46 protein-coding genes, 1 pseudogene and 1 riboswitch (2 of these 48 only partly in view) are annotated in these 57,671 nt (G+C 38.4%); of the genes and pseudogenes, 18 read left to right on the top strand and 29 right to left on the bottom strand.

Annotation, left to right across the window (positions count from 1 at the left end; genetic code table 11):
* From addA to PI20285_RS09495, 3 genes are all read right to left on the bottom strand, one after another.
* On the bottom strand, positions 1–3,098 hold the 5' portion of the coding sequence (addA, locus tag PI20285_RS09485; protein ID WP_057774444.1) for a helicase-exonuclease AddAB subunit AddA. The gene continues 667 nt to the left of window position 1, outside the view; 3,098 of the gene's 3,765 nt are visible here — the first part of the coding sequence; it begins with the start codon at positions 3,096–3,098; its stop codon lies off the left edge, out of view.
* Positions 3,085–6,681 (bottom strand): PD-(D/E)XK nuclease family protein, encoded by a 3,597-nt coding sequence (locus tag PI20285_RS09490; protein WP_057774447.1) that lies wholly within the window; start codon positions 6,679–6,681, stop codon positions 3,085–3,087. Before PI20285_RS09490 ends, addA begins: the two co-directional genes overlap by 14 nt.
* Before the next feature lie 75 nt (positions 6,682–6,756).
* Complete coding sequence (locus PI20285_RS09495) at positions 6,757–7,329, bottom strand: NAD(P)H-binding protein (protein ID WP_057774450.1); 573 nt, start codon at positions 7,327–7,329, stop codon at positions 6,757–6,759.
* A gap of 103 nt (positions 7,330–7,432) precedes the next feature.
* Here PI20285_RS09495 and PI20285_RS09500 point away from each other — a divergent pair, with 103 nt between their 5' ends.
* Together PI20285_RS09500 and PI20285_RS09505 are read left to right on the top strand one after the other, a co-directional pair.
* Positions 7,433–8,725 carry an aminotransferase class III-fold pyridoxal phosphate-dependent enzyme gene (locus tag PI20285_RS09500; RefSeq protein WP_105782232.1) on the top strand — a complete coding sequence of 431 codons (1,293 nt, stop codon included), beginning with the start codon at positions 7,433–7,435 and terminating at the stop codon, positions 8,723–8,725.
* 116 nt (positions 8,726–8,841) lie between these two features.
* Positions 8,842–8,940: riboswitch (purine riboswitch) on the top strand.
* 134 nt (positions 8,941–9,074) lie between these two features.
* A complete protein-coding gene (locus tag PI20285_RS09505; RefSeq protein WP_057774453.1) occupies positions 9,075–10,409 on the top strand; it encodes a nucleobase:cation symporter-2 family protein in 1,335 nt (444 codons plus the stop codon).
* 77 nt (positions 10,410–10,486) lie between these two features.
* Here PI20285_RS09505 and PI20285_RS09510 read toward each other — a convergent pair whose 3' ends face one another.
* The 4 genes from PI20285_RS09510 to PI20285_RS09525 all read right to left on the bottom strand — a co-directional run bounded on the left by PI20285_RS09510 (position 10,487) and on the right by PI20285_RS09525 (position 13,701).
* On the bottom strand, positions 10,487–10,960 hold the full coding sequence (locus PI20285_RS09510) for an S-ribosylhomocysteine lyase (RefSeq protein WP_057774456.1): 474 nt from the start codon (positions 10,958–10,960) through the stop codon (positions 10,487–10,489).
* Positions 10,961–11,015: 55 nt separating this feature from the next.
* Positions 11,016–11,867 (bottom strand): MetQ/NlpA family ABC transporter substrate-binding protein, encoded by an 852-nt coding sequence (locus tag PI20285_RS09515; RefSeq protein ID WP_057774459.1) that lies wholly within the window; start codon positions 11,865–11,867, stop codon positions 11,016–11,018.
* Positions 11,868–11,965: 98 nt separating this feature from the next.
* Positions 11,966–12,634, bottom strand: coding sequence for a methionine ABC transporter permease (locus tag PI20285_RS09520; RefSeq protein ID WP_057774462.1), 669 nt, complete (start codon positions 12,632–12,634; stop codon positions 11,966–11,968).
* Positions 12,634–13,701, bottom strand: a complete 1,068-nt coding sequence (locus PI20285_RS09525) for a methionine ABC transporter ATP-binding protein (protein ID WP_057774465.1) — start codon at positions 13,699–13,701, stop codon at positions 12,634–12,636. Before PI20285_RS09525 ends, PI20285_RS09520 begins: the two co-directional genes overlap by 1 nt.
* Before the next feature lie 414 nt (positions 13,702–14,115).
* On the opposite strand from PI20285_RS09525, the gene PI20285_RS09530 reads away from it, so the two are divergent.
* Positions 14,116–14,691, top strand: coding sequence for a DNA-3-methyladenine glycosylase I (locus PI20285_RS09530; RefSeq protein WP_057774468.1), 576 nt, complete (start codon positions 14,116–14,118; stop codon positions 14,689–14,691).
* 24 nt (positions 14,692–14,715) lie between these two features.
* Positions 14,716–15,723, top strand: a complete 1,008-nt coding sequence (locus tag PI20285_RS09535; RefSeq protein ID WP_057774471.1) for an SGNH/GDSL hydrolase family protein — start codon at positions 14,716–14,718, stop codon at positions 15,721–15,723.
* Between the two features lie 36 nt (positions 15,724–15,759).
* Here the strand turns inward: PI20285_RS09535 and nhaC are convergent, their stop codons facing one another.
* The gene (gene nhaC / locus PI20285_RS09540) at positions 15,760–17,187 is read right to left on the bottom strand and encodes a Na+/H+ antiporter NhaC (protein WP_057774473.1); all 1,428 of its coding nucleotides are present in this window, start codon (positions 17,185–17,187) and stop codon (positions 15,760–15,762) included.
* A 540-nt stretch (positions 17,188–17,727) separates the two neighbouring features.
* Here nhaC and PI20285_RS09545 point away from each other — a divergent pair.
* The gene (locus PI20285_RS09545; RefSeq protein ID WP_057775614.1) at positions 17,728–19,155 is read left to right on the top strand and encodes an ISNCY family transposase; all 1,428 of its coding nucleotides are present in this window, start codon (positions 17,728–17,730) and stop codon (positions 19,153–19,155) included.
* 71 nt (positions 19,156–19,226) lie between these two features.
* On the opposite strand, the gene cls is transcribed toward PI20285_RS09545, so the two are convergent.
* Complete coding sequence (cls, locus tag PI20285_RS09550) at positions 19,227–20,684, bottom strand: cardiolipin synthase (protein WP_057775583.1); 1,458 nt, start codon at positions 20,682–20,684, stop codon at positions 19,227–19,229.
* 340 nt (positions 20,685–21,024) lie between these two features.
* On the opposite strand from cls, the gene PI20285_RS09555 reads away from it, so the two are divergent.
* Positions 21,025–21,480: a GNAT family N-acetyltransferase gene (locus PI20285_RS09555; protein WP_057775584.1), complete on the top strand. Its 456-nt coding sequence runs from the start codon at positions 21,025–21,027 to the stop codon at positions 21,478–21,480.
* Positions 21,481–21,510: 30 nt separating this feature from the next.
* Here the strand turns inward: PI20285_RS09555 and PI20285_RS09560 are convergent, their stop codons facing one another.
* The 13 genes from PI20285_RS09560 to PI20285_RS09620 form a co-directional block, all read right to left on the bottom strand.
* Entirely contained in the window at positions 21,511–22,359 is an 849-nt protein-coding gene (locus PI20285_RS09560) for an IS3 family transposase (RefSeq protein ID WP_245080592.1), read from the bottom strand.
* 20 nt (positions 22,360–22,379) lie between these two features.
* Positions 22,380–22,865: a helix-turn-helix domain-containing protein gene (locus PI20285_RS09565; protein ID WP_105782234.1), complete on the bottom strand. Its 486-nt coding sequence runs from the start codon at positions 22,863–22,865 to the stop codon at positions 22,380–22,382.
* Between the two features lie 78 nt (positions 22,866–22,943).
* A complete protein-coding gene (locus tag PI20285_RS09570; protein ID WP_057773894.1) occupies positions 22,944–23,480 on the bottom strand; it encodes a hypothetical protein in 537 nt (178 codons plus the stop codon).
* Positions 23,481–23,552: 72 nt separating this feature from the next.
* The gene (locus PI20285_RS09575) at positions 23,553–23,945 is read right to left on the bottom strand and encodes an HIT family protein (RefSeq protein ID WP_057773896.1); all 393 of its coding nucleotides are present in this window, start codon (positions 23,943–23,945) and stop codon (positions 23,553–23,555) included.
* Between the two features lie 146 nt (positions 23,946–24,091).
* Complete coding sequence (locus tag PI20285_RS09580; protein ID WP_057773898.1) at positions 24,092–27,805, bottom strand: MMPL family transporter; 3,714 nt, start codon at positions 27,803–27,805, stop codon at positions 24,092–24,094.
* Between the two features lie 174 nt (positions 27,806–27,979).
* Positions 27,980–29,296, bottom strand: coding sequence for a C1 family peptidase (locus tag PI20285_RS09585; RefSeq protein WP_057773900.1), 1,317 nt, complete (start codon positions 29,294–29,296; stop codon positions 27,980–27,982).
* Positions 29,297–29,431: 135 nt separating this feature from the next.
* Complete coding sequence (gene lepB, locus PI20285_RS09590; RefSeq protein WP_057773902.1) at positions 29,432–30,037, bottom strand: signal peptidase I; 606 nt, start codon at positions 30,035–30,037, stop codon at positions 29,432–29,434.
* Positions 30,038–30,125: 88 nt separating this feature from the next.
* Entirely contained in the window at positions 30,126–31,541 is a 1,416-nt protein-coding gene (locus tag PI20285_RS09595; protein WP_057773904.1) for an MFS transporter, read from the bottom strand.
* Positions 31,542–31,714: 173 nt separating this feature from the next.
* A complete protein-coding gene (locus tag PI20285_RS09600; RefSeq protein ID WP_082623285.1) occupies positions 31,715–32,548 on the bottom strand; it encodes a glycosyltransferase family 8 protein in 834 nt (277 codons plus the stop codon).
* Positions 32,549–32,737: 189 nt separating this feature from the next.
* A complete protein-coding gene (locus PI20285_RS09605; protein ID WP_057773905.1) occupies positions 32,738–33,643 on the bottom strand; it encodes an SDR family NAD(P)-dependent oxidoreductase in 906 nt (301 codons plus the stop codon).
* A 196-nt stretch (positions 33,644–33,839) separates the two neighbouring features.
* A complete protein-coding gene (locus PI20285_RS09610; protein WP_057773907.1) occupies positions 33,840–35,129 on the bottom strand; it encodes an MFS transporter in 1,290 nt (429 codons plus the stop codon).
* Positions 35,130–35,162: 33 nt separating this feature from the next.
* A complete protein-coding gene (locus PI20285_RS09615) occupies positions 35,163–35,906 on the bottom strand; it encodes a LiaF transmembrane domain-containing protein (RefSeq protein ID WP_057773909.1) in 744 nt (247 codons plus the stop codon).
* Positions 35,907–35,912: 6 nt separating this feature from the next.
* Positions 35,913–36,362: a LytTR family DNA-binding domain-containing protein gene (locus PI20285_RS09620; RefSeq protein WP_057773911.1), complete on the bottom strand. Its 450-nt coding sequence runs from the start codon at positions 36,360–36,362 to the stop codon at positions 35,913–35,915.
* A gap of 303 nt (positions 36,363–36,665) precedes the next feature.
* Between PI20285_RS09620 and PI20285_RS09625 the strand changes: the two genes are divergently transcribed.
* Positions 36,666–37,844, top strand: coding sequence for an MFS transporter (locus PI20285_RS09625; protein ID WP_057773913.1), 1,179 nt, complete (start codon positions 36,666–36,668; stop codon positions 37,842–37,844).
* A 74-nt stretch (positions 37,845–37,918) separates the two neighbouring features.
* Here PI20285_RS09625 and mnmG read toward each other — a convergent pair whose 3' ends face one another.
* The 6 genes from mnmG to rpmH form a co-directional block, all read right to left on the bottom strand.
* Positions 37,919–39,826 (bottom strand): tRNA uridine-5-carboxymethylaminomethyl(34) synthesis enzyme MnmG, encoded by a 1,908-nt coding sequence (gene mnmG, locus PI20285_RS09630; protein WP_057773915.1) that lies wholly within the window; start codon positions 39,824–39,826, stop codon positions 37,919–37,921.
* A 76-nt stretch (positions 39,827–39,902) separates the two neighbouring features.
* The gene (gene mnmE / locus PI20285_RS09635; RefSeq protein WP_057773917.1) at positions 39,903–41,294 is read right to left on the bottom strand and encodes a tRNA uridine-5-carboxymethylaminomethyl(34) synthesis GTPase MnmE; all 1,392 of its coding nucleotides are present in this window, start codon (positions 41,292–41,294) and stop codon (positions 39,903–39,905) included.
* A gap of 164 nt (positions 41,295–41,458) precedes the next feature.
* A complete protein-coding gene (jag, locus tag PI20285_RS09640) occupies positions 41,459–42,244 on the bottom strand; it encodes an RNA-binding cell elongation regulator Jag/EloR (protein WP_057773919.1) in 786 nt (261 codons plus the stop codon).
* An 82-nt stretch (positions 42,245–42,326) separates the two neighbouring features.
* Entirely contained in the window at positions 42,327–43,163 is an 837-nt protein-coding gene (gene yidC, locus PI20285_RS09645) for a membrane protein insertase YidC (RefSeq protein WP_057773921.1), read from the bottom strand.
* Complete coding sequence (gene rnpA, locus PI20285_RS09650; RefSeq protein WP_057773923.1) at positions 43,164–43,523, bottom strand: ribonuclease P protein component; 360 nt, start codon at positions 43,521–43,523, stop codon at positions 43,164–43,166.
* 120 nt (positions 43,524–43,643) lie between these two features.
* On the bottom strand, positions 43,644–43,778 hold the full coding sequence (rpmH, locus tag PI20285_RS09655; protein ID WP_080945492.1) for a 50S ribosomal protein L34: 135 nt from the start codon (positions 43,776–43,778) through the stop codon (positions 43,644–43,646).
* Positions 43,779–44,333: 555 nt separating this feature from the next.
* Here rpmH and dnaA point away from each other — a divergent pair.
* The 9 genes from dnaA (at position 44,334) to rpsR (ending at position 54,546) form a co-directional block, all read left to right on the top strand.
* Positions 44,334–45,680 (top strand): chromosomal replication initiator protein DnaA, encoded by a 1,347-nt coding sequence (gene dnaA, locus PI20285_RS09660; RefSeq protein WP_057773925.1) that lies wholly within the window; start codon positions 44,334–44,336, stop codon positions 45,678–45,680.
* A 174-nt stretch (positions 45,681–45,854) separates the two neighbouring features.
* Entirely contained in the window at positions 45,855–46,994 is a 1,140-nt protein-coding gene (gene dnaN, locus PI20285_RS09665) for a DNA polymerase III subunit beta (RefSeq protein ID WP_057773927.1), read from the top strand.
* A 314-nt stretch (positions 46,995–47,308) separates the two neighbouring features.
* The gene (yaaA, locus tag PI20285_RS09670) at positions 47,309–47,539 is read left to right on the top strand and encodes a S4 domain-containing protein YaaA (protein WP_057773929.1); all 231 of its coding nucleotides are present in this window, start codon (positions 47,309–47,311) and stop codon (positions 47,537–47,539) included.
* 2 nt (positions 47,540–47,541) lie between these two features.
* A complete protein-coding gene (recF, locus tag PI20285_RS09675; RefSeq protein WP_057773930.1) occupies positions 47,542–48,660 on the top strand; it encodes a DNA replication/repair protein RecF in 1,119 nt (372 codons plus the stop codon).
* A 35-nt stretch (positions 48,661–48,695) separates the two neighbouring features.
* Complete coding sequence (gene gyrB, locus PI20285_RS09680; protein ID WP_057773940.1) at positions 48,696–50,639, top strand: DNA topoisomerase (ATP-hydrolyzing) subunit B; 1,944 nt, start codon at positions 48,696–48,698, stop codon at positions 50,637–50,639.
* Between the two features lie 80 nt (positions 50,640–50,719).
* A complete protein-coding gene (gene gyrA, locus PI20285_RS09685) occupies positions 50,720–53,215 on the top strand; it encodes a DNA gyrase subunit A (RefSeq protein WP_057773941.1) in 2,496 nt (831 codons plus the stop codon).
* 186 nt (positions 53,216–53,401) lie between these two features.
* Complete coding sequence (gene rpsF / locus PI20285_RS09690) at positions 53,402–53,692, top strand: 30S ribosomal protein S6 (RefSeq protein WP_057773932.1); 291 nt, start codon at positions 53,402–53,404, stop codon at positions 53,690–53,692.
* 38 nt (positions 53,693–53,730) lie between these two features.
* The gene (gene ssb, locus PI20285_RS09695; RefSeq protein WP_057773934.1) at positions 53,731–54,279 is read left to right on the top strand and encodes a single-stranded DNA-binding protein; all 549 of its coding nucleotides are present in this window, start codon (positions 53,731–53,733) and stop codon (positions 54,277–54,279) included.
* Positions 54,280–54,303: 24 nt separating this feature from the next.
* Positions 54,304–54,546 carry a 30S ribosomal protein S18 gene (gene rpsR / locus PI20285_RS09700; RefSeq protein ID WP_057773936.1) on the top strand — a complete coding sequence of 81 codons (243 nt, stop codon included), beginning with the start codon at positions 54,304–54,306 and terminating at the stop codon, positions 54,544–54,546.
* Positions 54,547–54,622: 76 nt separating this feature from the next.
* Here the strand turns inward: rpsR and PI20285_RS09705 are convergent, their stop codons facing one another.
* Complete coding sequence (locus PI20285_RS09705; RefSeq protein WP_245080594.1) at positions 54,623–55,912, bottom strand: ISL3 family transposase; 1,290 nt, start codon at positions 55,910–55,912, stop codon at positions 54,623–54,625.
* 322 nt (positions 55,913–56,234) lie between these two features.
* Between PI20285_RS09705 and PI20285_RS09710 the strand changes: the two genes are divergently transcribed.
* Positions 56,235–56,915 carry an EAL domain-containing protein gene (locus PI20285_RS09710; RefSeq protein ID WP_057775236.1) on the top strand — a complete coding sequence of 227 codons (681 nt, stop codon included), beginning with the start codon at positions 56,235–56,237 and terminating at the stop codon, positions 56,913–56,915.
* Between the two features lie 32 nt (positions 56,916–56,947).
* Positions 56,948–57,671 (top strand): annotated as a pseudogene (locus PI20285_RS09715) (FAD-dependent oxidoreductase) (it continues 638 nt past the right edge of the window).

Consider the following 57,671-nt stretch of genomic DNA (forward strand, 5'->3'; position numbering starts at 1 on the left):
TCAAATAGCCGTTTCACTTCAGATACAGACTGATACGCCGTAGTCTGCGTAGCAACTTCGTGAGGGTATTTGAAGTTCAATACTTGATCAATTTGATGGGTGCTTAAAGTTGTGACATCCAAATCATTTGTCGCCTTTTCAAACTCTTCCCACCAATCTTTTTGCTCTTGGTCGGTTTGAATACCTACAATTTTTTGCAGATCTACTTTTGTTTTGAATTGAACTTCAAACTTAGATTGGTCACCACTCAACGCCGCCAAAGGACTTTCCCCTTCAGATTCTAAATTAAATTGTGGATGGCGAATTAGGGCTTCCCCAATCCAATCCAAAAAGTTGTTCGTCCCTAATCGTGTGGACTCCGTCAATAAGAGCTGATCACTTCGCCAAGCGGATTGCCATTTCTTAAGTAACTTTTCTTGCGAATCACATGAGCCAACAATGATCAATTTTTGTTGTGCTCGGGTTAACGCCACGTAGAGTTGCCGCATTTCCTCGGCCAGGCCATTCCGTTTAACATGGTCAATAATCGTCAGCTTCTGCGGTGTATCAACTTGTAGGCGTGTTCTTGGATCTAAGTAAGTAATTCCAATTCCTTCTTTGGAGTCTAAAATGTATTTTCCTTTCATGGAATCCGTATTGAATTTATGCGAGGCGTCCATCAAAAATACAACTGGAAATTCGAGCCCCTTGCTTCCATGGATGGTCATGACTTGAACCGCTGCTTCGTCACTATTAATTGGCACTTCTGCCAAATCCTTGCTTCGTTTTTGCATCCGTTCAATAAACCGAACAAACTGAAACAAACCTTTAAAACTAGTCTGTTCGTAACTTTTCGTACGATCATATAAAGCATGCAGGTTTGCTTGTCGTTGTTGTCCAGCCGGCATTCCTCCAACATAATCAAGAAAACCAGTCTCATTGTAAATTGTCCAAATTAAAGTAGCTAATTGATTTTGATTGGCTATGTCTTGAAAGTGGGTTAGTTGTTCTAAAAAGTGACCAACCTTTTGATAAACTTCCGCTTGAAAAGGCTGACTAGACTGCGAATCAAAGTGGTTATAAAAATCCATTACTGCTTGAAAATAATCACCCGTTTTATTATTAATCCGAAGAAAGGCCAATTCATTTTCATTCAAATGAACAATTGGTGAACGTAAAACAGCAACCAACGGAATATCTTGATACGGATTGTCGATAATTTTCAAGAGTGACATCATAATTGCAATTTCTGTCGTCTGAAAATAATTTTGGGCATCGTTAACCACAACGGGAATTCCCATTTGTTTAAATAAGGCCACAATCGTTAAATTGTTTTTTCTGGTCGGCGTTAATAGCACAACATCACTGTAGGTTAACCGTCGCTCTTTTTTTTCATCCTTATCAAAGATCATTGTTTTTTCTTCAACTAGTTGTTTGATGCGTTGCCCAGCAACCGCCACTTGGCCCCGCGATTTATCATCAATTTCAAAACTATCAGTTTCAGGTATGCTAGACGCTGATTCAGTCTTTTCATCATCATAAACGAGAATTTCTGTGCCTTTTGAAGCTGTTTCAGGATAATATTTTGCTCCATAAACAAGTTTAGCATCTTCATCATACGGAATTTCACCTAAATTTTGATCCATTAATTGTTCAAAAATCAGATTTGTAAAATCGTCCACATTTTGGATGGACCGAAAGTTTTGAGATAGGATTATTCGTTCACCAGGTGCATCTTCATCCTGATATGATTGGTCTTTTCCAATAAACAAATGTGGATCTGCCAAACGGAAAGCATAAATGGATTGTTTGACATCCCCGACCATAAACATATTACCCGGTTCATCGCTAGTAACACTTGTCAAAATAGCTTCTTGTAGTGGATTAATATCTTGATACTCATCCACAATTACTTCACTAAATTGTCTTTGATATGCAGCACGCGCACTTTTTGACTCTTGTGAACTACCATTCAAAATTCGCATGGCAAAATGTTCCAGATCACTAAAATCCAAGATTTGTCGTCTACGTTTCTCAACTGCGTAAGCATCTTTAAAAGCAAGTGTAACCTTGCATAGTTCCTGCACTAAGCTCTCTGATTTTTTTAAAACATCGATCATTTGAACTTCATTTAAGCTGAAATATTTTTGGACTAATTCCTGCAGGCGAATTTTGTAACCATTCTTGTTTTTAGAATCTCCACGAATCTCTTTAACTCGTTCTTTGAACTCCTTAACTTCGTCAGTCCGTTTTCCGCCCAGAATTTTTCCAAATTCAAGACTTTTCAGTTTGCCACGTAACGTATCCCAATCACTTAATCCATTAGTTAAAACATCTTGAATTTGATTCACATCATCATCAATAACCGGTTGGAATTTTTCTAAATCTTCATTTCCATCCTGCATTATGTTCTGAAGTGAACGTGCCTCTTCTAAGCTATTTTCTAATTCGAATTTTACAACTGGTAACACTTGGTTTTGATAAAATTCTGTGTCGTTAAGCTTACCGTTTATTTGATAGACTTCTGGTAATTTCGCCAGCCACTTATTTGGATCTGGCGTGGCATTCGCAAAATCATATAGACGTAACATTAAGTCGGTAAACCCGTCATCACTTCGATCGTTTGAAAAATTGGCTGTCAGTTGCGAAAAAAGCTCTCCTTCAGATTCATAGAGTGACTCACGCAGATCATTCCAGACTTCCTCACGCAAAAGCACGCCTTCTGTATCATCAGTCAGCAGCCGAAAAACTGGATCTAAATCAATGACGTAATAATATCGTTTAATAATCGATAAGCAAAATGCATGAATAGTACTGATGTTGGCCGTATTTAATTTGGTAAGTTGCGCAATTAAATGACGCCTTTGATCGGCTTCCTTTTCAACCCGAATTTGATCATTAATCGCGTTTTGGATGCGATCATGCATTTCTTTTGCGGCAGCCTCTGTGAAGGTAACAACCAGGAGTTTATCAACATCTGTACCGTTTAAAATCTTTTTAATAACCCGTTGAACTAAGACAGACGTTTTACCGGAACCGGCAGAAGCTGAGACAAGCACATTATGCCCACTATGGTTAATTGCGCGTTCTTGGTCTGGTGTGAAACTAGTTTTTCCCATGGTTATCACGCTCCTCTTTCAGCTTTTCCAACACTTCTTTACCGCTCAAATTTTCAAGCTTATGATAATTGTTCTCTGGCAGCATTTCATCAAATTGCATAATCGCCTTATATGGCGAATATTGAAGAGCAGTATGCGTATCGGGCCATCGTGCCGGATTCAACTTCAACTCACCGGCAAAGATCTTTTTGCTAGCTTCTACAATTTTTTTCTCAGCATGGTCAATCAATCTAGTCAATTCCTCTTGGGTCACAATGTGATTACCATAAGAAGAATATTTCCCAGCCTTTGTTTTCTTGAAAGGATAAATTAAAGAACTACCCGAATCTAAATTGACATCTAAATTTTCTAGCAAATCTTCATCACTCAATATAATTCCCTTGTATTTAGTCTGCTTTAACAGCTCTTTTTGAATAGTCTCTTCGTCGGTGTCGGCCAATTTATTGACATTAACTGCAGGATTTTGAAGGTGCATATACAATGCCCCCGAAAGCAACGGTGAGTCATCATTTTGATCAATCAAGTTAATATTTCGTTTCAAAGCATCAATATACGTCAGCATCTGCATCGCTAACCCATAATAAACATCCCGAAAATTAAAATCATGCTCGCTTGATTTATAGTCTACAATTCCAAAATATTTTTGGGAGTGACCGCTTTCTGAAGTTAAATCAAGTTCATCAATCCGGTCTATTTTCCCACGAACACGTACTTTATGAGCTGGTGATACGTCAAAATCGAGGGATTGCAGCCCCACTTCTGATCCGACATGTCCAAACAATACTTCCGTTTGGATGGGTCTCATTTTAGACCCTGCGCTTTGAAGAATAAAGATCTTCAGCATTTGTTTAATTGTTTCATTTAATTGGTCGTTAATGTAATGCATTCGATTTGAACTATTCAGAATTTCAAATTGAGGTTGTTTTTTCACTTGTTTTACGACTTCGTTTAAAAGATTGTCGAGTTCAGAACCAGACAGGCGACCAATATCTAATTTTTCCTGTCTAATTAACTTCACAAAGTGATCTAAAGCCATATGGAAGTATTCTCCCGTACTGGCGGGTGAAAGCTCAAAAACATCCCGTTCTTGCAGTTTTAACCCATATTTCAAAAAGTAGGCATACTCATTTTGATAAAATTCTTCTAATTTTGAGATTGACGTGTTAATTGTGTCCCCATATAGGTCCTGCACAATTTCTGGATACAATTTTACTGGTTCGTTTTTATAAGTTAAACTCTCAAAAACCCGGCTCGTAAGGTCGCCCAATTGCTGATCATTCTTTAAAACCCGATAGACATACTGCCAATGTGGCTTAACCATTTTCTGGATACTTTTACTATCACGACTTACTTGCAAAAGGTGAGTTAATGTACTACGTTTCGATCCCAAAAATTTGTGAATTTTTGGTTCATCAACTGTAGGCCGATCAAAATATTTTTTAACTTGCGAATCTTTAATCTGAAAATGATTCTGAACTTCTTTTACGTACGGTGACACATGTTGTTCACCACCATCCCCATCTTTGCTAGCATACGACAGTGTCAGTCTTTCACATCCTGAAAGGAAAGCCACATAGTTTAAGTAACGTTCAAAATGGGCTTGTTCATTGTTATTGCTGGCAAAAAACTGGTCGTCAGTTAAACGATCTTGTAATTTGTCACAATCATCATCAGTCAAAATTCCTTGATCATTAAATTGTTCCGGCATTACAGCATCAGTTGCCCCAATAATGAAGGTATATTTACGATCATTCATTTGCGCCATTCCAGTTTCAGAAATCATGACTTGATCCAAAGTAGATGGAATTAGTGAATAAGAGGCACCTTCAAAACCGGCCTTCAATAATGCAGAAAAATTATCAATCGTAAACTCGCGATCACCAAGAATCGCCACGTATTCATCCAGCATGTCACAAAAAGTCTGCCAAGTTTGTTCTGGTTGAGCAGCCTTAGATAAATCTCCTCGCTCAACCGCCACATCCCGCCAATTTTTAAGCTGATCAGCAACTCCTTGATCGACTAGGAATTGATATAAAACCGTGACCCCTTCTTTTCCGGTTTTTGCGTTATCCAATGCTTTAAAAAATGGTGGTAGAACATGACGAATATAATTTCTAATTAGATTAACCTGTTTCGTTATTGCTAGATCATGATCAGTCTGCGTTCCAAAATCGCTTGAATTAAAACGTAAATATTGCCAATCTTCTTTTTGTAACCAGCGGCCGCCTTCATATCCATTCTTTAAAACAAGATTCTCGGTTAAATCCTTGGCCTGCCTAAATGCTTCTGTCGACATTGGCTGATCATTCACCTTTGGGATCAATAACTCCGTTTTCAATAATCTCATGACGTCTTGGTAGCGATAATAATGGTCCTTTACCGCAAATAACGCGTCAATCAGTGACACAAAAGGATGATCTTTCATTGAAATCTGTAAATCGTTAAAACGAGGAATTTCATATTCATCAAAAATTGGATCTAGCACTGTGGCGTATGTATCTAAATGACGCGTCAAAATTGAAAAATCATGATAATGAACTTGCGGATCAGCAGCCACAGCCTGTCTTATTTTTCGAGCCACTTGTTCTATTTCGGTTTGCCGACTATCCGCTCGGAAAAATTGGATCGCCTCTGGATTAGCTAACACCGTCGTTTCGGTTGATTCTAAATTAGTCGCCTTCAACCAAAAGGTCTCTAATTGATTTAAATCTGGTGTAACTCGTGTTTCTTGTGCATATGAGTCAGTTTGTACTTGGAAATGGTTCTTTTGGGAAAATTGATAGAGTTGAAAATACGTTTTACCGGCTTCATAAAACAAATTATTTGTTTCCGGAAGCTGGTCATAATAAGGCCGATCCAGAATCAATCCCACCACAACAGCCTGTGATTTTTCCACTAGCACTTGAACTAATTTCATTTCTTGTGCTGAGAGGGACGAAAAACTCTCGAAGAAAAACACCATATGGCTTAAATCCTGGGTAGCTAAGTATTCGCACAAAGCCTGCATAAGTGTGTTGCTGTCCACATAATTTCCAAGCATTTCTTCTTCAAACGCCGTATAAATAATGGACAGATCATGCATTTTAGCTGTTAAATCAACAGTAGAATTTTCATCCCCATTAACCTCATCCGTTAATTTGGCCAGATCTTCTGCTGAAATTCGCCCCTTCTGAAGTTCATCAAATTGGCTAGCTAACTGTTGGATAAATCCCGGCTGCGTTTGCTCCCCATTAAATACAGTTAACTCATCTTGATGTTCCAAGATAATGCGATCAATCAGCATCCCCACGCCTGCTTTGGATAAACGTGGCACTTGATAAATCGGTTCATTTTTCATAAAATACCAAGCTAACCGTGAAAACGAAAATACTTGTAGTTGACTTTGTGCATAGGTACTTTTATTCTCGCTATTTCGTTTTCGCAAAGTGTTTAAAACAGTTAATTCAGATTGAAATTTAATATGATTAGGAACAATATAATAAACTTGTGTTTGTAAACCCTTGCTTAAAACTTGATCCACTTGTTCAATCATGGTTTTCCGTTGATTACGACTGGCTTTCCCCAGAATAAATTTTAATGTCATGAGAACCTCCTCTTTTAATAAATACGCACATACGTTCGATACTCACTTTTATTATACCGATTTTCTATTCTTTTTTCAGCCACAAATTCCAATTGATTGATTAACCAAATCATCCGTTAAAACTGCTTTTATTATCACTTGTGCCACCGCCACAGCACTAACGTTTTTGGCTGTCTGCATTGGCTGGCCTTCTTTAATTAATTGATATTGCTGATTAGCTGTTTCCTCGATATTGGTGGGTCGTAAAATTGTATAGGGAATTTCTGATTCATCCACTAACTTTCCAGCATATTGTTGTTGCTTGATAAATTCAGGCTGATTTTTTGCCACTACCTGAATTTTATCCAGCGGATATTCATCATCAACTCCAGCAACAGATCGAAAAATTATGCGTTCTAATTTTATTGATTGCATCTCAATTGCATCCATAACCGCATCTAGCATGTAATCCGCATCCCAGCCTACTGTGTTAATCACCAAAATATCGGCTGATTGAAGTTTTGGTGCTAGTTGATCTGCTGATTCAAAATCAACTTTGTCATTATCAATGAATGTAAATTTAAGTTCAGAATTTGTAACATCTTGACTCTGCTTTAGTAAAACCTGCCCCACCTGATTATTTGTGCCCATCACTAAAATATTCTTCATACTTTTCTCCCTACATTTTATTCATACTTTCATTATAAAACGAACGGACAGAAATTGCTGTGCTATAATCAATGCAACTTTATTTACATAGGATGTGTTTAGCGTGACTCAACAAAAAAATCCAAAACGACAGCGATTAATTGCCATGGATCATCAATATGTTGCCCCAGCCGGACGAGTATCAAAATTTGACCTTGTTGTAGACCATGGCCTAGGAGCAAAAATTTGGGACGTCGACGGTAATGCCTATATTGATTTCTTAGCAAGTGCTTCAGCAGTAAATGTTGGTCACGGCAACGCAAAAGTTGTGGCCGCCATTCATCAACAAACTGATAAATTAATTCACTATATTTCTGGTTACTTTTATCACGGACCTGCCATCAAACTAGCCAAACGATTAGCTCTTTTGGCTCCCGGTAAAACACCCAAAAAAGTTTCATTTAGTACTTCTGGTTCAGAAGCTGCAGAAGCGGTTGTAAAATTTGCCCGTAGCTATACCAAAAGGTCTGTTATTTTAACTTTTCAAAATTCATGGCATGGAACAACTTTGGGAGCTGCGAGTTTGTCCGCTATCGATGGAAATATGCATCGTGATATTGGGCCTTTGATTCCTGATATCCATCATCTGCCTTTTCCAGATCCAAACAAACGTTTTCCTGGTGAATCTATAACAGATTTCTCCTCTAGATATTTGAAAGACTTCACAGATTTGTTTGAACACGATATTCCAGCAGATCAAGTAGCTGCCATCCTGATTGAGCCCATTCAAGGCGACGCTGGCATCATTATGCCACCTAACTCATACATGCAAGGATTATATCAGCTTTGTCATGAAAATGGCATCCTGTTTTGCACAGATGAAATTAACCAAGGGTTTGGAAGAAGCGGTAAGTTATGGTCGATTGATCATTTTAATTTAGAACCAGATTTAATGGCTGTGGGAAAGTCTTTAGCTTCAGGAATGCCCCTTTCAGCCATTATCGGCAAAGCGCCTATTATGGACACTTTAGCCTCTCCAGCTAATGCCACTACCACCGCTGCAAATCCGATTTGTTGTGCAGCTGCTTTAGCTACAATTGACGAACTGGAAGCTCTTCATTTAACTGAACGATCCGACGAATTAGGAAAATTTTCTAAAACACAATTCTTGAACTTACAAAAAGATTTTCCTGTGATTAAGCAGGTTCGCATGGTAGGTTTAAATGGCGGAATCGAATTTGAAGAATCACAGACAAAACTAGTTACTGATCTTTGCAATTATTGTTTCGAACACGGTCTGATAATCATTTCCACAATGGACCACATCCTGCGCTTTCAACCACCTTTAGTTATCACAAAAGATGAGCTAACTCAAGGAATCAATATCATTCGCGAAGGCTTACTGAAGCTAACTTAATTCAGTTTCACAAGTTGATTAAATTAACTTAAATTAATGTGAAAGCGACATTGTTTTAGTTGTCTAACCGTCTTTGCTGTTGTGAACTTAAATTGCGTGTGTTAAACTTATCTCCACAGAATTTAATAGCACTTACCTGTATAATGTCATAATATGGTTGATAAGTTTCTACCCGACACCTCAAATGTTGGACTATGGGCGAATAGTGTTTTAGATAGATGCTTATTTTGGCTATCTCTAACAATAGACGACTGACTTATACGGGCCACAACAGGAATGTTGTGACCCGTTTTACGTTTCCATACATGATAAATTATGCATCCCTAAGTGATTAGAAAGGGAAAATTTTATGAAGTCTATTGAAGCAAGTTCCAAGTTACCAACACAACCTATCTCGCATCCCAAAGCGGCTTTACTGGGTCTGCAGCATCTCTTAGCTATGTACTCTGGAGATGTGCTTGTCCCTTTGTTAATTGGTGGTTATCTCCACTTTACGGCTGCTCAAATGACCTATTTAGTTTCCATTGATATTTTCATGTGTGGTATCGCGACACTGCTGCAACTAAAGAAAACTGCCTTAACCGGGATCGGGCTTCCCGTTGTCCTAGGCTGTGCAGTTCAAGCTGTACAGCCACTTGAAAATATTGGTGGTGCCTTAGGGATTGGTGCTATGTATGGGGCTATTATCTGTGCTGGTATTTTTGTTTTCCTAATTAGTGGGCTTTTCTCCAAAATCAAGAATCTCTTTCCGCCCGTCGTAACCGGATCGCTAATTACAATTATTGGTTTTACTTTGATCCCTGTCGCCTTTCAGAACTTGGGTGGTGGAAATATATCTTCCAAATCCTTTGGTGATCCTAAAAGCCTAATTGTGGGCTTCACCACCGTCGTCATTATTGTTGTTATCAACATTTTTGGCAAAGGATTCATGCATTCAATTGCAATTCTTATTGGAATTTTAGCTGGGACCTTTCTGGCAGGAGCCTTGGGAATGGTTTCCTTATCGGCTGTGTCTCAAGCCAGTTGGTTTCATCTTCCTCAACCATTTTATTTCGGAACTCCCACCTTCCATGCCTCTGCGATTATTACGATGATCATGGTGTCCTTAACAACCATGATTGAATCCACCGGGGTTTTCTTCGCATTGAGCGACTTGACCGGTAAGAAGCTTGAAGCAGACGACTTAAAACGTGGATACCGCGCAGAAGGTATTGCAGCTATTTTAGGTGGTATATTCAACACTTTCCCTTATTCAACCTTCTCTGAAAACGTTGGTGTTTTACAACTATCCGGTGTTAAAACTCGTAAACCAATTTATTATTCCGCATTTTTCTTGATTCTCCTTGGTCTTTTACCAAAGGCCGGCGCAATCGCCACAATCATTCCAGACCCAGTTTTAGGTGGGGCAATGATCGTTATGTTTGGAATTGTCGGTGCTCAAGGTGTAAAAATCCTCCAGCAAGTTGATTTTTCAAAAGATAAAAATATTTTAATTACGTCACTTTCGATCGGGATGGGCTTAGGTGTGACCGTTTATCCTCAAATTTTCCAATTTCTACCAACAGCAGCTCGCATGCTGTTAACTAATGGAATTGTGGTTGCCAGTGTCGTTGCGGTGGTTCTTAACTTATGTTTCAACGGTACCCATGGCGATTCGCAAACTGAAGTTCAGAAAGCAAAATAAAAAACTGTACTCAAAAAGGTGTCCAACAATCCTGATCAATAGGGATTGCTGGACACCTTATTTAATTAAATTAAATTTTAAACAACCTGACGGTCAAATGGATCTTTACTAATACCTTTTTCAAGAATAGCTTTTGACCACTCTTTAGCTGAGAACAATGAATGATCACGGTAGTTACCGCAACTATACTTATCTGTCCCCTGAACATCTTTCCACTCAATCTTGTTGGCAATGTCATCTAAAGCACCCTTTAAGGCAATGGCAACTTCTTCAGTTGAATGCTCACCCCAAGTGATCAAATGAAAACCAGTCCGACAACCAAATGGTGAGCAATCGATGACGCCATCCAAACGGTCACGTAGTAAGCCTGCTAACAAATGTTCAATTGTATGTAATCCTGCAGTTGGAATTGCATTTTCATTAGGCTGAACTAAACGTAAGTCATAGTTAGAAATTTTGTCGCCTTTAGCACCATTTTCTACAGTGATTAAACGAACATATGGAGCTTTTACCTTTGTGTGGTCCAATGTGAAACTTTCAACTTTTGCCATTATATATCTTCTCCTTGTCTTTTCTGCTTCATGTCTATTCTACATCCACAAGTACTTATTTCAAGTATGAAATTGGTTTTTGAACTTCAATCTTAGTTCCATAGTACTTATCTTTAATATAACGCTGAATTGCTTTTTTGTGATATAACTTTACCAATTGTTTGTATTTAGCGTTGGATGCATGCTTCTTTGTGGTTGCTAAAATATTAATATCGGCACGTGTGCTTTGATTGATTTCTTCATGAAAAATGGAATCCTTTAAAACATGCAAATGTCCCTCTAACGCGACAGTATTAGAAATTAAGACCGCGTCTACATCTTTCAACACCCGAGGCCCAGTCGTGTCGTCTATTTCTTTAAATTTCAAATGACGAGGATTTTTTGTAATATCACTCACATTTCCTAACGCACCAAAATTAGCCTTGAGTTTGATCAGCCCAGCCGTTTGCAATAATAACAAATCTCTCGCCGTGTTGGCCGGATTATTCGCGATCGCAATCGTGGCACCGTCTGGAATCTCAGAAATTTTGTGATACTTTTTCGAATAAATTCCCATTGGCTCTAAATACGTCGTCCCTAAAGCACGTAATTGTTGTTTTGGATGCTGTTTATTATATGCTTCATAGTAAGAATACGATTGAAACGCATTGACATCAATGTTTCCTTGCGCCGTGCCGTTATTCAACTGTACACCATCAGTTACTTGCTGAACCTTTATCGTCAATCCCGCCTCTTTAGCATCCTTACTTTTAGCAATATGTTTCCAAATATCATAATCCGATCCCATCGAGCCCACAGTAATTGTAGTTGTTGTCGCCTTGGCCGAATGACTAATTTGGTGAACACCCACTACGATCGCCACTAGTACAACAATAACACCTAAAATCCACCAAACACTTTTTCGCATATCTCTTTCTCCTCCGTGTGTTTACTTTATAAAACGAACCCAACACATTCGAATTTTTCCTCCAGCACTACTTTTGAACTTCAATTAAGCTCATCTCCTTAATGCTCCAGATGTTTAGCTAACCAATCACCCGCAAACTGTACGATAAACACCATCACCAGAATAATAATCATGGCAACAATAGTAACGTCATTTTCGAAACGGGCATAGCCGATACTAATCGCAATATCGCCTAGTCCACCTGAGCCAATCGCTCCAGCCATCGTGGTTAATCCAATCAAACTAATAATTGTTACGACTGAAACTCGGATAATATCCGGAAGTCCTTCACGTAAATATACGCGAAAAATAATTTCGCTTGGACTCGATCCCGAGGCTTCTGCCGCTTCAACAACCCCTGGATCAATTTCTGTCAAAGCATTTTGAATCTGGCGGGCGTAAAACGGAAAAATTCCAATAATTAGCGGGACTAACGCGGCTGTTGTGCCAATCGTTGTTCCCACTAAGTACCTTGTGAATGGGGCTATGACGGCTAATAAAATAATAAATGGAATTGATCTTAAAATATTAACAACTTTATCTAATAATCCGTATAAAAAGCTATCTTCCAAAATCCCACCTGGCTGACTAGCAATTAGGAAAACACCCGTTGCCAAACCAAAGATTCCTGCCACAACAGACGAAATCAGCGTCATGTAAATTGTCTGCCAGGTTGCTTGAGCAAACTCAGATTGCATATGAATAACGTTCGGTAACAAATTTGCCATTAGCCGGTCACCTCACTTTCTGTTACGTTATTTAATAATTTCACCCGAACTTGATTAGCCTTCAAAAAACTAATCGCATTTCCAATATTCGCCTGATCTCCAGCTAATACTAAAATCATAAAACCAAGGGTCTCACTATGCAGCTGCTCAACGTTTGCAAACAAAATGTTTCCATCCACATTGAACCGTTTGGCTAAACTTGAGATAATCGGCTCTTCGGTAGATTTCCCAATGAAGTTCAATTGAACTAACTGTTGTTCCGACGTAAGTTGATGAAATTTGGGATTTTCGGTCACCTTTTGAACAGCCGGGCCTACGTTGGTTGCAATATTTATAAACTCTTGCGTCAAACGATTTTTGGGAGCTGAGAAAATGTCTTCAATCGGGCCACGTTCAACAATTTGACCCTTTTGCATGACTGCCACATGGTTACAAATTTCCTTAACAGCTTGCATTTCGTGCGTAATCAAGACGATGGTCAACCCCAGTTTTTGGTTAAAACTTTTTAACAAGTTCAAAATTGAGAGCGTCGTTTTGGGGTCCAGAGCGCTAGTCGCTTCATCGCTAATCAAAATATCGGGATCATTAGCTAGAGCCCGGGCAATCGCAACCCGTTGCTTTTGGCCACCAGATAATTGACGGGGATAATCATTTTTACGTTGATCTAAACCAACTAGTCGCAATAGCTCAGTAGCTTTTTTTTGACGTTCAGTTTTTGAAAGCTTGGTTTTAAGCAAAGGATACTCAACATTTCCAAGAATTGTCCGAGACTTCATTAAATTAAAGTGTTGAAAAATCATCCCAATTTTAGTTCGAGCTTGTCGCAACTGTTCTGGTTTTAAAGCTAGCAAATCTTGATTATTCACACTAACTTTTCCTGACGTTGGCGGCTGTAAAAGGTTTATCACGCGAACAAGGGTACTTTTTCCCGCGCCTGAATAACCCACGATTCCATATATGTCGCCCTTTTCAACTTGCAAATCAACATCGGTTACTGCTTTTACTTGATTTTCTCCGTCTTTAAAATCAACCGTTATATTATTTAAATCAATGATATTTTGAGTCATCCAATCACCTTCTCTTTAGAATAAAAAAAGTTTCCGCCCTAAATCTTCAAATTAAAGATTAGGGACGAAAACTTCGCGTTACCACCCATATTTATGTTGCTCTCACGAACAACACCTCATCGACACGTTAAAATATGTCTGGGATTATATCGTATCCTCACGTATTTAAAGCTTGCACCTTAAATATTAGCTCTGAGCTCATCTTCAATCCGACAACTGATTCCTTTTCACCAAACGGAATTCTCTAAACAGTCTAGGGATTTACTCTTCTCGTCTTTGCATCGTTATTTAATAATTGAATTCATTTTATCATCAAAATTTAATAAGTCAAGTTATCTATGAAACTGCGATATAATAGATTTAATTAAATATCGCAGGTAGAAATACCCTAACGACTTTTCGGAGGTTAAAAATATGCAGCAAACATTAGATGATTTTATCTGCACCTGGGTTAAAAATGGGGGTGCTGAAATCAAAGCTTATCACAAAAATGAGTGGTGTCGTCCATCTCATGATGACCAATACATTTTTGAAATGATGAGTTTAGAAATTTTTCAAGCTGGGTTAGACTGGGAACTTGTTTTAAAAAAAAGACCAGCTTTTCAAAAAGCTTTTCATAATTTTGATATTAAGCAAGTTGCTGCCATGCCCACTACTGACATCGAGAGTCTCTTAACTGACGCATCAATTATTCGTAATCGTTTAAAACTGCAAGATACCATGACAAATGCGCAGTCGTTCTTAAAAATTCAGGCCGAATTTGGAAGCTTTGATCAGTATATTTGGCAATTTGTGAATAATCGCCAAGTTAATAACCATATTCGCATTCCTGCAGAAATTCACGCAAAAACACCACTTTCAGAAAAGATTTCTAAAGATTTGAAACAACATGGTTTTAAATTTATGGGACCAACCATTACCTATTCGTTTATGCAGGCAATTGGACTCGTAAATGATCATGAAATTAGTTGCATGGACAATCCTGGTTAATTTAATCGAGAAAGGATACTTGTTATGAAACAATCAAGGTACACGGAAACGACTGCCAATGGTTGTTTTTCTGGTGCTTATTTCATGGGACGCTGGATTCAAAATACAATTCTGAACCAACGCACCATGTATACCACGAATCTAGGAGCGGCCATTTTATTGATGACTAAGCACACGGATTGCTTAAATCTAAAGTTTCTCAGCACCACGCCAACTGCGCGTTTCCAACCAGAAATTGCCATTTTCATTGATGATGATCCTGAACTACGTTTTAAGGTCAATGAAGTGCCTGATGAACTTCATATAAAACTCAAAGGCCCCCATTTAATTCGGATTGTCTTTGCCGGTAATTCTGATTCAGACGAGATTTGGCAACAGTCACAAGGACTAGCCATCACACACCTATCCGTGCCTAATCCTGGTGTGGCCATCCCTGTAAAACCAGCTGGAAAAACCATTGCTTTCATTGGTGATTCAATTACAGCTGGCTGTTGGGTTTTAAAACGAACCCCCTCTAGTGGCTACGCTGCCGAACAGAACTATGCTGCCCAAACTGCGCGCAACCTTGATGCCCAAGATCTGAGAATTGCCTATAGTGCGGCTGGTCTTTTACGATACGGGACCGGTGGTGTTCCCGCCGCACCCCGTTTTATAAAATATATTGATTTTGAAACCCCAGCCCCTCAGTATCATCCCGACGTTGTGGTAATTAATATTGGCACCAATGACCGCCGTTTTGATAGTAGCTTAATGAAAATACAGTTTCTTAATTTTTTTCATGAATTACAAGATTTGTTTCCGGAAGCTACTTTAAACGTTCTTATTCCCTTCAATCAATCCTTTGCCAAAGAATTACGTGAATTAGCTCAAGAAAATCCTTCACTTTTCTTCCTAATTGAAACTGCTCAATGGACACTCACCTTTACCGACCAAGCGCACCCTGACTTACAAGGTTCAGCCATTGCCGCCAAACAACTTACAAATGCTTTGTTGAGTCATTACGGTTCCGACTACTTTAAAATTACATGCTAATTCGTTTTGCTGTAACTCTTTTGGGGTTACAGTTTTTTAGTCCAAGCCACCTTCAGAATCAGGAAGCGATTGCGTCTCCTCAACATCATTAGTGTTTTTAAGATGCTTTAACCCAATTCCTGTAAACCCACTGATGATGGAGAAAACTGGGGATAAAAGGCTAAAGAAAACAAATGGCAAGAAATGCAGAACTGGCACACCAAGCGCGTTTGCTGCAAAAGCACCTGCTACTCCCCAAGGAATAAGGTAGTTAATCACTGTTCCACCATCTTCAAGAACTCGGCTCAGCGCCTCGTTGGCAAGTCCTGAATCCTGGTATGCTTTCTTAAATGCCTTTCCGGGTAAAATAACGGATAGGTACTGTTCACCAATAAAGATGTTAACTCCAATCCCGGTAAAGATTGTTGCGGTAACGAGTTTACCATCTGAGTTTAAGCGTTTGGCTAGGGGTGCCATAACTGCTTGAATCAAGCCAAACTTCATTAATAAGCCACCTAACGACAGAATTAAGATAATTAGGGAAACTGTACCCATCATACTTTCAATGCCGCCTCGTGTAAGGAGAGCGTCTACACTTGCATTCCCTGTTTTTGCCACAAATCCACTTTCAATAATTGTTGCAATCTTACTAATCTGCATTTTAGGTTGTTCAATAAAGACCATCAACACCGAAACCACGATGTTGATAAACAACGTTGGAATTGCTGGTACTTTTCGCCATGCGCAAAAGAACATTAAAGCGATTGGAATAACTGCCCAAGCATTTACACTAAAATGTGCTTCTAAAATGGCAACCGTTTGATTGATCTTGTCTAAATTGGCAGTTGTAGTAGCTTGAAGTCCTAAAATTGCGTATAAAATAAGGGATCCTAGAAAAGCTGGAATCGTTGACCACATCAAATTCTTAATGTGCTTAAACAAATCCACACCAACAACGGCTGAAGCTAGATTGGTTGAATCCGAAAGTGGTGAAGATTTATCTCCAAAAATGGCCCCAGAAATGATTGCTCCAGCTACCAATGCTGGATTTACGCCCATTGTAAGTCCCATTCCGAAAAAGGCAATCCCAATCGTGGAAATAATCGTAAATGCAGATCCAATTGAAGTTCCGACCAACGCACATACCACGAATACGGACGGCACAAACCATTTGACACTGATCATATGGAATCCCAGTACCATCATCGAAGGAATGATCCCAGCGGCAATCCACGTGCTAATCAAGGCGCCCACTAAGATGAAAATAAAAATCGGGATAATACCAGTTTGAATGCCCTCTTTGATCCCACCGTCCACATCTGCCCAGGCAAAGTGACAAAATTTTGCCCAAAAAGTTACAAGGACGAGCACCAGTAAAACGGGAACTTGAGGTGATAAACCAAATCTAATTACACCTAATCCCATGACAATTAACATTCCTAACAACACAATACTTGCTTCTTTAAAACTCACTTTATTTTCCATATTGCACCTCGTTTTAGTTTTTATTCGCTAGTTCAATCAATTAGTTATAAAGACTAATAACGAGATATGCCTCCACATTTACAATTATCCATAACGTTTTTCTCCTCTGTTTCAAAATTTGGGTAATAAAAAAGTCCCTGCTGTAATTTTTTACAACAGGGACGATAAAGAAACCGTGGTACCACCCAAATTGAAAGAATCCCAAAATCGAATTCTCTCCACTCACTAGAAGGTAACGGCTCTAGTTATTATCCGTTCAATCGAAACTGTTTCATGGTATTTCATCTAAATTATCCTGATCGGTTCGCAGCAACCACCGACTTTCTGACACCCAGATAACTAGCTACTTAGTATGAAAGTTCGCTTTAAATATTAAGTTGAATGAATCTTACCACGCAAGAATTGGTTCGTCAACCAATAATTAAAAACAAATTAAAGAATTTGTTGTTCGCCAGTGATAATGTCTTAACTAATTGGTCAGCAAAAATGTCTCGCAAATATGTTTCACCTCCGGCAAAATAGTTAATGGAGGTGGACAACATGAGAAAGGTTGTTTTAACAGTGAAAGAAGACCACAAATATCAAGTAATTCAGCAAGTAGTTAATGAACGAAAGAATCGTTGTCGAGCTAGTATTGAATTAAATCTATCATTACGACAAATTGATCGATTAATAATCAAATATCGAACTAAGGGTAAATCTAGCTTTGTGCATGGCAATACTGGCAAAAAGCCACAGAATAAGATCTCAACCAAACAAATCAATCGAATTATTAAGCTGTATGAAACTGATTACCAAGGCTTCAATATTTCCCATTTCTATGAGTTTTTATTAAGTAGAGAAGGTATTCAAGTTTCTGAATCAACTTTACGACGAATACTTAGAACCCATCGGGTTCTGTCACCCAAAGCTCATCACAATACCAAAAGACAAATACGCAAAGAATTAAAGCTCAAGGAACAACGGCAGGCTTTGTCTAAACGTGACGAAAAGACCTTACAAGTTGTTGAACCAGTGGAAGCAATAAAGGCTCATCCGTCACGCGCTAGGAAAAAATTTGCCGGTGAACTTATTCAGATGGATGCCTCGGTTGAGCTCTGGTTCGGCAATACAAAGACTTATCTACATGCCGCGATTGATGATTATAGTGGTGCGATTGTTGGCGCCTACTTTGATACCGAAGAAACGTTAAACGCTTATTATCAAGTTATGGCTCAAATATTGACTTCTTTTGGAATCCCGTATGAGATTTTAACAGACCGAAGAACGGTTTTTAACTCAAACAAAAAAGCAGATTCTCCAACGAAGGAAAACCCACTCACTCAATTCGGTTATGCGTGTAAGTCACTGGGAACCAAACTCTCAGTGACTAGCATACCGCAAACCAAAGGCAGAATTGAACGCCTTTTTGAAACACTACAAAGCCGACTTTTAAATGAACTTAAACTAGCAAATACAACGACAATTGAGCAAGCTAACGACTTCCTCAACCCATTTGTAAAAGAATTCAATCAAAAGTTTGCTTTACCTATTAAAATTAACACGAGTGGCTTTGACAAACAACTTACATCTTCAGAAATTGATCAGATTTTAATCACAACTCGAGAGCGCTCAATTTCATCTGGTCACACTGTCAAATTAAATAATCAGGAATATCAATTATTTGAATCAGATAAGCTAGTTTGTTTAAAACCACGAACTAAGGTCTTAATCGTTAAAACTTTAACTGGTAAGCTTTACGCTACTACAGATGCAGATCAAATATTTGATTTACATCCGCTTGCAGATCATGACTTAGTTTCGCCAGCTTTCGAGGTTATTATTGAAAAACCATCTAATATGGCCCCAAAGAACAAGAAGCCCAAGGCTTCTATGAACCACCCATGGAGGAGAGCCAATTATCGCGACTATTTGCGTACAATTGGGTATTCCGAAAAAGGAGCAAATCATATGGCATATGAGATTTAAATTTGACAAGGATGTTCAATGATTATTGAGACATTTTTCCTTACCGATTGACACCAATAATTAAAAACAAATTAAAGAATTGGTGAAAGCAAACGGGAAAAATCCTGTTTAAATCTCAGCCACCAAGACTGATTATCGTACATTTCCGTGGTTTGAAGCGTTGATTTTTGGATGTCAGCTTTAAAAATTCCTTCTAATTCTTGTGCAATTTTTTCATCATAAATAAAAGCATTCACTTCGAAATTAAGCTTAAAGCTTCGGAAATCCATATTTGCTGAACCTACTGATCCAAGTTTACCATCTACCACCATTGTTTTAGCATGTAAAAATCCCGCATCATAGTTGTAGATTTGAATTCCCCATTTAGCACACTGACGGGCATAATACTGGGTGGCACGATAGACGAAAACGTGATCCGGCATGTGTGGAATCATGATTCGCACATCAACTCCTGATAGCGCAGCCGTATGAAGAGCATCTAAAACACTGTCATCTGGGATCAAATAAGGACTCTGAATCCAAATAGAACGCGTTGCAGAACTGATTAGTTTCAAGTAACCTAATTTAATGTTTTCAACCTCGGAATCAGGACCACTAGAAACCACTTGGAGACTCGTATTACCATTCACTTTTGCCACTGGAAAGTACTCCGAACCCGGATCAAACACCGTATTAATTGGATTTTCACGATCTGTCGCATTCCAATCACGTACGAAACGAGATTGAAGACTATAGGCTGCAGAACCGGCAATCCGCATATGAGTATCACGCCAATATCCAAATTTTTTGCTTCGACCTAAATATTGATCACCAATATTAAATCCGCCAGTATATGCCACCTGACCATCAATCACTACAATTTTTCGATGATCACGAAAGTTCAAGCGAAAATCAGTCACAGCTGAATGGGTCCCTAAGAAAGGCGCAGCATAGCCACCTAATTCACGAAGATGATTAAAAAACTTATTTTTAGTCCCCATTGAACCCCATGAATCCCAAAGCACACGAACTTCAACGCCTTCTTTGGCTTTTTTTTCTAGTAAATGTAAAACATCTCGACCAATTTGATCATCATAAAAGGTGTAAAATTCAACATGAACATGTTTTTTCGCTTTTTCGATATCCACAAACATATCATGAAATAATTCTTTACCATCCGTAATTAGCTTCACACGATTTCGGTGACTCAAAAAAGCTGAATCAGCATTCATAAACATGGTTGCCATACCACTAGCATCCTCAACCGCTTTATCAGCCTCTGTGTGGTCATTGTTCAGCTCTTTTGATTGCCGTTCGAGAACCCGCTCTAGTTCCAACTTGGTTTCTTTTTTTAATTGAAACATCTTATTTTTGGGTAATTTACGTCCTACGAATGAATAGAATACAAACCCGATAACAGGAAGAAAAAAGAGAACAAGTAACCAAGCCCACGTTGCCGCAATATCTCTTTTTTCACGAAAAACAGTGATAACGGCTGCAATTAAGTTAATAGCAATAATAAGTTCTATAATAATATGTACCCAGTTCATGATAATCCCCCGATAGTTAAGTTGTTTTCATTTTACCCTTCCTAGCAATAATTTAAAACTGTTGAAGCTTGGATACAAAAAAATGTCCGAACTAATTCAAAATTAGTCCTGGCATTCCTTAAATTATTTCTAGACACAAAAAAAGCGCTGCCGTCGCAACGCTTAATAAGTAACATGACCGTTAAATGGCCATCCATTCACTTTATGGGGGGAGTAAATGAAAAAGTTATTTATGTATTCAATACTATTCACAAATTGTGAATATTCTGTGAATTTCCCGTTTCAATTAAATTACATTTGCATTTTTTTCAAAAAATCCAACTACAAAAGGAAATATACTATGAAATCAAACACTAACTTAATCGTTTCCCGCGCATCCACATTAGACAATTCAGAATTAGCCCAAATCTATCTCCGATCCAGAATTGCTGCATTCCCATGGGTGAAACATCCCCAGGCTTCTGACTTCATTCAAGATTCGAAAAACGAACTCATTTTGAAGGCTGTTTTAAATAATAAAATTGTGGGTTTCCTTAGTTTTTACCAACAAGATAACTTTATCCACCTTTTATTCATTGATCCTGCATATATACATTCTGGCATTGGTTCCCAGTTACTTTTCAAAATCCGCCAATCGGCCACCGCTCTGGTTACTTTAAACTGTGTTCGGCAGAACAACCACGCGTTGGCCTTTTATAAAGCACAAGGATTCAAGATTATCGGAAAGTCGCTCTGGAAATCCCCTGCTTATTACACTCTCCAAGACACAAAAAAAGAAGATTACCCATTGCTCTAATGAACTGAACCCCATAATTTGGAGTGGATTTTAAGCAACCAACTGGTCGGATAGGTTTCGGTATTGTACCGGAGTTTTTCCGGCCAGTTTTGTTCTAATTCTTTTATTATTATAATAACTAACGTATTTAGTTATGGCTATTCTTAATTCTTCGTAGGAGGAATAGTGGTTATTATGCACCGTTCCAACTTTTAAAATATGGAAACAACTCTCAGCAACCGCATTATCCAGACAAGTCGCTTTGCGACTCATACTCTGCATAATGTGGTTTTTCTTTAGCTTGGAAACATACTGATAATTCTGATATTGAAAACCTTGATCTGAATGAATTGTCATCTTATAAGGTAATTGTGGTTTTGAACGAATTAAATCCATTAAAGGTTTTGTGACAAACGCTACATTAGGGCTAAGACCAATATTCCATGACAATATCTCGTTACTGTAAAGATCAACAAATGAAGTAAAATAAGCACGCTCAGAAATCGAACCAGAACCCCAGCGAACTTCAGTCACATCGGTCACTACTTTTTGATAAGGTCGATCCGTATTGAATCTGCGATTCAGTTTGTTTTTAGCAAGTTTACCAACAGTACCTCGATAAGAATTATATTTTCTAGTTTTTCGATCAAAAGCATGACAAAGCGCGTCATTTTGTTTCATAATCTTTAATACCACTTTATGGTTAACAATTTTACCGTTGTTCCTTAATGCATCGGTAACCGTACGATACCCGAAATCTGGATTATCTTGTGTAATTTGAAGAATTTCATCCACTAAGTCCTGGGAATAATTAGTTTTATATTGTCGGTTAAGTGCATCATGATAACTACTACTTGACATACCGACAACTTTTAAAATAAAGCTAAGCACTTCGTTCAAATCACGCCTTAATTCAGCAACTATTTGTGCTTTTTCCTGGTTTTTAATGCTTTCTTTTTCTGAACCAAGGCGTGCAATTTTTCCAAATAAGCTAGTTTAACTCTCAATTCACGGTTTTCTTCTTCTAATTCCTTTTTAGACTTTTCATTATTACTATCTGACATGGTATTTGACCGCCTTTGATTAGGATTAAGGCGTCCTTGTTCAAGAGCTCGTTCCCATTGCCAAATTACAGCTGGATGTTTAATTCGAAACTGCTTAGCAGTTATCGGCAAGGATGCATTTTGATCTAAACGCCATTTAATTACTTTCATTTTAAACGAATAATCAAAGTAAGTCTTCCTATGGTTTAAACTTAGACCTTCAACACCGAACTGTTCTAACCTGCGTTTCCATTCATATAAAGTGGCAGAGCCCTTGATACCGTACTTTTTCATGATAATACTTTGCGGCAGGCCACTAGTTAATTCTAAAACTGCATTTATTTTATTTTCCTTTGAGAACATAACAAAACCCCGATAATTTGGATTACTCCAATTATCGGGGTTCAGTTCATAAACACGAACAAGGATAATCTTTTTTCCTTATTTCTTAGCTTGGACAAACACACCATTAACCGTATCACCATCTACCGTGCGTGCTGCGTTGAAGCCATGGAACGTTAGGCCTTTATACTTTTTAGCAAGACCTTTTTTGAGCTTAAATGTATAAGTCGCTGGGATCCCAGAAAGTTTCATTTTCAAAGTTAAAACAGTTTGCTTCTGTTTGTTTTTTGTTAATTTGTACGTTCCTTTGCCAAATGAACCCAAGCCCTTTACTTTTTTAGCCGCGGCATAAGATGCATAATATTTTTTAACATTATAGGCCGTCACTTTTCCATTCTTTGTAAACGTAAAAGCTTCCATTCCCGAATTAGATTTATACTTCAAATCCTTTGCAAAATACCATAATCCACCATTGTTACGAATTTGCTTACTAGTCGTTACTTTAGACACTTTAGGCGCACTCGTTTTGACGGTTCTTCCTGTGTCAGTCCCCGTCTTTGCACAGCCCGTCAAAAGTAAACTTAAACATACCAGTGGCAGTCCGATAATCAGATATAGCTTCTTCATGTGTTTCATTTTACTCACCCCATTTATTTTTCTTTTATCTAACATGATTATACTTTGTTTTACATCTTCTTACTATCAAAACTATTTAAACTCCGGGCGAGCCTTTGGAACTAGAAATTGTCCCGGAATTGCCCCAACTCTTTTTGTCACTTTATTCCAGTAACGGGGAATTAGATGAATATGGCAATGAAAAACACTTTGGCCAGCGGCTGCTCCTGAATTAATTGAGACGTTATACCCATCAGGCTTAAATTGCGCGTCTAACAGCTTCTTTGCATCTTCGACCATTTGTCCCAACGCTTGCTTTTCTGCCTCGGTAACCTCCCATATTTGGGCGACATGCCGTTTGGGGACGATAAGGAGATGTCCTTTGCTAACTGGATGAATATCCCAGAATGCAATACATAGTTTACTTTCAATAACAAAATCTACTGGCTGTTTTTGGCAAAATACACAGTTCGGATCAAAATCCATTGTCTCATCCCCTAACACTTACATTATAGCTTGTTTCGCCATTTAATTGGCATATTCTCTCCCCAAACAAAAAAGATGTCGCGATTTAAAAATCGCAGACATCTTTTAATTTACATTCATTTTCAACCAACTAACCTTGCTAAAAATTAATGCTTATTATTCTTTTTATCTTTTTTCTTAAATGAAATACCTTCGTATGTTAATTTAATCAAGCTTGGCAACAGAACTGGGATGATAATGATTAAAATAATCAACCCAATAATAACGACCATTGCGACTTGAATCAACGTAAGCACTCCAGAAGGAATCATTGAAGCAAACGTTCCACTCAGGATAATCATCGCAGAAAGTACCACTGCTCCAATCACTCCGGAAGCCTCTATAATTCTTGCACTCGGTTTAAGATCCTTATTGAAATCACGATACCTCATCATCAAGAAAATACTATAATCCACACCTAAGGCAATAATCATAATGAAGCCGAAGAATGGTGTATTCCAAGTTAGCATTGGTTGTCCTAAGACAATATTACTAAATGCCTTGGTAATTCCCAATGAACTGAAGTAGGCCAAAAGCAACGTTCCGATAATGTAGAATGGCATCAAGATTGAACGAGTTACAAATACCAACGCAATCAAAATTCCGATGATCATAATCGCGGCTGTTCGGGTAAAGTCTGAACTTGCCGTCTTATTGATATCAGCTGTTTGTGCAGTTTGTCCACCAATTGCAACTGTTGCATCCTTCAAATCGGTCCCACGAAGATCATCTTTAACCTGCTTTTGAAGATCTTTAACTTTGGCCATCGATGCACTTGAACTTGGATCTGAATCAAGCACAATTGTTAGCTTAGTTGCTTTGCGATCTTCTGAATAGTAGGACTTAAGCACAGGTTTGAATGTTTTACCATGCAATTGCGCTTTTGGAATGTAGAAGGTCTTTCCAACTGAGGAATCACCCATCCCACCAAGATAGTCGTTTGCAGAAGTCATGCCAGAACCAATTGTCTTAGTTCCTTTGGCAGCAGTCTTCAAACCAGATTGAAGCGTATCTACCTTACCAGATAACCCCTTCAAAGTACTGTACATTTGCTTTTGTCCAGTAACTTCTTGATTAAGGCCGCTAGTTAAGGCAGGTGTTGAACTTGCCAAACTATTTGCACCAGTTGAAAGTTGATTCAAACTGCTTGTAAGAGTGCCCATGCCGCTAGTTAATTGACCAACCCCACCAGTAAGCTCACTGCTCTTACCAGCTAATGTGGAAGCACCACTGGAAGCCAACTGAACGCTATTAGCATAGGTATTAATTCCGTTGTTTAACTTAGAAACACCGTTAACCAATGCGGAATCTTTATTAACTTGCGTATTCAACTGTTCAACCCCAGCTGTAAATTGCTTCAACTTCGAAATACTCCCTGAAGCTGCCTGCAATTGTGAACCAAGCGCTGTTAATTGATTTAACTGCGCTGTGCTGATATTGGTTGAGTTCATCAACGTTTCAGCCTGTTTCATGACAGAAGTTAACTTATTCAATTCGCTAATTGTATTGGAATCGATATTAACTGCATCCAATTCCTTTTTTAAACTAGCAACTTGAGTTTGAACACTGGAAAGTCCACTTAAAGTATCTCCAGCTGCCTTAGCACCAGCAGTAATTTGTGATTTTGCTGTTGCTAACTTTTGCTTATCGCCTGCGGACATTGTGCTCTGATCTAGGCCTCCTGGGCCATACAAAGTTTTAAGTGCCTCTGTATTGGATGCAGCTGCTTTTGCTGAATCAGTTGCTGCAGAAGTGAGACCATCTGAGACCTTACTTAAACTTGCAAATGAACTATTTACAGAAGCTAAATTCTTCTTTGCTGAGTTTAATGGTGCTAACTGTTCAAGACTGTTAATGGCACTTTGTGATTGTGCTAATGTGTTTAATTGTTTAACCTTATCACCCAAGCCATTTAATTGGCTCATAGCAGTATTGCCCGAGTTAAGTGTTTGTTGTAAACCATCCAACTGAGTATCAATACTAAGTGCTGCACTGTTCAACGTCGAAACTCCCGTTGAAAGCTGTTGTGCTGAAGTTAACAATTGTTGTGATCCACCTGATAATTGACCTGAATTAGCATTCAGTGTACTTAATCCAGAACTAAGTGTGTTCACACCGCCCGTATACTGGTTTAGTCCAGTAATCAATGGCGACATCTTGCTACTCATTTGAGAAACGCCTGAAGAAATTTGTGTTGCCCCACTTGCTAATTGGTTTGCACCATCTGTTACTTTAAGTGAACCATCACGTAAAACTTCAGTACCGGCAATTAACTTTTGTACGCTGTTTAAGCCGCTACTCATGTTAGTTGCACCCAATTGATCAGAAGCACTAGTTAATCCCTTACCAATGGTATTAAGGCCACTATGAGCCTCATCAATTCCGGTTGTGACCGTCTTAACTTGACCCTTTACGTATAACTTCGCAATTGGTGATCCACCTGGTTGTGTAGCTGATGCAACGGTCTTTACACCCTTGTCATTTTGAAGTTGACGGGTGATTTGGTCGACGAGTTTTAAGGTCTGTTCATTATCTAACTTCTTGTTTGAACGAATATATAAAGTTGAAGGTTCTGCTGTCCCAGGAGAAAAATGATCCTTAACAACATTAAATCCAACTTTTTCAGGTAACGTATCGCTCAATTCATCTAAATCATTGTAATCTAGCGTTCCTGTCCCTGTCACAACAAATGGGACAGTTAACAGTAAAACTAAAACCAAAGCAATGATGGGATGCAAAATTGACGAATTAGCCAATGCATGCCACATCTTACTTCTCGAGTGTCCACCAAACTTCTTAGAAGGCCAGAACATCTTTTTGCCTAGTAAGCTCATAAAGAATTGGTTTAGCGTCAGTAATACAGCGACTAATACAGCAACCCCGATTGCCACACCTAAAGCTGATTTATAAATTGAGAACTTCGCAAATGTAAGTGCGCAGAATCCAATAAATACTGAAGAACCACTATATAAGATGGTTCTCCCAGCAGTCCGTGTTGCTTTGCGGCTAGCCGTATGCCGATCTTCACCTTTGCTTAGTTCCTCTTTAAACTGCTCATACAACAGAATATTATAATCGGTCCCAATCCCAAACAGTACCACGACGATAAAGACTTCGGTAAAGTTTGAAAATGGGAAGTTAACCCGAGATACTAAATTGGTCACAATCGATAAGGTTGTAATAAACGCAACCCCAACGGTAAAGACCGAAATCATAGGAACGATTGGTGACTGGAAGACTAAAATTAAGACAATAAAAATGAAAATTGCCGCAATAATTTCAGTTTTCTTAACGCCTTCCTGAGTCGCTTCAGAGAACTTTTCATTTAAAATATCTCCACCAGTAATGTAAGCTTTCACTCCTGGTGTTTTAACCGCCTTAGTTAGCTCTTTATCAATTTTTTTATAGGATCCGTGTGATTTTGATACAGATAACTGCACTAACTGCGTTGTTTTATCTTTAGAAATAAGTTGTTTCCGAGTATAAACGTTGTCGTTCGGAGCGGTAACTGCCTTAATCCCGAATTTTTTCTTATTATCCTGTAAATAATTGATAGTGCTGTCAATGTTTTCTTTTTGATCCGCGTTTAACTTTTTATTACCATTATTAAAAATGGCAACCACTTGTGTCGTGTTCCCTTGTCCATATCCCCACTTGGACTGAATTCGATTCGCAATTTGGCTTTGCGCAGAACTAGGTATCTTAGTTTCCGCATGCGATCTAACCAATTGATCGATGTTCGGCAAACTAATTACACTAATCAAAATAATTCCAATCCAAATGATTAGTGAGATGCCATGGCTTTTTACAAACTTGTGCATACTTGTTTATCTCCTTTCAATGTCCACTTTAATATACAAGAAGATATTATAAGCGTTCTGAAAAACAATGTAAATACTTTTCTTTTATTTTCATTTAATGTTTTACACCAATTTTATTTGTTTCCATAATAAAAAGGCCTGAATTTTATTCCGGCCTTCACTAAAATCAATTTATTACATCATGGGATCCCACACAGGTAGTGGTTCCGGAGTTGCATCAGCAATTTTACGCTGCGCATCCGTTAGATATTTGCGGTGAACCACAACTTGATACACATAGTTTTCAAACCAGTCATCGGTCATTGCAAAGTAGCCCTTATCGCCACTCTTATCACCCCAACTGTTTTCTACTTTCCATTTTGTTACTTCATCGTCTACCACATCAACACCGGTTAAAGTCATGGCATGGGAAACAGCGGCTTGACCAAACTGTAAGCGTTCGGCCTTGCTCATGCTCAAATCAACATCAAACAATGCGTCTGTTCGATAAAGTTTACTATCTAACAGGCCATCATTCCGATCCATCTGTTCCAAAACATCATTACCAAACCAAACCGTTTCACCATCTTTAAGTTGGGCAACAGCTGCTTTACGTAAAACTGCCATGTCCACATTTAATAGGGTGATTTTTTTGCCGCCCACAATATTATCTTCAGCTGGTAGACTGTATAATTTATCAAAAGGCTTATCAGGTGAATTTGTGACAACTACATAATCATCCAAATCAACCCCAATATATTTATCATAAAAATCCTTAGGGGTTATATCAGCATCACGATGATAATTTTTCTTGTCATCACGATATTCAAAATCAAACTTATCTGGTGGCGTCCCAACCGCAATAGCTGTCATCTGATAAACTTCAGCTAATAATTGGTCTCGCTTCGCATCCAATTGACCTTCAGAGGCCCCACCATTTTTAAGCTCTCGTAATTCAACGGCATCTTTACGTAATTTTAAATTCAATGAACTAGCAAAACCACTCGTATCATTCGTGTTAAAGCTTTCTGGCATTACAGAGGCTGGCACGACACCATACTTTTGGACTAATCCGGCTGCCATTGCCCACTGACCACCATCATCATCAGGTGAGCTTAAATAAAACGCTACTTCTCGATCACTTGTAGGTTTGGCGGCAGTACGAATAATATTTTCATAGAAAACATTGGCACGTTCAACTTTGTCCCAGAAAAATGAATAGGACTCAGAGAGTTCAAAATCTTTCATATTTTCTTTATCTGCAAGCTGATGACGAAGTGTATTTAATAGAGAAAATAACCAGCAACGTCCGCTATGACGCTGATTAGTTACTTTACCAGTATCTAATTCAATCGAGAATGTCCGATCCAAGCGAACTTTAGCCGCAATATCTTCACTAGCATTTAAAACACCATTTTTCGTGGCAGCACGTTGAACCACACTATTACGATTGTCTTGAGCAAAATTCTTTTTAAACTTTGCCACATTTTCTTGTGATACTTCTTTTCCCATAAGGCACCTCCAAAATTATGATTATAAAATAAGAATAATCTAAGCATATTTTAATCTTTTCACAATAAATAGCAACTCTTTCTTATCCATATAAAAAGCCAAGGATTTTAAGTTCATCCTCAGCTTTAATTTGATTTAGTAATCACCCGTTCGATTATTTACATTCTTCTTAGCAGATGAGCTGCCCCAGAATGGGACTTTGACCACACCCATAACTTCACTTTTCTTCACAAATCCCCAATAACGACTGTCATTTGAAACACTTCGATGATCACCCATCACAAAGTATTCCCCAGCTGGCACGGTTTCCGGATTGTTTCCCCAGCCCCGTGCTTTGGCAACTGACGCCAATGTCCACTCGTTGGCCTCGGCGCCAATGGCCGTTCCATTCGTCTTTTGGTAAGAATTAATAAATTTTTGAGGAACCAATTTATTGTTTACATACAAGTTACCATCTTTATAAGAAATCTTATCTCCAGGCATCCCGATGACTCGTTTGACATATTCTGTGCCAGGAGCCGCTTCCGGATCAGCACCATAGGCATCAAAAACAATCACACTCAAATGCTTAATCTTATCTTGTTTCATAACAAAAACACGTTCGTTGTTAACCAAATTAGGTTCCATTGATGTCCCATCCACACGGACAATTTCAAAAATAAATGACCGTACTAACAAGGCAATAATTAGTCCGATTAGAATCGGTACAACCCAACTTAAAATACTTTTTATAGTTTTCATGAAAACTCCTCGTAAAATTATTTATATCTACATTTTAGAGCAAAGTTGTTTAAAAATCTCGTTTAAAGTCTAAAGTTAAGCAAATTTTTCACAAAGATAAGGTTTTTTTACGATTTTTTTGCCAAACTAACGCAATGAGCAATATCAATGCGCTGACAATCAACGCAAATGCAAACCCATAGCTAAAGTGCATCCCATAAATAAACCAGTCTGGGTGCTGGGCGGGATAGGTGGTCACGCGCCTGCCCGCTTTTTGGCTAATTCCAAAGTACAACAACGATGTTGATAATGATAGTCCTATCGACATTCCAAGATTTCTAGCGAGCGCTGCAATTGAACCGGCAATCCCTTGATACTGTTTGCCAGCGTTTCCCATGATCATCGGATTATTTTGGAAGGTTCCGTTTGCCAAACCGTATAGCATTAACCCCAAAACTAGCCAAACGATTCCCCAGCTAGGTTGGATTAACATAAAAATTGTTTCTGGGATGAGGAAAATAACAAGCGCAATTAACGAAACTTTTTCTGCTCCAATATGATCACCAATCATTCCGCCAATTGGTGCCGAAAAGATGTTAAGCAACGGAATCGCCATCAGAATCACACCAGCAATGGCAGACGAATACTTTAGCGTTTCTTGAAGATAGTAAGGCATAATCATGTTGTTAAAGTAGCTAACCGCAAACACTAACATGGCCGTAATTACTCCAATTGAAAAACCAGCATTCTTGAAAATGTGTAAATCTAATAGGGGTTTTTCTGTATGATTCTCGCGCAAGATAAAAGCCGCAGTACATGCAGCCGCTAGCAGGAATAAAATAATGATTTCTGGTTTCATAAAACCCACAGCTTGTCCCCAATAAATAGCCACAAAGAAACTGATAATTGCAAATACATAAGCTAAATATCCCGGATAATCCATACTAATTTTTTGAGTTGTTCGGGCTTCCTTAGGGAAAATTTTATGTCCAAAGAAAAAGGCAATTAGCCCAATCGGAACATTAATAAAGAAGATAAAATGCCAAGAAAGTGTTGCCAGAATCAGACCACCTAAGCCAGGCCCCATAATGTTGCCCACCTGGACAAAAGAACTGTTCACGCCCAGTGCCACACCATGGCGATTGCTAGGAAAGATTTGCGTAATAATTCCAAAATTAGTTGCCATTGTCATTGAAGCACCTATTGCTTGCACAATGCGCATGACTAACATCATTGGTAGATTGACACTAAGGCCACAACCAAGTGATCCAGCCACAAATATTAAAGTGCCAGTTTGAAAAATTTTGATTCTCCCAATTTGATCCGATAACTTTCCGAAAAAAATTAGTAGCACACATATCAAAACTAGATAAACAGAAACTACCCATTCTGCTTCATTCATTGGTGCGTGAAGGTCACGAGAGAGTTGTGGAACGGCAATATTAACAATGCTAGCGTCAATTGTCGACATAAATGAAACCATTGAGGTAGCTAAAAGTAAGGTCCATTGAGAATTTCGTTTCATATTTATTTACCATCCACATCTTATAAGCTAGAAATAGTTTACCACTTAACAGGGAGTGCCAGTAGTCGTTTTACTTATAAGCCATAGTCCATTCAGATGCTAAAGTTCAGTGAAGCTCAAAAATATCCCGGAAAAATAACTATTTAAAGTTAAAATCTCCAGGATATTTATCATTAAGCTGTTTCTTTTACACGTCGCAAAACTTGTTTATATTGAGCGAATAGATCGTCATACTCGTGTAGTTTCAGTTCATGATGAACCAAATTAATCTGCCACGGTTTTACAGTTAACGTATGAATTAACGGAAAAAACTTGAAGCTAGTCGTAAAATGCTGAAAAACAGTTGCTGGCTGTACTTGATGCTGTTCATTAAAACGGCTTGATTCAATTCTTTTCTTACGCGTTAGTTTATTTAATGCCGCTTGGTCTGGCATAATCATTTTTCTGGCTGTACATAGCTTACGACAACGCTCAAAAAAACCATCACGACGAATTTCTTTCAAATTTAGTAATAAAACTCCAGAATTCATATAATCAAAGATTTTGAGTTCATGTTGAAAAAACCACCGACCGTAATAGTCCAAGACCCCCACAAAGTCTGTTTTTTGAAGAGATTGCTCGTAAAATCCTTCAAAAGGGCGCCGTGCAACCACATCGGTATCTAGATACAAGATCCGGTCAGGTAATTCTGGAATTAAATCTGAAAATAGTCGCAGCATCGAGTAAGGCGTGTACATGGTATTAAGATTAGCCACCGGTAAATGTGCTTGAAAGAGCCTTGTGATATCAATTCTCGTCACACTGCTATCCGGATTCTTTGTTTGAGCTTCCTTATTAAGAATATTTACAACAGCATCAGGTAATGCTTGGAATTTTCGTTTATTATCTTTTATTTGAGCAGTCAAAACATAGATTGAAAGAGGTTGATCGCTATTTTTTAAAAGCGACAGTACCGAAATAATTAGCCCATCAGCCATGTTCGCATCCCCACAATACAAAACATTCATTTTAGGTTCCCCCCTCTAAAACAGAATTCTTACATCGCTCCCATTGTATCATGACCGCTATGTTCCAACTCCAATCACTAAAGCGGTCAACCTTTTAATTGGCTCTTAATCATTCATCACAATTATTTAGGTTTACGTGCTTTTAAGTTATTTTGTTCCACGTGAAACATCACTTGAACTATTTTTAGATTAATTTTCCAACAATCCTGGCAGTGTCTCACCACTACTTAATTTTGTGTACACGACACTTCGATTCCATAACTCCAGGGCATAATTTGTGTTGTAAGAAAGTTCTGATGTTCTTTTTAAGTGAGTGCTTCGATCGTAATACTTTCCTGAAACTTGCACATCATCTGAATTCATTGCAAGCTCCGCCAATGCTGTTGATGATTGATCCAGCGATCCATCTCGATCAACTATCTTTGCAAAAATAGCTCCTGCAATCCCCATTAGCTTTTTTGACATAAAATTTGTATCCACCATAAACCCTGGATTAAAGGCATTTACTGTAATTGCAGAATGAATTCGTGTTAATCTTTTTGAAAGTTCGTAGACAAAGTAAAGATTACATAATTTAGAATATGAATAGCGTTTAAAACTTTTAGCAAGCTTCTCATCGGGCTTGGCGAGCATTGCTGTCCCAGGCCAACTAATTTTTGGTCCAGGTGGACAATGCATATCACTACTAACAACCAAAATTTTTGCTGAAGTTTCCATGTACGGTAAAAGTAAATTTGTAAGCAGGAAATGACCCAAATGATTCGTTTCAAACACAATATCAAATCCATCTGCCGTTTGTCCTGTATGGCTACCGCTAATGCCGGCATTGCAGATTAGGCCATCCAATAAAGGTAACTTTTGTTCTTTGTATTGTGCCACAAACCCTCGAACCGAAGCCAAGGAAGAAACGTCCAGCTTCATCGCAAGAATATTTGGATTACCAGTTTCTTTGGTAAGAATGGCTTTTGCTGTATCAGCCTTCTTTTCATTTCGACAGGCTAAAATTATTTGATATTTATCTGAGTATTCGGCAATGTGTTTCGCACATTCAAAGCCAAGGCCTGAGTTTCCTCCTGTAATCATAATCGTTTTCATATAATTTGAAGCTCTCCTATCGTTTGCAAAATTTAGCTTAATTTAAGTTCAGGATAGTTCTTAAATATGCTTTCTTTAATCAAAATTAGTTTAGCATATCAGGTAATCGGTACCGAATTATTTGCACAATCCATTTTTAAACAAAATAAAAGAAGACCATTTCAACGGCCTCCTTTTGTATCCAGATATTTGATAATTAGTTAGTTTCATTCATCGGTGTACTGACTTTGTTTTCAGGTAGTTTCAACAATTTTTGTTTAGACAAAATAGCCAAAATTAGGATGGTTAACGCCAATAAAATAACACCGGTGATAATAAAAATTGGAAAAGCAATAACATGATCAAACAAAGCACCAAATATGAGTGTTCCAATCGGCATAAGTAGCATGCTAATGGTCCCATCAAGTGAAAAAATCCGTCCTTGCATATTTTCTGGAATTAACTGCTGCATGAAGGTATTAATTGGTGTATTGATAAAAATCAAGACCAACCCGTTAAGCATATTTAATCCTATAAAATATAGGGTGTTTAATCCTTGTGACCACCCCATAATTTCGGGCACTCCCGTGATAGTAATAATAACTGCTAAACACATCAAATTTAAATAAGAAGTAACGACTGGGTGCCGTTTTAATTTCATAAAGCTTAACAAGACACCCCCTAAAAACATCCCAACTGCAAACGCGGAATCCGTCACGCCATATTGAGTGTTCGATAATTTTAAAGTGGTGACTAACAAATAAGGTTCACCAACATTTAACGCCGAAAAGAAAAGGTTAATTGCAGCTGAAGAACCGACTAAAATTGCCATCAATCGTTGACTTCTTAGGTAGCGAATCCCAGAACTAAAATTTTGCCAAACCGTTTCCGAAGACTCTTCCGGCTCTGTTTCAGACTGTTGCACCACTCGGGGTTTAAAGCGGAGCAACACAATACCCACTAAAGCAATGAGCTCAAACCCCACCTCAATGATCGCAAAAGTATCAATCGACACAAGGGTATAAACAAACGCACCAATGATTGGGGCCAAGAAAGTCGCTAACGATGCAAAGGATTGGTTCAACGAATTCACCTTTTGTAATTCATCTGAATCAAACAATTGTACCAAACTGGCGGTTAGCGTTGTACTTAAAAAATTGTCTGTAACCTGAAGCACAATGATTAAAGTAATTAGTTCTGGATAGTACTGAACTGGCCAGAGTTTAAAGGCCACGGCGAATAGCAGAAGACCCATACTAGTTCCAATCTGGGCAAGAATCATAATTCGCCGATGTTTCATGGTGTCTACAACATACCCCACAAATGGCGTTAAAATTAACGAAACAATCGGCCCCGTAATTAAGGAAACTCCCATCCCTAGAGCTGATCCGGTTCGATGGAGAATGTAGAGACCAATTGCAAAAGACAGCATGCCACTGCCGAATGTCCCAGTGAACTTGATGACTAACATTTTAACTGTTTGTGCTGTTAATTTAGGTTTATTCATGATACCAACCTCCTGAGATGACCCTCAGTTTCCTTAAACGTAATAAACTTCAATATCTCCAAGCTTGAAATTCCCTGTAATAAAGACTTTCGGACCTGTTTTTGTGGGTGTAAGTCCTTTTTCGCCAAGATCTGCCATGAGCGAATTTAAATTCATTTGAACATCCCACTCCTTAGGAATATACAAACTAACATCGCCCATGCTACCGTTAAGCTCAATTTTGACCTGATCTTCAACAACCGTAGCATGATCAAAATATACTTTGACATCGCCCATAGTGACGTTGATAACCGCCTGCTGGAAATTGTCAGACTGCACATAGCGGATGGTACTTCCCATCCGGACGTTAACTTCAACGTAGGATTCATAGTCAGTTGAAGTTGTATCCGAAAAATGTTGACCCGTATAATTACCCGTCTTTTCAAAAGTAATGTGGGCGTGATGCCGGCTTAGTTTTCGTTTAAATGGCTGGAGTACAAGTGATAAACCAATACTCAATAACAATGCGGCTCCTAGAATCGTCCATGGTACTAAGCTCGTGATCCCCAATGGCTTGGCATATAACAAACTAAGGAAGGCTAAACTAAAAACTGTTCCCGAAACACTAAAGTAGACGATGCTTTTAATGGTTGCGGCCACTAGGATCAGCGTTAAAACTAACATCCAGAAACCAATATGATATGAAAATCGTCCCATTTTACTAGCCACGAGAATGCCCGCACAGGCTAGAAAGAATAATCCCCAAAACCAGTGGCCCCATTTTGTTTTTTCATTCATTGATGTTTACCTCATTTCATTTAATCGTTCTTGTAGTTGTTTATAATAACGGCGTGATGCGTAAACCTGCTTATGCGTGTTCCGAAACGAAACCAAACAATTTGAAATTGATTTTGTTAGCGCACTGACCTGATATAAATTGAGAACTGCCGATTTGGACACTTGGAGAAAATAACCAGGTAGCGTGTCTGTTAACTCATATAAATGCAATTTACTTGTATAAATATCATCTGCCGTATGTATTTGTAATCGTCGATCGGCTGTCTCTACAAAAAGAATCGTATCTAACTTCACAAAATATTCTGTGGTGCCTTGATAACAAGTAATGGTGTCATGATCCGGAAGTGGTTTTTCAAGCCATCGTTTGATTTGTTCCGCCCTCGGATCACCACTTGCTGCTTTAATAATAATTTCAGGCTCGGTTAACGATTCGTCAATTTCTAATCTTACTTTCATTCACGCCGCCTCCTTCCTAATGTGCCTGTTATTATTAGACTACATTTATTTGCATAAAGGAATACTTTTTGTTTAAACGGCCAAAAATTATGCTTAAGTGGTCAAAAAAGATTTTAAATATCTGAAAATCAGTATTAATTGCTTAGCTACCAGCATTTTGGTATCCTATTTTAAAATAGTAAATCACTCAGTCTGTAAAGGAGCTTTAAATTGACAAAAATATTCGTAGTAAAAGTTGTAACTAATCAAACAAATTAAATTTCAGTGATGCTAATGGTATCGCTGCATTAAAGGAGATTAGTTATGCAACTACATTGGCAAAAACAAGGTTATCTATTCTTGGCAAGTCAAAACATTTCATTATTCGGCACAATGGTCACTGGATATGCCATTACTTGGTACATCAGTTTAACGACCAACTCAGGGTTGTGGCTGGCATTAGCCACTGTAAGCACCTTGCTGCCACAAATTTTAATCAGCTTAATTAGTGGTTCCTGGGCTGATCGTTATTCACGTAAATGGTTAATTATAGGAGCCGATGGCGGTATTGCATTACTCACACTCGGCTTATCAATCATCTGGGAATTAGGCTTTCATTCTTTACCTTGGTTACTGATCTTTGCTGCTTTACGATCAGTTGGGCAAGGCATTCAGCAACCAGCAGTCAGTTCTGCTTACCCACAGTTAGTTCCAGAAAAAGAACTTACCCGAATTAACGGAATCAATCAGACACTTATGTCCCTATCAACGCTATTGTCACCAATGGTTGGTGGGTTAATTCTAGCAAATTTTGATTTATATTGGGCTTTGATGATCGACGTTGTGACCGCTATAGTTGAACTATTATGTATGTTCCAAATCAAACTAAAACCTGTTAAATCAGACAAAAAACAGACTCCGTCAACGGACTTTTTGACTGGTTTTAAATATCTTTTCGGCAATTCAATTCTGCGTCGCCTTTTTACGATTAATGCCCTTTCATTTCTACTAATGACTCCAGCAACCGTACTAAGTTTATTATTAATTCAACGACAATTTGGTGCTACAGTCAGTTATTTAACACTTCAAGAGGTTGTATGGGCCAGTGGTTCAATTATGAGTGGTTTAATTGTTGCCAAACACAAAGCCTTTAAAAACAATTCACGCGTCTTAGGGCTGGCTATTGGTGCTTTTGCTATAACTATGGTCCTTATGGGATTCATGCCTAATATTTGGCTTTATCTAGGCGCAATGTTTCTTGCCGGTTGGAGTATGCCATTTATTATGACAACTCAAGCAGTTATCATCCAAACGACGGCTGCTCCTGACTTTATGGGTCGCACATTTGCCAATTATCAGATGATCGGTAATCTTATGCTTCTAATAGGGAGTTTGACACTCGGACCGCTTGCAGATGTGATACCATTAATATGGATTTTCATCACCTGTGGCTTACTGCTACTAATTTCGGCTATCTGGTATTTAAAGGCAACACAATATTAAGAGTCGAACATCTAAAAAAAACGCCACTATCAATTAAATGATAGTGGCGTTTTTGATAACTAGACACTTTTAGCTTATTTAACTTTAGCAATTCTACCTTGTTCAATATAAACACTTAAAATTGCGATATCCGCGGGATTCACACCACTAATGCGACTTGCTTGTGCAATTGTTTGTGGTTGAATCTTTTGCAGCTTTTGGCGACCTTCTGTAGCTAAGCCATTAATTGCTTCATAATCAATATGATCTGGAATCTTTTTAGCTTCCATTTTCTTCAAACGTTCTACACGTTCTTTAGCTTTCTTAATGTACCCTGCATATTTAATTTCAATTTCAACTTGTTCAACAACCCGCCGATCCAATTCTTTATCTGGAGCCGGAATAAATTGTAACAAGTCTTGATACGTAACTTCTGGACGACGTAAAAATTCTGAGGCTAGCACACCATCCTTTAATTCGTGTCCACCTTTAGAAATAAGAAATTCACTTACTTGTTTGGGCTTAATCCGAATTGTATCCAAACGATGAAGTTCATTTTCGATTTCTTCTTTTTTATTCAAATAGCCTTGATAACGATCATTGTCAATCAAACCAAGCTCATGACCCATTTCTGTTAATCGTAAATCAGCATTATCATGTCGTAAAATCAAACGATATTCTGCACGACTTGTAAGTAAACGATAAGGTTCTTTAGTTCCCTTTGTCACTAAATCGTCAATCATGACACCGATATAGGCATCGCTTCGTTTCAAGGTAAATTGACCATTATCCAATGCGCTTAATCCAGCATTAATCCCAGCCATTAGACCTTGACCAGCAGCTTCTTCATAACCGGATGTCCCATTTGTTTGCCCAGCGGTATACAAATTCTTAACGATCTTGGTTTCCAAAGTTGGTTTCAATTGGTAAGGAGCAACCACGTCGTACTCAATGGCATAGCCCGGACGCATCATTTCAGCGTCTTCTAAACCTTTGATGGAATGTAAGATTTCTTGCTGAACTTCTTCTGGCATTGAAGTTGAAAGTCCTTGAACATACCATTCATCAGTGTTTCGGCCTTCAGGCTCAAGAAACAACTGATGATGATCCTTATCAGCAAAGCGGACAATTTTATCTTCAATTGAAGGACAATAACGAGGTCCAACCCCTTCAATTAATCCTGAAAACATTGGTGCACGATCCAAGTTTTTGCGAATAATTTTGTGTGTATACTCATTGGTATAAGTTAACCAACATGAAAGCTGGTTCTTTACATCGATATAATCACTATCCGGCGTTGTAAAACTAAAGTGATTAGGTTCTTCATCACCAGGTTGCTCTTCCGTTTCATCATAATGAATTGTGCCACCATCCACACGCGGTGGTGTTCCCGTTTTAAACCGTTCCAGGTTAAATCCGTAACTTAATAAATTTTTGGTTAATTCCATAGCCGGTTGTGAGTTATTTGGACCTGAAGAATACATCAATTCTCCAATAATGATCTTCCCACGAGCAGCAGTTCCCAAAGTTAGTACCACACTTTTTGCATGATAACGTGCGCCGGTGTTTGTGATAACTCCTTTACATACGCCATCCTCAACAATCAGATCATCCACAATGCCTTGACGAAGGGTTAAATTAGGTTCATCTTCAATCGTCTTTTTCATTTGTGCATGATAGGCATGTTTGTCTGCTTGTGCTCGCAACGCACGAACAGCTGGACCTTTACCTGTGTTCAGCATTCTCATCTGGACATAGGTTTTATCGATGTTTTTACCCATTTCACCGCCAAGGGCATCAATTTCCCGAACTACAATTCCTTTTGCGGGACCGCCGACAGATGGATTACATGGCATAAAAGCAACCATATCTAAATTAATTGTCATTAATAATGTTTTATTGCCCATTCTTGCTGCCGCTAAAGCTGCCTCTGAACCAGCGTGTCCAGCACCAACCACGATAACATCATAGTCTCGGCCTGCGTACTGTTTTACTTCTGTCATGCCTTTTCCTCCACCATTTGAGCTTCAATCAGCTTCATAATTTGTTTTATAATTAACTTCATTTAACTTAATTTACTTACTTACCTAAACAGAATTGACTAAATAGTTGATCTAATAATTCATCTTGATAGCTATCTCCGGTAATTTCACCAAGCAGATCCCAGCACTGAGTCATATCAATTTGAACTAAATCAACCGGCACACCATCATCTAATCCTTGAAGAACTGAATCAAGTGCATCCTCTGCTTGATTTAACAATCCAATATGTCGTGCATTGGTCACAATCACGCTATTTTGATTACTTTCAATCCCACCAAAGAACAGTTTAGCAATTTTTTCCTTCAAATCATCCAAACCAATTCCTTCAGTAGCTGCAGTTCGAATAATTTGGTCTTCAGGAACTAGTTTTAATAACTCGTCCATATCTAGTTGAAGGGGAAGATCCGTTTTATTAAGGATAATAATCCGTTTAGCTTCATTAGTTACATCAATAAGTTGGCGATCTTCTTTGGATAAGGGCTGACTACTGTCCAAGACCAACAATACTAAATCAGCAGTTTGGATCGCTTTACGACTTCGTTCCACACCAATTTTTTCAACTTTATCATTGGTCTCGCGAATTCCAGCTGTATCAACTAACTTCAACGGCACACCACGAACATTTACATACTCTTCCAAAACGTCACGAGTAGTGCCAGCAACGTCTGTCACAATCGCTTTATCTTCATGTAACATCCGATTTAACAAACTTGATTTACCCACATTAGGATGGCCAACAATGGCTGTTGCTAAACCATCACGAAGAATTTTACCTTCTTGAGCCGTTTGCAACAGTTGTTTAATCTGTGCCTTCACTTCAACAGCTTTCTCGCGTAACAATTTACTAGTCATTGTTTCAACATCGTCATACTCGGGGTAATCAATATTAACCTCAACTTGTGCCAAAACATCTAAAATATCCTGCCGCAAATTCTTAATCAGATGAGACAAATCACCATCAAGCTGATTTAAAGCAACCTTCATAGAACGGTCTGTTTTGGCTCTGATCAGATCCATAACCGCTTCTGCTTGAGAAAGGTCCACTCGCCCGTTTAAGAAGGCTCGCTCGGTAAACTCACCCGGTTTTGCCATTCGGGCCCCATTACTCAATACTAACTGCAAAATATCATTGGTTGGCACAATCCCACCATGACAATTAATCTCAACGACGTCTTCACAAGTATATGTTTTAGGCGCCAGCATGACAGAAACCATCACTTCATCAATTTTGCCATTAGTTTTGGGATTGACGATATGTCCATAGTTAATCGTATGGCTTTTAACTTCATGAAGATTTTTTCCTTTAAAGATCCGTGAAGCTACATCCAAAGCATCATTGCCACTCACTCTGACAATTGAAATGCCTCCTTCGCCAGCCGGTGTTGAAATTGCCGCAATGGTATCTAATTCGGTTGCTGTCTCTTGCATTTTCAATTTCCTTTCCAAATAACTCAAGTCAAATAAAAAAAGCACCTAGTCCACGCCCTAAAAGGTTAAACGTGGTAAAGTACTTTCACTACTTTATCTCAAATAAGAATTAATGTTTATATCTTAAATTTTTACTGCCGATTTGTCAATTTGTTTTACTTACTTTATAGCTGTTCATCTTGAACAAGGGCAACGACTACATACCGATGTGGCTCATGACCTTCCGAAAAAGTTGTCACAAAATGGTTATTTGTCAAAGCTGCATGAACCACTTTTCGTTCAAACGCTGGCATGGCATCTAAAAAGACAGGATCACCAGTTGCCACAACCTCACGAGCAGTACTTTCTGCCAAATGCTGCAAAGTTTCGGTTCGTCGTTCACGGTAATTCTCAACATCTAAATTGACGTTTGCATGAGCAATATCGTGATGCAAAAGAAAAACCTGAGCCAAAGTTTGTAAAGCATTAATCGTACGACCATGTTTTCCGATCAGCATGCCTTCTTGCTCTGTACTGAAATTTATTTGAACATCGCGATGATGGAAATGATTGGTGGCCGTTGCTTTGATTCCGAGCTGTGCCACAATTTTAGATAAATAATCCTGTAGTTCTGCAACAACCTGATCATTCAAGCGAGGGCGCGTCGCGGATTTAGGCTGATTATGAACTTCAGCTTTAGTTTCATCATCTACTTCATTGAGCTTTGCGTGAACCTCGGATTCAGAATGTTCTGCTTTTTTTGGCTCAGAAATAACAGGTTCTTTAGCCACTACTGATTTCTGAGGCTCAATGATTGATATATTTATTTCTGCTAATCGCTTCCCAATTCCTAAGAATCCCCGTCTTGGTTCAACAAGTGTTTTGATAGAAACCTCGCTGCGACTAACATCTAAATCGGCTAAACCACTTTGAACAGCTTTTTCAATCGTTTCACCTTTATAAGTTGCCATATTTTCCCTCCTTTACCCTTACACAATTATCGTTATGTATTAAAAAAGAAGACCAGAACCTAAATTCCAATCTCCAGTCTTGTTATTTTCTATTTCGACCTTTGTAGGCTTTACGTTTAGCTTTTTCAATCGCGCGTTTCTTATCTTGTTCTGCTTTAGCTTTTGCTTCACGTTCCCGATTAATCTTGAAGGGATTTTGAAGAAGCATCGTTTGACCAGCTTGGAAAATATTTGTAACAACCCAGTAAAGAGAAACAGCAGATGGCACACTCAGAGCCGTAAAGAAGATAATTACGGGCATTCCGATTGTCATCATCGTTGTCATACCATTTTGAGTAGGTTGTGACTTCATACTGAGCCATGAACTAATATAAGTGAAAACTGCGGCAATGACGGGCAAAATGAAGTAAGGATCTTTATCACCTAATTGAAGCCATAAAAATGTCCCGGCCTTTAATACCTCTGTCCGACTAACAGCCGCATACAATGCGTACAGAATTGGCAACTGGACAATTAATGGTAAACACCCCGCAACCGGATTAACACCGGCCTCAGCATACAATTTTTGTTGCTCTTCACGAAGCTTTTGTTGAGTCTCGACATCTTTAGAAGAATATTTCTTCTGCAGTGCCTGAACCTTAGGCTGAATTTCAGCCGTCTTCATAGAAGATTTAGTTTGGTAAATCATTAAAGGTAAAATAATGATCCGAATAATAATGGTAAAGACAATAATTCCCCAGCCAAAATTATTACCAAATAAATTAGATAACCAAATAATTGCTCGTGAGAAATTGTAAACAATCCAATGATCCCAGATACCAGTACTATGATTTGTGATTGGAGACGTGCTACAACCCGCTAACAGAAGCGTTAAACTGGCGACTGCCATCATCACCATATTTCTTTTGCTGTGTTTCACTTATTTTTCCTCACTTTGATCAGTAGTTAAGATATTAGCTAACGTGAATACATGTTTCAATTGCTGTTTGGTTTCTTTCATTGAAAGACCAGAAGCTTGCGGTCGTGCAATGACCAAAAAATCAATATCTTGACGCAATTGAGGTTTAAACTCGAGAACACTTTGGTTAATGCGCCGTTTCATAAAATTCCGCATTACCGCATTACCGATTTTTTTACCAACAGAAATTCCCACACGAAAATGAGGCTGCCCGGGCTTTTCCATAACATACACAACAAACTTACGGTTTGCGAATGAATTATGGGTTTCAAAGACCTTTTGAAATTCTGTTTCTCTTTTTACACGGTATGACTTACGCATGATCTCTCTCCAAAATATATCGTATTATCAAGTTTCTACATATTATATAGAACAAAAGAGTCCTTGTCTGTTGTTTTTGAAAATCTCTTCAAAAATAAAAGACCACTGGGATCAGTGGCCTTATGCAGATAATACTCTTCTGCCTTTGAGACGTCGACGTGCTAAAACTCTACGGCCGTTGCTTGTACTCATACGTTTACGAAAACCATGAACACGTGAACGATGACGTTTTTTTGGTTGAAATGTTCTTTTCAATTCGTACACCTCCCATAACAACACTGAAATTTTTATAGTTTCATTTATATTAATGAAATCAACTCAGTATCTAATTACAATTACCATAATATAGTATCACATATTAACCGTCATGCAAAGGTCTTAATTAAAAAAGATTATGTTTAAACTTTAGTTTTGTCCACAAAATAAAATTCTGCTGGTTATAACATTGTGGATAAAAAATTTTTTAATTCTTGTTTTTCCACCGTCTGTCCCAAACTTATCCGGATATTCACCCCCTGTGATTGAGTTATCCACATTTTTGTGATTTTCAGTGGATAACCATCAGAAAGCTAGATTTACCGGACTATAGTTGTCCACAGTTTGATGTGAATAACCTGAAAAAACGTGAAATTTTCAGACTTTTTCAACAACCTGTTAACAATTTTCTTCACTGGCTGTTATTTATTTTAAAAAGTTGTCCACATCCTGTGGAAAACTTTTTTTTTTCATGCTAAACTTAATTCATTGTTTCCTTCGATTAACGACTGAAAACACAAAAAATAAATTATACGCCACTTTGGAGGGGTTTTTGTGCTAAGTAAAAATGAACTCTGGGACCAAATTAAAGCCGATTTTAAAAAAGATAACGATATCTCATCGCTCGGTTTTTCTACTTGGATCGATGTTGCCAAACCTATTGATTTAAAGGATCGTGTCATGACCATCCAATTGCCTTCTCCGTTACACCGAGACTACTGGAAACAACATTTGGCACCTAAATTTGTTGAATATGCTTATTTAATTACGCAGGCCGACATTACACCTGACTTTGTTTTAGAAGGTGAGCAGACTGAAAAAGCTGAAAAAGAAAAACCGGCTGCAGAAAAACCAAGAGAAACTCCTGATTTCATGGAGAAAACCACTTTAAACGATAAGTACACGTTTGACACCTTTGTTACAGGTAAAGGTAATCAAATGGCCCATGCGGCCGCTTTAGTCGTTTCCGAGGAACCAGGAACTATGTATAATCCCTTGTTTTTCTATGGTGGTGTTGGTTTAGGTAAAACCCATTTGATGCACGCAATTGGTCATCAAATCTTAAAAAATAACCCCAATACCAACATTAAATACGTTACTAGTGAAGCTTTTACTAACGATTTTATCAATGCTATTCAGTCAAAACATCAAGAAGAATTCCGCGAAATTTATCGGAATGTGGACCTTCTTTTAGTAGATGATGTTCAATTTTTCGCCGACAAAGAGGCGACCCAAGAAGAATTCTTCCATACTTTCGAAGCATTATATGGTAATCAAAAACAAATTGTTCTCACTTCTGATCGATTACCAAACGAAATTCCTAAGTTGCAAGAACGTCTAGTTTCCCGTTTCAAATGGGGATTATCAGTTGATATTACACCGCCTGATTTAGAAACACGAATTGCTATTTTGCGCGAAAAAGCCATGGCAGATAACATTGAAATTCCTGACGAAGCCTTAAACTATATTGCCACACAGGTTGATTCTAATGTTCGAGAGTTAGAGGGCGCATTAGCTCGAGTACAAGCTTATGCAAACTTACAAAGTACCAGTATTACTACCGATTTAGCATCCGAAGCCATGCGCAGTCTAAATTTCGGAACCAAGTTTAGTGAAGTTTCTATTTCGCTTATTCAAGACAAAGTTGCCAAGTATTATCACACATCTATTTCTGATCTAAAAGGCAAAAAACGGATGAAATCCATTGTAATGCCCCGCCAAATCGCGATGTATCTTTCTCGTGAGCTAACTAATTCCTCCTTACCAAAAATCGGGATGGAATTTGGTGGTAAAGATCATACGACAGTTATTCACGCGCACGAAAAAATTGCAGCGGCTCTGAAAAAAGATGATGATTTGCAACGTCAAATCGGCGATCTAAAAAGTGAGCTCAAACCTTAGGCTGTGGACAACTGTGAATTACCGGAATAGTTATCCACATTCTATCAACATGGTAGATCAAAGACCTATCTAAGCGTTAGGTTACATTTACACAATATCAACAGGCCCTATTACTACTGCTACTTTTACTATATAATTATATATAAATACATTTGCTAAAAAGGAGAGTCCCTAATGAAATTCACAATCAAAAGAAATACCTTCATTCAAAAACTAAATGATGTGCAACGAGCTATTTCATCAAAAACCACAATTCCGATATTAACTGGTTTAAAATTAGACGTCACATCGGATCAGATCATCCTAACAGGTAGTGACGCTGATATTTCTATTGAAACTGTGCTAGACGCAAAAAAAGAAGACAACGGTCTAACAATTGCAGATCCAGGAAAAATTGTTTTACCAGCTCACTTTTTCAGTGATATTGTCAAACGACTTCCTGAAGAATCAATGACAGTTGAAATTACGGATGGTTTTCAAACAAAGATTTCTTCTGGGGCCGCAGAGTTCACAATTAATGGTTTAGATGCTAATAATTATCCTCATTTACCAGAATTAGATGGCAATGATCAAATTCAACTTTCTGGAAACGTCTTTAAGCAACTTATTAGCCAGACCGTAATTGCCGTTTCTTCTCAGGAAAGTCGTCCAATTTTAACTGGTGTTCATTTCAGCATTGATGGTGACCAGTTTATGGCAGTGGCCACAGATAGTCATCGCTTAAGTCAACGTAAAATTAAATTACCCCAAGCTAATTCAGGTAAATATGATGTGATCATCCCTGGGAAAAGTCTCGTTGAGTTGTCTCGGATGATTGGTGAAGAAAATCCGGATGTCATTATGCGGATCTCCGAAAACCAAGTGTTGTTTACTTTAGGTGACACAGCGTTTTATTCACGTTTGTTGGAAGGAAACTATCCTGACACATCCCGTTTAATTCCAAAGGAGTCAACTACAACCTTGGAATTTAATGCACCAGCATTATTGGCTGCAATTGAACGGGCATCTCTACTTTCACATGAAAGTCGTAATAATGTTGTTAAATTAGCAATTGCTACCGAGGACAATCAAATTGTAATTTCTGGAAATTCTCCTGATGTCGGAAACGTCGAAGAACAATTAGACGCCAAGGCTGTTGATGGTGATGATTTAGAAATTTCATTTAACCCAGATTACATGAAAGATGCTTTACGTTCTTTTGGACAAACTGAAATTTTAGTTTCGTTTACTTCAGCATTACGTCCATTTACGTTAGTACCAACGGAAGATAAAGAAAACTTTATTCAGTTAATTACGCCAGTACGAACATTCTAAAAATTTAAAATAACGGGTCAAAATGCGAACAACGCGTTTTGATCTTTTTTTATCTGAAAATTAAATTTTGAGGATTTGAGAAAAATACGCAAAAAAAGTCAAAAGTAGCTAAATATGTTTAAAACGGCTTAAAACGCAAAACACGGCCTCTGTGTTTGTTTTTTTCCCTTTTTAAAGGTATAATAGATAAGTATTTAATAAAGTTTTATTTAAAAATAAATTTCGTTATTTAATTCTGATGATCGGATATTTTGACCATAAAAACAAAAACGGAATGGCATTAGAAATTTGGAAGAGTAAAGGTGGTTGTAAATTTGGAAGAACATAAAGTTTTAATAACAACACCATTCATTACGCTTGGTCAGCTTCTGAAAATGGAAGACATTATTGGGTCTGGTGGTCAGGCAAAATGGTATCTTCGTGAACATTCTTTAGAAGTTAACGATGAGCCCGAGGATCGGCGAGGAAAAAAGCTATATCCGAATGATACGGTTAATATTCCAGGTGAAGGGTTATTTCTCATTCGTTCAAGACGTGAGGAATAAGCATGTACTTGGAGAATCTTAGTCTTCATAATTTTCGAAATTACACTGACTTAAAGACTGAATTTATTCCAGGCGTAAATGTGCTTTTAGGTGCAAATGCGCAAGGAAAAACTAATTTATTGGAATCTATTTATGTTTTAGCTTTAACTCGTAGTCACCGGACGTCGAATGATCGCGACCTAATTAATTGGGATGCGGATACGGCACAGTTGGCCACACGGGTAAAAAAAACGATGAGTTCAATGCCTTTGGAATTAGAATTAAGTGCCAAAGGAAAACGAGCTAGAGTAAATCACATCGAGCAAAGTAAATTATCCCAATATATTGGTCAATTAAACGTGATTTTGTTTGCGCCAGAGGATTTGTCGTTAGTAAAAGGATCGCCAGCTATTCGCCGACGGTTTATCGATATGGAATTTGGCCAGATGAGTAGCAAGTATCTCTATAATTCAGCGCAATATCGGACTATTTTGAAGCAAAGAAATCAATATTTAAAGCAGTTAAAGTTCAAAGTGCATAGTGACAAAGTCTTTTTAGGAGTCCTGTCCGACCAATTAGCTGCTTACGGTGCTGAAATAATATTTCAGCGCCGTCAATTTTTAAAAAAACTAGAAAAATGGGCTCAACAGCTGCATACCCAGATATCATTAGGTAAAGAACATCTGACCTTTGAGTATGTTTCTCAGGTCGATCAAGGCAAAGAATTAACCGTTGATCAGCTGTATACAAAACTTCAAGAAGCTTTTGTAGAACATCAAGAACGTGAGTTACAGCAGGGAACCACATTAGTCGGGCCCCAACGAGATGACGTGCGTTTTTTGGTTAATGGAAAAAATGTGCAGACATTTGGTTCTCAAGGACAGCAACGGACAACGGCTCTAAGTGTGAAACTTGCGGAAATTGATCTTATGAAAGAAGAAACGGGAGAATACCCAATCTTACTTTTGGATGACGTTTTGTCGGAGTTGGATGATGATCGCCAGACACACTTACTAAAAACGATTCAAAATAAGGTGCAAACCTTTTTGACAACAACGAGTTTGAGTGGGGTTGCACGGCAGTTAATTGATGAGCCCCGAATATTTACGATTAGTAACGGGACTTTGCATAAGGAGGAATAATTTTGGCAGACGATAAAACAAAATCAGCAGAAGAAATTGAAGCTGCTCGGGAACGCAAAGAAGAAAAAGCCCAAGAATATGATGCGAGTCAAATTCAAGTTCTTGAAGGGCTAGAAGCAGTTCGCAAACGTCCCGGAATGTACATTGGCTCAACCAGCGCCCAAGGTCTTCATCATTTGGTTTGGGAAATTATTGATAACGGAATTGATGAAGCATTAGCTGGATTCGCTGATAAAATCGATGTAACAGTCGAAAAAGATAACAGCATCACAGTCTTTGATAATGGTCGGGGTATCCCAGTTGGTACTCAAGCTAAGACGGGTAAGTCTGCCTTGGAAACAGTTTTCACAATTTTACATGCCGGTGGTAAATTTGGCGGCGGCGGTTATAAAGTTTCCGGTGGTTTACATGGTGTTGGTGCTTCGGTGGTTAATGCTTTATCAGAAGAATTAGACGTCAGAGTCATGCACAATGGTAAGATCTACTATATGGATTTCACCCGCGGTAAAGTTAAGACACCTATGAAAGTCATTGGTGATTCTGAACCCCATGCCCATGGCACAATAGTCCACTTCCTACCAGATGCAGATATTTTTCAAGAAACAACCACATTTGACATTAAAACTTTGCGGACCCGAATTCGTGAACTGGCCTTTTTAAATAAAGGATTACGAATTACGCTTAAAGATTTACGTCCGGAAAAATCTACTGAAGATGATTTTCTTTATGAAGGTGGAATTCGCCATTATGTCGATTATCTGAATGAAGGTAAGGATGTTTTGTTCCCTGAACCAATTTATGTGGAAGGGGTCGAAAAAGGCATTACGGTCGAAGTAGCCATGCAATATACAGAAGGCTACCAAAGTAAGCTGCTCACTTTTACGAATAATATTCATACGTATGAAGGTGGGACTCATGAAGAAGGCTTTAAGCGGGCCTTAACAAGGGTTGTTAACGATTACGCACATAAAACTGGTTTACTAAAAGATACTGAAGATAACTTATCCGGTGATGATGTTCGAGAAGGTTTAACCGCCGTTGTCAGTGTAAAGCATCCTGATCCTCAATTTGAAGGTCAGACGAAGACTAAATTAGGAAACTCTGATGCGCGAACCGCCGTTAATGACGTGTTTGGAGAACATTTCAATAAGTTCTTAATGGAAAATCCTGATACTGGCCGTAAAGTAATTGACAAGGGGCTGTTAGCATCTAAAGCACGAATTGCTGCAAAACGAGCTCGTGAAGTTACTCGGAAAAAGAGTGGTCTTGAGATTAATAACTTACCAGGAAAATTGGCGGATAATACGTCGAAAGATCCTGCAATTAGTGAGTTATTTATTGTCGAAGGAGATTCCGCCGGCGGGAGTGCTAAACAAGGTCGTTCTCGTTTAACACAAGCAATTTTACCGATTCGAGGTAAGATCCTTAACGTTGAAAAAGCGACTTTAGATCGGGTATTGGCAAATGAGGAAATTCGTTCACTATTTACGGCGCTTGGCACGGGTTTTGGTGAGGAATTCGATGTAACCAAAGCTAATTATCATAAATTGATTATTATGACCGATGCCGATGTCGATGGTGCTCATATTCGAACATTGCTATTAACACTATTTTATCGGTACATGCGTCCTATGATTGACTCAGGCTATGTATATATTGCCCAGCCACCGTTGTATCAAATTCGCCAAGGAAAAATGATTAAATATATTGATTCGGACGAGGAGTTGCAAGAAACATTGAGTCAATTGCCACCTAGTCCTAAACCCGCTATCCAACGATACAAAGGTTTAGGTGAAATGGATGCTGAACAATTGTGGGAAACAACGATGAATCCAGATAACCGTCGTCTATTACGAGTTTCTGCTGAAGATGCGGATGAAGCTAGTGGTGATTTTGACATGTTAATGGGTGATCGTGTTGAACCCCGACGGAAATTTATTGAAGATAATGCAGTTTATGTAGAAAACTTAGATGTTTAATTTAGGATTGGAGGTTAAATAACTTGGCTGATGAAGAGAATATTGGCACACGTGTAACGGATGTCAATCTGAGTAAAGAAATGCGAACGTCCTTCCTAGATTATGCGATGAGTGTTATTGTGGCGCGAGCTTTACCTGATGTACGTGATGGTTTGAAGCCAGTGCATCGCCGAATTTTATACGGGATGAGCGAATTAGGAGTTACTCCTGATAAACCTTATAAAAAATCTGCCAGAATTGTTGGGGATGTCATGGGTAAATATCATCCCCATGGTGATTCAGCAATTTATGAATCCATGGTTCGAATGGCACAAGATTTTAGTTATCGTTATATGTTAGTTGATGGTCATGGTAACTTTGGTTCAGTTGATGGTGATGGGGCTGCCGCAATGCGGTATACAGAAGCCCGAATGAGTAAAATTGCCGTTGAAATGTTACGTGATATCAACAAAAATACGGTTGATTTTCAGGAAAATTATGATGGCACAGAACGGGAACCTAAGGTATTACCAGCTCGTTTTCCAAATTTACTGGTAAATGGGGCAACTGGGATTGCGGTCGGGATGACCACAAATATTCCCCCTCATAATTTGTCAGAAATTGTTAGTGCAATTCATATTTTGATGGACAATCCCGAAGCAACTACTGCCGATTTGATGGAGGCGGTCCCTGGACCTGACTTCCCAACCGGTGGTGTAGTGATGGGTAAATCCGGGATTCGTAAAGCCTATGAAACTGGTAAAGGTACGATTATAATTCGTGCCAAAGTTGATATTGAGCAAGAGAAGAGTGGCCGTGAACGAATTATCGTTACGGAACTTCCTTACATGGTAAACAAGGCTAAATTGATTGAAAGAATTGCTGAATTAGCTCGTGACAAACGAATTGAAGGTATTACGGATGTAAACGATGAAAGTGACCGTGAAGGAATGCGGGTTGTCGTTGATGTGCGCCGTGATATGAGTGCATCAGTTGTTTTGAATAACTTATACAAAATGACTTTAATGCAAACAACCTTTGGGTTCAATATGCTGGCAATTGTAGATGGTGCGCCAAAAGTTTTGAGTTTAAAACAAATCTTGACGTATTATCTCAAACATCAAGAAGAAGTCGTTCGTCGTCGGACGGAATTTGACCTTAAAAAGGCGCAAGCTCGGGCTCACATTCTTGAAGGATTACGGATTGCTTTGGACCATATCGATGCAATCATAGCGATTATTCGTAATTCTGAAACGGCTGAGATTGCCAAAGATCAGTTGATGAATAATTACTCATTATCTGATAAACAATCACAAGCTATTTTGGATATGCGACTCGTTCGTTTAACTGGATTGGAACGCGAGAAGGTTGAAAACGAATATACTAAATTAATGGCAGATATTGAGGATTACCGCGATATCCTAGCTCATACTGAACGTTTGAATCAAATTATTTATCAAGAATTACTTGATATTCAAGAAAAATTTGGCGATAAACGGCGAACAGAGTTATTAATTGGTGAAGTCTTAAGTCTTGAAGATGAAGATTTGATTGATGAAGAAGACGTTATGGTTACGTTAACGCATAATGGTTATGTGAAACGGATGCCAACTTCCGAATTCAAGTCGCAACGCCGTGGTGGTCGTGGTGTTCAAGGGATGGGTGTCCATGATGATGATTTCATCGAACATCTTGTTTCTAGTTCTACGCATGATGTGTTATTGTTCTTTACCAATGCTGGTAAAGTATACCGGATGAAAGGTTACGAAATTCCTGAATACGGCCGAACAGCTAAGGGAATTCCTGTAATTAATTTACTCGGCATTAGCGCTGGTGAAAGTATTCAAGCTGTCATCAATGCTGGTCAGGATCGCGATGATTCAGAAGAACGTTATCTATTTTTCACGACCTTGAAGGGTGTTGCCAAACGGACGCCATTAGCTGAATTCTTAAATATCCGGAGCAATGGGCTTAAAGCGATTAATTTGAAAGATGATGATGAATTAATTAACGTTGCAATTACGGACGGCAAGCAAAACATCATTATTGGAACGCACAATGGCTATGCAGTTAGTTTTGCAGAAGCATCAGTTCGTTCAATGGGTCGTTCGGCAACCGGTGTTCGTGGCATTCGATTACGTGATGAAGACTACGTGGTTGGTGTTGATATCCTACAACCTGAAAGTAAAGTTTTGATTATTACTGAAAAAGGTTATGGGAAACAAACATTAGCTAAAGAATATCCAATTAAGGGCCGTGGCGGTAAAGGAATCAAGACAGCCAATGTGACTGCTAAAAACGGTCAGATAGCTGGGATGACAACCGTGCTTGGTGATGAGGATATCATGCTAATTACCAATCGAGGCGTTATGATTCGATTTGATGTAGATTCAGTTCCAGAAACTGGTCGTGCAACAATGGGGGTTCATCTAATTAGAATTGATGAAGATTCTAAAGTTGCAACAATGGCTAAAGTTGATCATGAAGATGAAGATCAACCAGATGAGGAAAATAAAGATTCATCTGATCAATCTGACAATAGCGAGACAACTGAAAAAACAGTTACTGAAGAAAATACTGACGATCAAGAAAAATAAATAAATAGAATCCCGATAAACGACGTAATTTAATTATGTATCGTTTATTGGGATTTTTTGTTTATTGCGTTGAACAAGTATGAATGCTATAATTTAAGTTCGTGAGTAACTATTAATTTAGAAGCTCTCCTTGCTTTCTTAAAATTGTTGAGAAAGCCACTTAGTCCATAAGGAGGTGTAAAACACATGGCACAAAAATCATACGAAATTACTTATATCATTGCGCCAGATGTTGACGAAGCAGCTAAGGCAGCCTTAGTAGAACGTTTCGACAAGATCTTGACAGACAATGGTGCAGAAGTGGTTGATTCAAAAGATTGGTCCAAGCGTCGTTTTGCTTATGAGATCGGTGGATACAATGAAGGTATCTATCATGTTATAAACGCCAAAACAAACGATGACAAGGCCTTAAATGAATTTGACCGAATCGCTAAGATTACTGATGGTATCTTACGTCACATGATCGTTGTACGTTAAACAATAAACTTAATTAATTCAGGAAGGAGTCATTGTTTATGATAAACCGAACAGTTCTTGTTGGACGCTTAACCAGAGACCCTGATTTACGATACACCAACAGCGGTGCTGCAGTTGCAACCTTTACAGTTGCAGTTAATCGGCAATTTACGAACTCACAAGGAGAACGTGAAGCTGATTTTATTAACTGTGTTATTTGGCGAAAAGCCGCAGAAAATTTCGCTAACTTTACCCATAAAGGTTCATTGATTGGAGTTGATGGGCGGATTCAAACCCGGTCATATGAAAATCAACAGAATCAGCGGGTATATGTTACGGAAGTTGTCGTTGAAAACTTTTCATTGTTGGAATCCCGTTCTCAATCCGAACAGCGTCAACGGCAGGAGAACAACTCGGGATTTCAAAGCAATGCTCCGCAATCATCCGAAAATACCAATCCGTTTGATGCCGGGCAAGGAAACACTAATAGCAGTAATAACCAGAGCAATAGCAATGGTCCTGCTTCAAGTGCCAGTACGAACCCGAACGATCCGTTTGCAAATAACGGCGAACAAATTGATATTTCCGACGATGATTTACCATTCTAATAACTATTAGAGGAGGGATATTCAATGGCTCAACAACAAAGAAGAGGCGGAAATCGTCGACGTCGTAAAGTCGACTTTATCGCAGCTAACCATATCGATTATATCGATTACAAAGATACAGACTTACTGAAACGTTTCATTTCAGAACGAGGCAAGGTTTTGCCACGTCGTGTTACCGGAACAAGTGCTAAGAACCAACGTCGTTTGACAATTGCAATCAAACGATCACGGATCATGGGCTTACTTCCATTCGTTTCCGAAGAATAATTCAAATGGGTCTCTGTCAAACTGTATTGGTAGAGATTTTTGAAGGCATGTTCACTTCGGTGAATGTGCTTTTTGTTTACTCATGAATTAAACTGATACGAATGAAGAAGTTATGAATATTTCGAAAACCAAAACAGCTACGCTTTAATACCTTGATTTTGCGATTAAGTCCTTCAATAGGACCGTTAGAATACGGATAACGACAACTGTTGAGCACTGCTGAGCCGTTCTTAACGAAGGTTGAAATGGTGACGTCCATTTGATTACCAGCTACTTGGTAGTTGGTAATCAAATTTTTAAATCCCGTGGCATTCTTTTGGTGGATAGCAGTTAGAATGCCTTGATAAGTTTGATACACAGTTTTGAATTCTGGAAATTCATCTAAGGCAAGGTCGATGGCGTTCTGTTGGGTCATATACTCGTTAATGCCTCGTAAATAGATAAGCTTAGTGTCATTGATTTTCTCTTCTGCCAAATGAAATAAACGCCATTGAGATTTAAGGATGCGGTAAATGCGTGAATGCTTATCTTGAAAAGTACGGATAATGCGTGTACGTACATTGTCTAGTGCACGACCAGCAAGCTGAATAATGTGGAAACGGTCAATAATCGTGACAGCGTTCGGGAATAAACGATGAATAAAGCTGGCATATTCGGCGTTCATATCAATAGTAATTGTTTGAACTTTCGCACGTTCTTGAACTGAATAACGAGCTTCAAAGTAATCAATGATATCCTTACTGAGACGATCTTCGAGGGTCACAATGCGGCGATGACTAACGGCATCGCAACAGTTAAAGGACATTAGATGATTACAGGAACGAAATTCATCGAAACAAAGATTTGGTGGAAGTTGCTTAACACGGTAAGCCAAGTGAATATTTGCATTTAAAATACGTTGCACACTACTTGGTGAAATGCCACAAATTTTAGCGATTTCTTTACTGGTCAGCATGTCACGAGCTAGCACAATGACCTGATGTTTAACATTGTGGGTAAAAGTTTCATTACGTCTAACGAGGTTAGTTTTAGCTCCACAGGTTTTTAAACAATGTTGGCATTGATATCTTTGTCTTCTTAGCTGCATTTCATAACGTCCGCCTGATAAGGTTCCCAACCTTAGATGACTAACGTGGGTACCGTTTTTAATTAGACTTTTATGGCCACAATGGGGACATTTCACAAGCTGATAAGAAAGGTTGGCGTGAACGACATGAATTCGTTGTCCATTCGGGCAACGTTTCTTGGTAACACCAGTTACGGTTATATTTGGGTCTGTCATTTCAAACAAGCTTAAAATAGAATTAGTTAGGGACATCTGTTTTTCCTCTTTTCGATTTTGTTTGGCGATTAAATCGTAGCACAAAGAGGACAGATGTCCTTTTAATTTTCAAAATAAAAACTGGTATCAGTTATTCACCAATACCAGAAAGTGTAGACCCATTCAAATGAGGACCTATCAAATCAATAAATTGATTTGATAGGCCTTTTTTTGATTAAATATACATAAGCAATCTATTTTTAGAGATTTATAATTATTTATGATAAAGTAAATAGGTATAAAATCGGTTAATGGATTTTTAGCAGAATATCATGCCTACCTGGTTTAAAGATAGTGGGTTTAGAAACATTTTATTAAAAAGTGTTTTATAATGAGTAGTAACTAATACAATTAAAAGGGGAATTAAATGTATCGTTATTTTATTCAACCACAATTAAATAAGATGAATAATTCATTAATTGGATACGAACTATTAATTCGGAAACATTCGGATAATGGTTGGCAAGTGCCAAAGCTGTTTTCAGAAATTCCTGCCCCAGTTATTGCAGATATGTTAGCAGAAACAACAGCCAAATTAGTTTTAAAAATTGGATCCGTTTCGGTTAATTTAAATCGAACACAAATGATGAATAAGCAAATTAATGCGGCACTAATCAAGGCGCAAGATCAATTACGACCACTGAAGTTAAACGTTGAATTAACCGAGGAGCCAGGGGATGAAGCAATTACTAATGCTGATCTGGAGCCCATGTTTAAGCGGTTCATTCAGCGTGGAATGGAAATTTGTTTGGATGATGTGGGCACAGGGGATAATCAGATTAACGAGATAGAAGCATTATTTCCGTACGTGAGTGAAATCAAATTTGCTTTACAGAACTTTAAGGAAAGTTTTCAGGATCCCAAAATTCAAGCTAAAGTCGTTTATTGGCGTGATATTGCGCGGAAAGAAAATTTACGTTTTATTCTTGAGGGAATTGAAGATGATGCTGATGATCAGCTAGCTGATGATTTGGAGATTGATTTGCGCCAAGGCTATTATTACGGAAAACCACATTTACTTAAAATTAATGCTGACGATCCTGATTAGTTTGGATTGTAGTGAGGAAGAGGGAAATCATTGTGAAAGTCGTTGTAATTGGTTGTACACACGCCGGAATTGCAGCTGTCACCCAAATTTTTAAGGCTCATCCCGACACAGAAGTCACAATTTATGAGAGAAATGATAACGTGTCATTCTTATCGTGTGGGATTTCTTTATATTTAAATGGTGACGTCAAGCGATTGGAAGATATGTTTTATGCGAGTCCTGAAGATCTAGAAAAGCAGGGAGCGACTGTTAGAACACAACACGATGTTTTAAGCGTTGATACCAAAACGCACCAGCTTACTGCTCAAAATATGCTGACCAAAGAAGTTTTCACGGATACCTATGACAAGCTGATTATGACCACTGGCTCCTATGTGGTCGTCCCTCCTCTGATGGGAATTGATGATTCAAGAGTTTTGTTGTGTAAAAGCTATGAACAAGCTAAAAATATTTATGAATCGGCTAAAAATCATAAACATATTGCGATTGTTGGCGGTGGATACGTGGGTGTTGAGCTAGCAGAAGCCTATGCGGATACCGATCATGAAGTTACACTGGTTCAATCGCATGATCAAGTATTGAACAACTATGTTGATCCGTTACTTTCCGGGAAAGTTACTAAGTTACTCAAAGATCATGGCGTTCATGTTCATTTAGACGAAAAAGTCCAGGCCTTTCATGGCACTGATAAGGATGATCAAATCGTCCTTAAAACCGATAAAGGTGAACTTAAAGCTGATTTGGCAATCGTCAGCA

The organism is Pediococcus inopinatus (assembly GCF_002982135.1).
Lineage (GTDB): Bacteria > Bacillota > Bacilli > Lactobacillales > Lactobacillaceae > Pediococcus > Pediococcus inopinatus.

Coding starts and splice junctions, on each gene's coding strand:
- PI20285_RS09490 (WP_057774447.1), bottom strand. CDS start 6,681: ATGACATTAAAATTTATTCTGGGGAAAGCCAGTCGTAATCAACGGAAA.
- PI20285_RS09495 (WP_057774450.1), bottom strand. CDS start 7,329: ATGAAGAATATTTTAGTGATGGGCACAAATAATCAGGTGGGGCAGGTT.
- PI20285_RS09505 (WP_057774453.1), top strand. CDS start 9,075: ATGAAGTCTATTGAAGCAAGTTCCAAGTTACCAACACAACCTATCTCG.
- PI20285_RS09510 (WP_057774456.1), bottom strand. CDS start 10,960: ATGGCAAAAGTTGAAAGTTTCACATTGGACCACACAAAGGTAAAAGCT.
- PI20285_RS09515 (WP_057774459.1), bottom strand. CDS start 11,867: ATGCGAAAAAGTGTTTGGTGGATTTTAGGTGTTATTGTTGTACTAGTG.
- PI20285_RS09520 (WP_057774462.1), bottom strand. CDS start 12,634: ATGGCAAATTTGTTACCGAACGTTATTCATATGCAATCTGAGTTTGCT.
- PI20285_RS09525 (WP_057774465.1), bottom strand. CDS start 13,701: ATGACTCAAAATATCATTGATTTAAATAATATAACGGTTGATTTTAAA.
- PI20285_RS09530 (WP_057774468.1), top strand. CDS start 14,116: ATGCAGCAAACATTAGATGATTTTATCTGCACCTGGGTTAAAAATGGG.
- PI20285_RS09535 (WP_057774471.1), top strand. CDS start 14,716: ATGAAACAATCAAGGTACACGGAAACGACTGCCAATGGTTGTTTTTCT.
- nhaC (WP_057774473.1), bottom strand. CDS start 17,187: ATGGAAAATAAAGTGAGTTTTAAAGAAGCAAGTATTGTGTTGTTAGGA.
- PI20285_RS09545 (WP_057775614.1), top strand. CDS start 17,728: ATGAGAAAGGTTGTTTTAACAGTGAAAGAAGACCACAAATATCAAGTA.
- cls (WP_057775583.1), bottom strand. CDS start 20,684: ATGAACTGGGTACATATTATTATAGAACTTATTATTGCTATTAACTTA.
- PI20285_RS09555 (WP_057775584.1), top strand. CDS start 21,025: ATGAAATCAAACACTAACTTAATCGTTTCCCGCGCATCCACATTAGAC.
- PI20285_RS09565 (WP_105782234.1), bottom strand. CDS start 22,865: ATGTTCTCAAAGGAAAATAAAATAAATGCAGTTTTAGAATTAACTAGT.
- PI20285_RS09570 (WP_057773894.1), bottom strand. CDS start 23,480: ATGAAACACATGAAGAAGCTATATCTGATTATCGGACTGCCACTGGTA.
- PI20285_RS09575 (WP_057773896.1), bottom strand. CDS start 23,945: ATGGATTTTGATCCGAACTGTGTATTTTGCCAAAAACAGCCAGTAGAT.
- PI20285_RS09580 (WP_057773898.1), bottom strand. CDS start 27,805: ATGCACAAGTTTGTAAAAAGCCATGGCATCTCACTAATCATTTGGATT.
- PI20285_RS09585 (WP_057773900.1), bottom strand. CDS start 29,296: ATGGGAAAAGAAGTATCACAAGAAAATGTGGCAAAGTTTAAAAAGAAT.
- lepB (WP_057773902.1), bottom strand. CDS start 30,037: ATGAAAACTATAAAAAGTATTTTAAGTTGGGTTGTACCGATTCTAATC.
- PI20285_RS09595 (WP_057773904.1), bottom strand. CDS start 31,541: ATGAAACGAAATTCTCAATGGACCTTACTTTTAGCTACCTCAATGGTT.
- PI20285_RS09600 (WP_082623285.1), bottom strand. CDS start 32,548: ATGAATGTTTTGTATTGTGGGGATGCGAACATGGCTGATGGGCTAATT.
- PI20285_RS09605 (WP_057773905.1), bottom strand. CDS start 33,643: ATGAAAACGATTATGATTACAGGAGGAAACTCAGGCCTTGGCTTTGAA.
- PI20285_RS09610 (WP_057773907.1), bottom strand. CDS start 35,129: ATGAATAAACCTAAATTAACAGCACAAACAGTTAAAATGTTAGTCATC.
- PI20285_RS09615 (WP_057773909.1), bottom strand. CDS start 35,906: ATGAATGAAAAAACAAAATGGGGCCACTGGTTTTGGGGATTATTCTTT.
- PI20285_RS09620 (WP_057773911.1), bottom strand. CDS start 36,362: ATGAAAGTAAGATTAGAAATTGACGAATCGTTAACCGAGCCTGAAATT.
- PI20285_RS09625 (WP_057773913.1), top strand. CDS start 36,666: ATGCAACTACATTGGCAAAAACAAGGTTATCTATTCTTGGCAAGTCAA.
- mnmG (WP_057773915.1), bottom strand. CDS start 39,826: ATGACAGAAGTAAAACAGTACGCAGGCCGAGACTATGATGTTATCGTG.
- mnmE (WP_057773917.1), bottom strand. CDS start 41,294: ATGCAAGAGACAGCAACCGAATTAGATACCATTGCGGCAATTTCAACA.
- jag (WP_057773919.1), bottom strand. CDS start 42,244: ATGGCAACTTATAAAGGTGAAACGATTGAAAAAGCTGTTCAAAGTGGT.
- rnpA (WP_057773923.1), bottom strand. CDS start 43,523: ATGCGTAAGTCATACCGTGTAAAAAGAGAAACAGAATTTCAAAAGGTC.
- dnaN (WP_057773927.1), top strand. CDS start 45,855: ATGAAATTCACAATCAAAAGAAATACCTTCATTCAAAAACTAAATGAT.
- recF (WP_057773930.1), top strand. CDS start 47,542: ATGTACTTGGAGAATCTTAGTCTTCATAATTTTCGAAATTACACTGAC.
- gyrA (WP_057773941.1), top strand. CDS start 50,720: ATGCGAACGTCCTTCCTAGATTATGCGATGAGTGTTATTGTGGCGCGA.
- rpsF (WP_057773932.1), top strand. CDS start 53,402: ATGGCACAAAAATCATACGAAATTACTTATATCATTGCGCCAGATGTT.
- ssb (WP_057773934.1), top strand. CDS start 53,731: ATGATAAACCGAACAGTTCTTGTTGGACGCTTAACCAGAGACCCTGAT.
- rpsR (WP_057773936.1), top strand. CDS start 54,304: ATGGCTCAACAACAAAGAAGAGGCGGAAATCGTCGACGTCGTAAAGTC.
- PI20285_RS09710 (WP_057775236.1), top strand. CDS start 56,235: ATGTATCGTTATTTTATTCAACCACAATTAAATAAGATGAATAATTCA.